We start from the raw sequence: 54,898 nt of genomic DNA, 5'->3' as shown, positions 1-54,898 counted from the left end.
CGACGCCCAGATCGCGCGCGAGACGGGCCTGCCCGCGGCCCACCTCACCCCGATGCTGCTCATGCTCCGCCGGGAGGGCTACGTCCTCCAGGTCTCCGACGGCGCCTACGCCATAGGCGACTCCCTGGTGCTGCTCGGCTCCGGCGCCGACCGGCAGCAGGCGCTCCAGGAGAAGCTCCAGGACACCCTCGCCCGGCTGCGGGATTCGGTCGGCGCGGCCGTGTACATCAGCCGGTACGTCGACGGTGAGGTCCGCATCACCCAGTTCGCGGACAGCCCGCGCACGCCGAAGGTCCACGAGTGGGTCGACTTCCGCTCGGCGGCCCACGCCAGCGCGGTCGGCAAGTGCCTGCTCACCCAGCTCGACCAGAACGGCCGCCGGGACCACCTCTCCCGGCACAAGATCGCCCGGCTCACCTCGAAGACGATCGTGAACGAACGGATCCTCTTCTCCCGGCTGGACAGCCAGCCGGCCACCGTTCCGGTGCTGGACCTCCAGGAGTACGCCGTCGGCACGGTCTGCGCGGCGGTGCCGATCACGGCCGGATCCGCCGTGGGCTGCCTGGCGCTGTCGATGCCGGTCGAGCACGCCCACCGGCTGCGGGCCGCCGCCGACGCGCTGAACCGCAAGGCCGCGCCGCTGCTGCTGTCGCTCGCGCTCTGAGGCCGGCCACGGCGGCGAAGGGGCCGGGAAACACTTCGGGCGGTTCCCGGTGTGACCGGAAACCGCCCGAAGGACAGGTGCGCCGCCAGGGACTCGAACCCCGGACCCGCTGATTAAGAGTCAGCTGCTCTAACCAACTGAGCTAGCGGCGCCTGCTGACAGAGAAAATACTACCTGCTCCCCGGGGGTGCTCAAAACCGCTGGCCGGGGGCGTGCGCGGGCGGGCGCTCAGCGTTCCAGGAGGTCCCGGCGGCCCTGGGCCCCGTACGCCGTCAGCAGCGCGGCCAGGTCGTCGGTGCCGAGCGGGCGGTAGCCGGCGGGGGTGCGGTGCCAGACCGGGTCGGGGCAGCGGAAGCCGGCCCGGCGCAGGGCGACGCGGTGGACCTTGTTCGTGGCGGTGACGGGCAGGGCGTCGAGGATCCGCAGGTAGCGCGGGGCCATCTTCGTACCGAGGTCCGGCTGGGCGGCGAGGAAGGCGGCGAAGGCCCCGGGGTCGAAGACGGCCCCTTCGCGCAGTGCCAGGGCGGCCATGACCTGGTCCCCGGCGACCTCGTCCGGCACCGCGTAGACGGCGACGGCGGAGGCCGCCTCCCAGCGGGCCAGGATGTTCTCGATCACGGCGGCGGCCAGGTTCTCGCTGTCGACCCGGAGCCGGTCGTCGGTGCGGCCCGCGAAGTAGAGGAAGCCCTCCGGGTCCCGGAAGAAGAGGTCGCCGGTCCAGTACCAGCCGTCGCGGGTGCGGGCGGCCTCGGCGTCGGGATTGCGCCAGTAGCCCTCGAAGAGGCTGCGGCCCCGGTTGACGAGTTCGCCGATGGCCTCATGGCCGTTGAGCAGGCGGCCCCGCGCGTCGAGGACGGCTGGCGGGCACTCGCGGCCGGTGTCCGGGTCGATGACGGCCAGGTCGTCGCCCGCTCCCGCCCGGCCGAGGGCCCCGGGCGGGGTGCCGGGGACGCGCTGGACGGAGGCGCCGCCCTCGGTGGCCCCGTAGCCCTCCACCAGGCGGACCCCGAAGCGCTCGGCGAAGCGGGCCGCGTCCACGGCGCCCGCCTCGGTGCCGAAGCCGAGGCGCAGGGGGTGCGCGCGGTCGTCGGGGCGGGGCCCGGTGGCGAGGAGGTACTGGACGGCCCGGCCGACGTAGGTGAAGTACGTCGCCCCGTAGGCCCGTACGTCGTCCAGGAAGGCGGAGGCGGAGAAGCGGGGGCGCAGGGCGACGGGGGCGCCGGCGCTGAGGGCGGGCAGCCAGTCGGCGATGACGGCGTTGCCGTGGAAGAGCGGCATGCAGATGTAGTGGACGTCGTCGGGGGTGAAGGAGAAGGAGCGGGCCAGGGAGTGGCCGGCGGCGGCGAGCCGGCCCTGGGTGCAGATCGCGGCCTTGGGGGCGCCGGTGGAGCCGGAGGTGAAGTAGAGGAGCAGCCGGCTGCCGGGGCCGGGCGGGCGGAGCGTCGCCTCGCCGGGGCGGGCGGTGGCGTAGGGGGCGAGGAGGGCCTCGTACGCCTCGGTGCCGGTGACGAGGATCCGTACGCCGGGCAGGTCGAGGCCGCGCAGCAGCGGCAGGTGGGCGGGCTCGGTGACCAGGATCCGGCAGTCGGTGTGCAGGATGTCGCGGGCGAGCTCGGGGCCGCGCCGGGTGGGGTTGATCCCGGCGACGGCGGCCCCGGCGAGGGCCGCCGCGCCGAGCCAGAACGGGAACTCGGGGGTGTTGTCGAGCAGCACCCCCACGTGCGGCTCCGCCCCCGGCGGCAGCAGGTCGGCGAGGAGCGCGGCGCGGGCGGCGCACTCCCGGGCGGTCCGGTGCCGGCTGAGCACGGTGACGCCGGTGGGGCCCCCGGCCCCGTACTTCAGGCCGGGCCGGTCGTCGCCCCACTGGCGCGCGATGAGCTCCGCGACGGTCTCGGGTGCGCCGGCGTCGGGCGCGGTCGTCGTCCGCATGCCGCCGGAGGTTAGCTGACGTTACGTCAGAACTGAACGTCGGAGCAGGAGTAGAAGGCCATCGGGGTGTCGTTGACGGTCCAGACGGCGAGGATCATGTGCCGGCCGGCCTTGCCGGCCGGCATGGCGCCGTGGTGGACCGTGGTCATGTCGGGGCGGCCGCCGTTGTAGGGGACGACGAGGAAGGGCTGGGGGTCGAGCGAGGCGCGGGTCAGCGGCTTGGTGGGGTCCCAGCCGTTCTTGGTGACGTAGTACTTGAAGTCCGTGGTGGAGTGGTTCGCGGTGAACTGCCAGCGGAAGTCGAAGCTCTGGCCGGAGGTGACGCGGGTGGCGGGCCAGGTGCCGCCGCGCGGGTCGTCGAGCTGCGCGAACTCGCTGTGGCCGCCGGAACATATCTGGCCGTCGGCGGGGCCGGCGGCCGGGAAGCCCTTGTAGCCCTCGACGCTCTGGGGCTCCCACTGGATGGGGCCGCAGTTGGCGACGGTCTTGTTGGCGCAGAGCTTCTGGCGGCTGATGGGGGTGTCGGTGTAGCCGTGGCCGCTGGCGGTGGGGGCGCTCAGCAGGGTGACACCGGCGAGGAGACCGAGGCCGAGGGCGGCGGCACCGGCCCGTCCGGGCCGGGCGGGCATGCGGAAGAGACGCATGATGCTCCTTGGACGTGGGGGGACGGATGGCGGAACGCGCGGGAGCCGTGCGCGGGTCGCGGGCGGGCTCGGGGCCCGGGGGCTCGCGGCCCGCGCGTGGGGATGGCTCCAGGTCTAGACCAAGTCCCACAGTATTGACGGGAGTTGGCCATGTCTATACCAATGAGGAAACGGGTGGTCCGGTCACAACCGGCCACCCGTTTACTCCGGTCCGCGCGCCGTCGGCTCGTCGGCGCTCCCGTCGGCGCTACTGGTCGCCGCGTCCGGTGTAGAAGGCGACGGTGAGGTCCTTCACCAGGGCCTTGCGCTCGTAGTCGTCGAGCTCGACGATCCCGCGCGAGGTGAGGCGGTGGACGGTGTCGTCGACGGCGTCGACGACGGAGGTCAGCACCGTGTCCCGGTGCTTGGCGTCGATCGCGGCGATCCGGCGGCGGCGCATCGCCTCCGCGACCTCGGGGGCGTACTCAATCCGGGTCGGCTGGGCCGAGAACACCTCGATGCCGACGGCCTCGGTCTCGGCCGCGAGCAGGCGGGTCAGCGCGTCGCCGACGGCCTCGGCGTCGCGCAGGGTCGGAGCGTCCTCGTGGAAGGCGTCGGCGGGGAGTTGGGAGAGCACCCGGGCCATGGCCGACTCGACCTGCTCGGCGAGGTATTCGGTGTGGTCCTCGACGGCCAGGGTCGCCCGGGCGGTGTCCCGGACCTGCCAGACGACCTGGACGACGACCTGGAGGGCGAGGCCGCCGGAGTCGACGGCGGGCATCGGCTCGCTGCGCCAGTGGCGCAGCCGTACGTCGACGCGCCGGCGCAGCAGCAGGGGGCTGATCCAGGTCAGGCCGGTACGGCGGACCGTGCCCCGGTAGCGGCCGAAGAGGGTGAGCACCCAGGCGTGGCCGGCCTTGGCGCGGCCGAGGCCGCCCAGTGCGAGGAGGGCGACGATCCCGAGGAAGGCGAGCGGGGGCCACTGGGTGGCGCGGAGCCCGTGGTAGGCGCGGGGCGCCAGGCCGAAGGCGGCCACCAGGGCGGCGGGGACGACCCCGGCCCGCAGGAGCACGGCCGCGCAGCCGGCGAGGGCGAGGCCGCCGACGGTCACGGCGGTCCAGCCGGGCAGCACCGGGCCGCGGTGCTCGCGGAGCCGGTCGTCCCCGCGGGGGACGCGGCGTCCGGCGGGGGGCCGGGCCGCCGGGCGGCGGTGGGCGGGGGGCTGGGGGCGGCCGGACCGTGCGGGCTGCGCGGGCTGGGGGTGGGCGAGGAAGGGGAGGTGGACCGGGACCTCCGTGACGGCCGTGCCGCGGGTGGCCGGCGGGGCGTGTGGGGGGCGCCGGTGGGGGATGTCCCGCGTGGCGTCCTCCGCCCGGGCGTCCATACCGCGGGCGACGGCCTGGGCGACGATCTCCGCGACCCCGGGGCCGGGCACGCCGGTCTCCACCTCCATCTCCGCCTCGGCCTCCGGTTCCGACTCGGTGCGGGCCGCCGGTACGTCGCCCCGCGCGGGCGCCCACTCGGCGTCGACCCACCGCCCGGGGCGGGGCGCGTCGGCGGGCTCGGCGGGGTGCGGGCAGGCCGCGCGGCCGGGAGCGGGGTCGGCGGGGTGGCCACCCGCCGCCTGCCCGGACCCGTCCGAGCCCCCGGAGTGCCCGGCCGGCACGACCGCCGGCACACCCCGCCCGGGGCCGGCCCCGTCCTCGGCGGCGGGGTACGCCGCCTGCCCGACCCCGGCCACCACCGGGCCGGTTGCCCCGGCCGAGCGGTCCTCCGGGCCGGGGCAGCCGGCCCACCCCGCTTCGGCGTACCCCGACTCGGCCCCGGCGGGGCGGTCGGCGCTCGCCACCTCCTCGTGCCGGATCGGGGAGCGGGTCCCCGCCTCGGCGGCGGGGGCCCAGGCGGGGCGGTCGGCGCGCGGCGCGGCGGCGTACCGGGGATCGGGCGTCACTGGCGACGCCGTCGCCTCCTGGGCGGAGGCCCGGCCGGCCGGGTGATCCGCCCGCACCGGGTCCGCGTACCCCGACTCGGGCCGCGCGCCGCGAGCGGCCGGGGTGAGAGCCGGGTAGGTCTCCGCCCGGGGAGCGGGCTCCTCAACCGGGTGGTCGGCGGGCACCGGGTCCGTGTATCCCGATTCGGTCCGGGGGCCGCTGGCCGCTGGGGCGGGGGTCGAGTGGTCGGCGTACCGGGGTTCCGTCCGGGGGTGGGGCGCCGCCGCCTTGGGAGCGGGCTCCCAGGCCGGCTGGTCGGCGCGCGCCGGATCCGTGTAGCCGGACTCGGTCCATGGGGCGCTTGCCGCCGGGGCGGGGGCCGGGAGGGACTCCGCGCGGGGAGCGGGCTCCCCGGCCAGGTGGCCGGCGGGCACCGGGTCCGCGTATCCCGATTCGGTCCGGGGGGCGCTTGCCGTCGGGGCCGGGGCCGGGTGGGTCTCCGCGCGGGGAGCGGGCTCCTCGGCCAGGTGGCCGGCGGGCACCGGGTCCGCGTATCCCGACTCGGCCCGGGCACCGCTTGCCGTCGCGGCGGAGGCCGGGTCGTCGGCGTACCGGGGTTCCGTCCGGGGGCCGGGGGCCGCCTCGGGGGCGGGGGGACAGGCCGGGTGGGCGGCGCGGGTCGCGCCGGCGTGCCCGGCCCCGGCCCCCGCCTCCGGGAACGCGGCCCGGGGCGGGTGGGCGGACCCGGCGGCGGGTGCCTGTGACGTCGGGGCCGGGGCGGCGTAGCCCGGGGCGGAGGGCGGGTGGAAGGTGCCCGTCGTGGTCGTGGTGCGGGTGGGGTGCATCGTTGCCTCCGTCATGCGAACAGCCGGCGCCAGGTTTCCGGGCCCGGGTAACCGTCGGCCGCCGCTCCGCGCCAGCCCTGCGCGCGCTGGAAGGCCTCGATGTTGCGGCGGTCGGCCTCGCTCCAGCGGGCCGCCGGGCCGGACGTGTAGTGCGTGCCGAAGCCCTTCTCCACCAGCCGCCGCCCCAGCGCGAGCACCGCCGGATGGGTCTGCCCCGGCCGGAAGACCCCCGGCCCCGGGTACGCGGGCACCCCGGCCGGTCCCGGGTGGCCGGCCCTGGTGGGCGGGATGTCGTTGCCCTGGCGCTGCACCAGCAGCCGCCACGTGTGCGGGCCCGGGACGCCGTCGGCCTCGGCCCCGGTCCAGCCCTGCGCCTGCTGGAACGCCTGCGTGGCCTTCCGGTCGGCGTCGCTCCACCTGGAGCTCGCGCCCTTGGGGTAGAACCGCAGGCCGCCACGTCCGATCAGCATCCTGCCGAGCTCGGCGACGTACGGGTTGTCGGCCCCCGGCCCGAACTTCGCGGCGCCCGGGAAGGCGGAGGTGATCGGCGGGCTCGCGGCCGGCGGCGCGGGGTCGTCGGGGACGATCCCGCCCGTCACGCCGTTGTACCGGTACGGGAGGTACTTGTCGGCGTTGTTCCAGTACCCGTAGGGCGTCGCCTGCTTGCGCGTCGTCGGCCGGGTCTGCTCGTAGGCGATGTAGTGCGTGTGCGTCGAGTCGACCCAGCCGCCGAAGAGGACCACGTGCGAGCCCTTGTTGGGGTCCGCCGGGTTGTGGAAGAGCAGCATGTCCCCCGGCAGCAGCTCCTCCTTCCTGATCCTGGTGGCGAAGGTGTCGAGGCTGCCGGTCCACTCGTTCGTACCGAGGTTCCAGGCCATGGAGACGTAGCCCGAGCAGTCCTGCCGGTATCCGTCCGTCCAGTACTCGGACATGCTGTACGGGACCTTCGCCTCCAGCCACAGCTTCGCCCGGTTGATGATCGTCGTGCGGTCGATACGCCGCACGAGCCCGGGCGCGCCGGGCGAACCCGGACGTCCGGTCGGGGGCCGGCCGTGCAGCGGGGCCCGGCCGCCCTGGGGGTTGCCCGGCGGGTCCAGGGCCACCGGCCCGGGACCGGGCACCGGCGTGGCCGCGGCGAGCGCGGCCGAGGCGCCGCCGCCGAGGACCACCCCGGCGGCGGTGGCCAGCACCAGCGCCCTGCGGGCTCCGCGCACGGCGCGGTGTCCGCCGTCGCGCAGCCCTATGGCCCGCCCGCGCGCGAGGGCGCGGCGGCGCTGCGCGCACCCCAGGCACACGCAGTCGCCCGCAGGCTCGTACTCCTCGAAGGCCGGCATCGGCATCGGTGTCGGCATCGGCACATGCACCGGAGGCTGCATCGTCATGCGGTCCGTCCACTCCCCTGCTCGTCCACTGGGCAGCCGCACACGTATCCGTCGGGGCATCAGATACGGCTCGGCCCAGACATATCGTGCACGACAAACCCCCCAAACATGGGTTAATCGGACAACGCGGGCGCGGCTGGTCACGAGCACCTCCGGGGGTGGGGTAGAGTTTTCCCTGTCACCAAGCGCCGCTAGCTCAGTTGGTTAGAGCAGCTGACTCTTAATCAGCGGGTCCGGGGTTCGAGTCCCTGGCGGCGCACAGACGAGAAGAAGTCCCCCGCGGCGAAAGCCGCGGGGGACTTCTTCGTTCCCGCCTACGCGCCGTTCCCGCCCTACGCGCCTACGCGCCGTACGCGCGCTGAGCCGATGCCGTCGGCGTGGCGCCGGCGCCCGTCAGGTAGGCCGCGACCACCACGTTCGCCGAGTACTGGTGGGCCGCCTTGTCGTAGGTGCCGCCGCAGGTGACCAGCCGCAGTTCGGCGCGCCCCCCGACCCGCGGCCCGTACGCCTTGTGCGGGTCGAAGCCCTTGCGCTCGTAGACCCGTACGTCCTCGACCGTGAACTCCGCGACCGTCCCGTCGGCCCGCGTCACGCGGATCTTCTCCCCCGGCCCCAGGGTGCTCAGGCCGAAGAACACCGCGGGCTTGGACTTCGTGTCCACATGGCCGACCATCACCGCGGTCCCGGCCGCGCCGGGCGCCGGGCCCGCGCCCCACCAGCCCACCGTGCCCGGCAGCTCGTACGGCGGCGGCTCGATCGCCCCGTCGCCGTCCAGCCCCCGCGCGATCACCGGGGCCGCCTGCACGCCCATCGCCGGTACGTCGATCCGCGCGGGCATCGCCGCGGAGAGCGGGGGGCGCGCGGCCGGGAGCCCCGGACCCACCGGCCCGCCGGCGCCGCCGACGGGTGACGCGGGCGGGACCTCGGTGATCCCCTTGCCCCACATCCACAGCAGGAGCACCAGCACCGACCAGGCGGTGAAGGTCAGCAGCCGGCCCCCGGCGGAGGCCTTGGCCTCGGTCATTCGCCGTTGCGGCGGCGGCGCAGGGTCAGGGCCCGGCCGGCCACCGCCAGGCTCGCGGCCGCGGCCAGCACGGCGCCGATCACGGTCTGGGAGAGCCCGGGGCCGTCCCCGCCGTGGCTCTTCTTGGTGGCCGCGGCGAGCTGGCCGCCCTCCGCGAGCCGGGTCGTCTCGGCCACCTGCGCGGCCATGCCGCCGCCGCCCGCGTGGACGGGCCAGACCGGGGAGTGGTGGGGGTCGGGGTGGTGGCCGCCGCGCTCCCGGACCTCGATGGAGCCCCGCAGGCCCTCGTCCTTGCCGCCGTCGTGACCCTCGCGGCCGCCGTCGCACTTCACCCGGATCTCGTGCCAGCCGGGCCGGGTGTGCGGGCTGATCGTCGTCTCGCCGTACAGGCTGCCGCGCTCCTCGCGGCCGGACCTCAGGTGCGCCTCGGAGGCGAAGACCGGGGACAGCGCGATCGCGCGGTCCCCGGAACAGCCGTGGACGCGGATCCTGACCCGCGCGCCTGGTTCGGCCGGGTTCGGGTCCGCCGAGACGCTGCCGCGGTCCCACTCGTTCGCGAGCGCGGCGGGGGCGGTCATGGCGGTGGACGCCGTCAGGGCGACGGCCACCCCGGCGACACGGAGTGCGGTCAGAGAACTGCGCATGGTGAACCTCCTCGTCAAGGAGATTCACGCGCGACGCGCCGCCCCGCATCCGGAGCGGCGCTCTCTTGGCCCGTAAGTGTCAGCCGTTCGCGCTAATGGCCGCCCGGACGGCACTAGACCAGGTCGACCAGATCGGCGATGGAGTTCACCGTCTTCGTCGGGCGGTACGGGAACTTCTCGGTGTCCTCCGTCGTCGTCAGACCGGTCAGGACGAGGAAGGTCTGCATGCCCGCCTCCAGGCCGGCCAGGACGTCGGTGTCCATCCGGTCGCCGATCATCGCGCTGCTCTCGGAGTGCGCGCCGATCGCGTTGAGGCCCGTACGCATCATCAGCGGGTTGGGCTTGCCCGCGAAGTACGGCTGCTTGCCGGTCGCCTTGGTGATCAGCGCGGCCACCGCGCCCGTGGCGGGGAGCGGGCCCTCGGTGGAGGGGCCGGTCTCGTCCGGGTTGGTGCAGATGAAGCGGGCGCCGCCGTTGATGAGGCGGACGGCCTTGGTCATGGCCTCGAAGCTGTAGGTGCGGGTCTCGCCGAGGACCACGTAGTCGGGTTCGTGGTCGGTCAGGATGTAGCCGATGTCGTGCAGGGCGGTGGTCAGGCCCGCCTCGCCGATGACGTAGGCCGTGCCGCCCGGGCGCTGGTCGTCGAGGAACTTGGCGGTGGCGAGCGCCGAGGTCCAGATGTTCTCGACGGGCACGTCCAGGCCCATCCGGCTGAGCCGGGCCTGGAGGTCGCGCGGGGTGTAGATGGAGTTGTTGGTCAGCACCAGGAAGGGCTTGCCGGATTCGCGCAGCCGCTTGATGAAGGCATCGGCTCCGGGAATGGGGGTGCCCTCGTGGATGAGGACCCCGTCCATGTCGGTGAGCCAGGATTCGATCGGCTTGCGCTCTGCCACGGGACTGTATCTCCGCTCTGCGGGAGGCCCTCTGACCTCGGACACCTCTGGTTCTCCCCCACCCTAGCGGCCGGGGGCCGTGGACGCGGAGGGCGTCCACGGCCCGGACTCGCCGGGGGGCGGGGGTCAGCTCAGGGTGACGTTGTCGACGGTCCAGTACCAGTTGTTGGTGCCGCTGTAGCGGAAGCGGACCTGGGCGGTGGTGGCGCCCGCCGGGACCTGGAGGGTGAGGGACTCGGCCTTGGCGACGGCGTCGGCGGTGTAGCTCTTCACGACGGTGGCGGGGCCGCCGTCGTAGGAGACGAGGACCTGGGCGGTCTGGCCCGTGTCGTGGCGGTAGTGCGTCTGGAAGGCGAGGGTGCGCGTGGTGGCGCCGGTGACCGGCCACTTGGGGGTGACGAGGGTGGAGTCGAAGGTGCCGGTGTGGCTCTTGTCGTCCCACTCGTCGGAGTCGGCGACGGCGAAGACGTCACGGGAGCGGACGTTCAGCTCGCGCCACTGGTCGCGCTGGGCCTGGCTCCAGAACTCGTCGGTGGCAAAGGCCCAGCCGGCCCACTCGGTGACGCCGCCGGTGCCCATTTTGGAGTTGTCGACGCTCCAGCCGGCGGGCGGGGTGTGCGTGAACCCCTTGGTGACGGCCGGGATACCGGTTTCGTCCACGCGGGCCTGGAGGTTCGGGCGCAGGGTGTCGAAGGGGTCGCTGTCGGGGGCGTTCAGCGGGACCCCGTCCAGGCCCGTGGTGGGGACGCCGACCTGCGCGAGGGCGGTGGCCGCCACGTCGACGAGCTTCACGTCGTCGCGCACCGAACCGGCGGGGATGCCCGCGCCCTTGGCGATGACGAAGGTGCCGCGCTCCTGGAGGGTGGAGCCGCCGTGGCCGCCGGCGTCGGTGTGGCCGTGGTCGGTGGTGACCAGGACCTTCCAGTTCTCCTGGGCGTAGGCGGGGCGGTTCTGGACGGCGGTGAGGAGCCGCCCGACCATCACGTCGACGCGGCCGATCGCGTCGAGGTACTGCTGGCTGGCGGCTCCGTAGGAGTGTCCGGCGCCGTCGACCTGGCCGAAGTAGACGAAGGCGGCGTCGGGGTTCTGGCCCTGGAGTTCGGCGGCGGCCGCGGTCGCGATCTTCGGGTCCTCGGTGCCGTAGCCGTCGCGGTCGCCCTTGAGGCCGAGGCGCTTGTCGACCTTCGCGGAGAAGACCGGGCCGCCCGCGTCGGCGGCGGCGAGGGGCTCCCAGTCGGCGGCCGCGTACGTGTTGAGGGCCGGCTTGGCGTTCTCGATGCGGGTCAGGAAGTCCGGGTACGCGGCGTAGTTCTTGCCGGTGAAGGTGTTGTCCTTCACGCCGTGCTTGTCGGGCCAGACGCCGGTGGCGATGGTGGACCAGCCGGGGCCGGAGGAGGTGGCGGCCATCGGGCTCGCGTAGAGGGTGCTGCGGGCGGTGAGGCCCTGGGCCATCAGCCCTTGGAGGTTCGGGGCGTCGGCGGCTTTGAGGCGGTCGAGGACCACGCCGTCGATCCCGATGACGAGAACCTTGTCGGTGGTGGCGGTGGCCCGGGGGGCGGTGGCCCGGGGGGCGGCGGTCGCGGTGTGGGCGCCGAGGGCGGTGGCGAGCAGGGCGGTGGCGGTGGCGGCCACGGCGAGGGTCCGTCCGGACAGGACAGGGGACACGTACTCCTCCAGGAGCAGGTGAGCCGGCAGGGGTGCGGTGCGGACGTGCGGTGGGGCGGCGGTGCGGCGGTGCCTGCGGTGCGGTCGCGCGGGCGTGCGGTGGGGCGGGCGTGCGGCGCGCGGGCGTGCGGTGGGGCGGGCGTACCGGGGGCTGGACCGGGGCGCCGAGAGCGCCCTCGGTCCAGACCCGTTATGCACTCGTCACTCTTCCGGACGGGGGTGACCGGAAGGTGTCGGGTCAGCTGCCGGTCGCCGACTTCCACGCGTCGACGTAGCCCGTGAGGTTCTTGTCGATGTCCGCCCAGTCCGGCTCGAAGACCTCGACGCCGCCCATGATCTTGGTCAGCTCGACGGCGTTGGCGTCGGTCGGCTTGACGTCCGTACGGGCCGGGAAGCCGCCGCCCACCTCGCTGACCAGCTTCTGGGCCTCCTCGGTGAGCAGGTAGTCGAGGAGCTTCTTGCCGTTCTCGGTGTGCGGGGCCTTCGCGACCAGGCCGGCCGCGTAGGGGAGGGCGAAGGTGGTGGGCTTGCCGCCGTCCTTCGCCGGGAACCAGATCCCGAGGTTGGGCATGGACTTGGACTGCGCGAAGTTCATCTGGACGTCGCCGTTGGCGACGAGCAGCTCGCCCTTGTCGGTCTTGGGCGCGAGCTTGCTGGTGGAGGAGGACGGGCCGACGTTGTTGGCCTGGAGCTTCTTCAGGTACTCCATCGCCGGCTCCTTGCCGCCGAAGTCGTGCATGGCCTTGATGAGCACGGCCGTGCCGTCGCCCGCGACGCCGGGGGTGGAGTACTGGAGCTTGCCCTTGTACTTGGCGTCGAGCAGCTCCTCCCAGGTCTTGGGGGCCTCGGTGAGCTCCTTCTTGTTGTAGACGAAGCCGAAGTAGTTGTTGACGACGGAAGTCCACTTGCCGTCGGCGGACTTGTCGGCGCCGTTGACCTTGTCCGAGCCCTGCGGCTTGTAGCTCTGGAGCAGGCCCTTGCCGTCCGCCTGCTGGATGAAGGGGGGCAGCGTGACGAGCACGTCGGCCTGCGTGTTGGTCTTCTCGCGGACGGCGCGCTGCACCATCTCGCCCGAGCCGCCCTCGACGTACTTGACCTCGATGCCGGTCTTCTTGGTGAAGTCGGCGAAGACCTTGTCGTACCAGCCGTCGCCCTTGTCGCTCTTGAGGCCGTCGGCGCTGTAGACGGTGACGGCCTTCTCGCCGCCCTGGGAGTCGGCGGACGAGGCGTCGCCGCCGCAGGCGGTGAGGGAGACGGCGAGGGCGAGGGTGCCGGCAGCGGCTGCGGTGGCGCGGAGGAGGAGCTTGCTGGGCATGGAACTTCCTTACGGGGAAAGGGAGTCAGCGGTAGGTGGCTCTGGTGCGGATGCGGGAGACGGCCAGCAGGACCAGCAGGGTGGTGGCCATCAGGACCACGGCGACGGCGGAGCCGCTGAAGAGCGAACCGCGGTCGGTGGCGGTGAAGATCCGGACCGGGAGGGGCATCCAGTCCGGCGGGTAGAGCATCATCGTGGCGCTCAGCTCGCCCATGGACAGGGCGAAGCAGAGTCCGGCGGCCGCGGTGAGGGACGGCAGCAGGAGCGGGAGCCTGATCCGCCACAGCACGTACGCGGGACGGGCGCCGAGGGAGGCCGCCGCCTGTTCGTACGCGGGGTCGAGACGGATGATGGCGGCCGAAACCGACTGGTAGGCGAACGCCGTGACAAGAACGGTGTGCGCCAGGATCACGATTGAGCTCGTGCCGTTGAGCAGCAGCGGGGGCTTGCTGAACGCGACCAGGACGGCGAGCCCGACGACGACGGACGGCACCGCGACCGGGAGCATGAACAGGGCGTCCAGGGACCGCTTGCCGCGCTTCCTCAGCCCCGCGGCGGCGAGCGCCGCCCAGCTGCCGACGGTGAGCGCGAGCAGGCTCGCGACCAGGGCGGTGACCAGCGAGGTGGTCAGGGCCTGGAGGGATTCCCCCCGGACGGCGGAGGCGTAGTTCGCGGTGGTCGGGCCGGAGGGGAAGGCGCCCGACCAGTGGGTGGAGAAGGACGCGGCCACCACGACGAGCAGCGGCAGGGCGAAGAGGGGCAGGAAGAGGACCGCGAACAGGCCCCAGGCGGCCCAGCGGCCGCTCTTGCTATGCACCAGCACGCTTGCCCACCACCCGGTAGAGGCCGAACAGGCCGACGGATATCGCGATGTTGACGACGGCGACCACGCAGGCGGCCGCGTAGTCGGATTCGAGGATGGCCTTGCCGTAGATGAGCATCGGGAGGGTCGTGACGTCCTTGGCTCCGGTGAACAGGACGATCCCGAACTCGTTCAGGCACATGACGAGGACGAGGCTGCCGCCGGCGGCGAGCGCCGGGAGGGCCTCGGGGAGGATCACCTGCCGGACGATCCGGGCGGGGCGGGCGCCGAGGCCGGCGGCCACTTCCAGCTGGGCGGTGTCCAGCTGGGAGAAGGCGGCGAGCAGCGGGCGCATCACGAAGGGGGTGAAGTAGGTGATCTCCGCGAGCAGGACGCCCCAGGGGGTGGTGAGGAAGCGGAAGGGGCCGTCGGCGAGACCGAAGACGTCGGTGGCGACGCCGTTGGCCATGCCGACCGTTCCGTAGAGGAAGAGGAGGGCGAGGGTGATGAGGAAGGAGGGGAAGGAGAGGAAGACGTCGATGAACTTGGCGACGGCCTTGGCCCCGGGGAAGGGCACGAACGCGATGATCAGCGCGAGGGTGAAGCCGAGGAGGAGGCAGCCGGCGGTGGCGCCGACGGCCAGCCAGACGGTGGTGCCGAGCGCTTCGCGGAAGGCGGTGGAGGCGAAGACGGAGGCGTACGCGTCGAAGGCGCCGCCGCCGTTCTCGGGGCTGAAGGACTGCCGGACGACCAGCGCGAGGGGGTAGAGGAACACCAGCGCGAGCACGGCCACCGGCGGCAGGGCCCAGACGCCGCGCGGCAGCGACCGGGACCTGGACCGGAACCCGGCCCCGGAGCGGGGCGGGCGCGGGGGTGCCTGCGGGGCGCCGCGGGGGTGGGGCGGGGAGGCCGGCGGGGCTCCCGGGGTTCCAGCGGCCGGGACCGGGAGCGGGGCCCGGGCCGGGGGCGCCGCGGCCGGGGGGTGGGGCGCCTCAGGCATCCGACACCCCGGCGGCCAGCAGCACCGCGTCGCGCGGCTCGAAGTGCAGGGTCACCTCGTCGCCCAGCGCCGGCGTCTCCCGCAGCTCGGGCAGGTCCGCCTTGACGCGGTGGCCGTCCACGTCCACGTACAGCCGGTGCGTCGAGCCCCGCCACTGCACCTCGGCGATCGTGCCGCGCAGCGCGTTCGGCCCGGCGCCGAGCCCGAGCAGGTGCGGGCGTACGCACAGGGTGGCGGCGGAGCCCGGCACCGCGCGGCCCGGGTCCAGGGCCAGCGGGCGGCCCGCGAAGACCGCCCCGCCGTCGGCCACGGTGACCGGCAGCAGGTTGGCGTTGCCGACGAACGACGCCGTGAACTCGGTGCGCGGCGCCCGGTAGAGCTGCTGCGGGGTGCCGCAGTCCTGGAGGCGGGCCCGGTCCATGACGGCGATCCGGTCGGCCAGGGTCAGTGCCTCGACCTGGTCGTGGGTGACGTACAGGATGGAGACGTCGGGCAGCTCCCGGTGCAGCCGGGCCAGTTCGGCCAGCATCCCGGAGCGCAGCTGGGCGTCGAGCGCGGAGAGGGGCTCGTCGAGCAGCAGCACCCCGGGGCGGATGGCGAGCGCGCGGGCGATGGCCACGCGCTGCTGCTGTCCGCCGGAGAGTTCGCGGGGGTAGCGGCGGGCGTAGGCACCCATCCCCGTCATCTCCAGCGCCTCGGCGACGCGGGCGGGGATCTCCGCCTTGGCGGCCTTCTGGGCGCGCAGGCCGAAGGCCACGTTGTCCGCGACCCGCATGTGCGGGAAGAGCGCGTACTGCTGGACGACCATGCCGATGCCGCGCTGGTGCGGGGGCAGGCCGGTGACGTCCCGGCCGCCGATCAGCACCCGGCCGGCGACGGGGCGCACGAAGCCGGCGACCGCGCGCAGCGCCGTGGTCTTGCCCGAGCCGGAGGGGCCCAGCAGCGCCATGACCTCGCCGGGCTCGACGGTCAGGTCGAGGGAGTCCAGGACGGTGGTGCCGTGGTAGGCGACCGAGACGGAGTCGAAGCGGATGCCGCTCACGCCGGCTCCGTCGCGGAGGCCGTCGCCGTCGCGGACGCCGTTTCCGTCGCCGTGAGGAGCTGAGGGAGTTCGGCGATCGAGCCGAGGACGTGGGTGGCGCCGTGCGCGTCGAGCGCGGCGCGGTCGTGGGCGCCGGTCAGGACGCCGGCCACGATGCCCGCTCCGGCGCGGCGCCCGCTGAGCATGTCGTACGCCGTGTCCCCGGTGACCGCCACGTCCCGTACGTCGGCCACCGCGCCGGTGCGCAGGAACGCCGCCAGCACCATGTCCGGGTAGGGGCGGCCGCGGCCGCCGGCGTCGGCGGGGCAGAGGGTGAGGTCGGCCAGGTCGCGCCAGCCGAGGGCGTCGAGGATGGCGTCCTGGGTGACGCGGGCGAAGCCGGTGGTCAGGACGACGGTGCGGCCGTCGGCGCGGAGCTTCTCGACGGCCTCCCGGGCTCCGGGAATCGGGGCGACGAGGCCGCCGTCGACGAGCTCCCCGTACGCCTGCTCGAAGGCGGAGTTGGCGCGCCGGGCGAGTTCCTCCGTACCGAAGAGGTGGCGGAAGACGGAGATCTTGGACTCGCCCATGGTGTCGCGTACGTACTGGAGCTTGGCGGCGTGGTCGGCGCTGCCGGGCTCGACGCCGAGCCGTTCGGCGGCGCGTTCGAAGGCGCGCTCGACGAGGCCGCCGTCGGCGACGGTGGTGCCGGCCATGTCGAGGACGATCAGCTGCTTCGTGGGGGGAATGCGGTCGGTCATGGTGTTCACCAGCCCAGTTCGTTCGCGGTGGTCTCGGCTATGGCGGGCGAGCAGGTCATGCCGCGCCCGCCGGGTCCGGTCACCAGCCAGACGCCGTCGCTCACCTGCTGACGGTGGACGACGCGGGTGGTGTCGGTGCACTGCGCGTACACGCCCGCCCAGCGGTGCCTGATCTTCGGCAGCGGGCGGCCCAGGAAGGCCTCGACCACCCCGGTGAGGTGCTCGTAGGGGTCTTCGAGGGTGTCGAACGCGAAGGGGTGCTCGTATTCGTGGGTGTCGCCGATGGTCAGTCCGCCGTCCAGGCGCTGCACCATCAGCAGCTGCATCTTGTGCGCGGCGGCGACCGGCGCCTGGGCCTGCGCGGCGTTGAGGGCGTCGAGGGCCGGGGAGGCGTAGGCGGGGTAGTAGCGGAAGCTGTCGGCGTCCGCGACGGAGGTGGTGAGCTGCTCGCCGAGCGGGGCGGTCTGCATCATCTGGAGGCGGACGCGGCGCACGGGCAGGTCGGGTACGAGTTCGCGGACCAGGCCGGACAGCCAGGCGCCGGTGGCGAGGACGACGGCGTCGCCGCGGTGGACGTCGCCGTGGTCGTCGCGGACGGCGCCGGGGCCGGTGACCTCGCGGACCTCGCGTCCGGGGAGGAAGGTGTAGCGGCCGGAGGCGCGGAGCGCCTCGCGCAGGTGGAGCTGGGCGGTGCGCGGTTCGACGGCCGCGTCGCGCTCGCACCACAGGGCGGCCTCGAAGGCGCCGCGCAGGGCCGGGTTGATCGCCCGGGCCTCGGCCGCGGTGACCAGTTCGTAGCCCCGGGCAGCGGCGTCCGGGCGGGCCACGGCCGCCTCGGCGACGGCGAGTTCGCGGGCGCCGCGGACGGGGGTGAGGGAGCCGATGGCGCGGAAGCCCAGGCCGGGCACCTCCGCGCCGATGCGCTCCCAGAGCTCGCGGGCCCGCAGGGCGGTGTCGAGCTCCTCGCCCCCGGCCCGGCCGCTGACCCAGATCTGGCCGAAATTGCGCAGTGACGCGCCGCGGGCCTCGGCTTCGCGCTCGATCTGGACGACCTCGTGGCCGCGTTGGACTGCTTGCCAGGCGTGCATGGTGCCGACCACGCCGCCTCCGACGACTATGACTCTCACCCGGCCCACGGTGGTCGCGGCCCGTGTCCCGGACGGGGCCGTCCGGCGACGGGCCGGTGAACAGCCCTCGACACTTGGCCTAGACCCGTTATCTTTCTGTGATGTCACGTCGCCCCTTTTCTGAGCTTTGGGAGGATGCGCGGTCCGCTATTCGGGCCGCAGACGGGTCGTGAAGCTGAACCGGTCCCCACGGTAAAGCGAACGCACCCGCTCCAGCGGCCGCCCGTCCTGATCCCGCGAGAAGCGGTGGATGAGCAGCATGGGCAGCGCCGGCGGGGTGCCGATCAGCAGGGCCTCGCGGGGCGTGGCCAGGACCGTCTCCAGCTTCTCGTCGGCGTCGCCGAAGGAGATGCCGAGGCGGTCGCGGAGGTATCCGTAGAAGGACGAGTCCGGCTGGAAATCGATGTCGAGGCGGGGCGCGCGGGAGACCCGTACGTACGTGCTCTCCAGCCCGACGCGCTCGTCGTCTGCGAGCAGCACGCGCTCCAGGTGCCAGACCGGCTCCCCCGGCTCGGCGCCGATGCCGCGGGCGAGGTCGGGCGGGCAGCCGAAGCGCTCCAGGCCGATCAGGCGACGGCCGGGGCGGCGGCCCTGGCGGCGTACGCCCTCGGTGTAGCTGGCGAGCGACAGGGGCTGCTCCAGCTTGGGGCCCGCGACGACGGTTCCGCGCCCGGAACGGCGCAGCCTGCCCTCCAGCAGCAGTTCCCGCAGGGCTTGGCGGACGGTCTCGCGGGACACCTCGTACCGCTCGGCGAGATCGCGCTCGGTGGGCAGGGCGCCGCCCTCGCCGAGTTCGTCGAGGAGGTCGGCGACCTGCGCCTTGACGGCGTAGTACTTGGGGATGCGGCCGTGCTCGGGGATCCCGGAGCGGACGGCGGAGCCGGGGCGGTGGGACGGGTACGGGGTCTGTTCTTGCACGGTCGGACTGTACGTGGGGGAGGTGTACGGGCGGGGGGCGAGGCGGGGCCGGGGCCGGACCGGGATTCGGGTCAGCGGGTGCGCAGGCGGCGGGCGGCGAGCAGCAGGGCGACGCCGGAGGCGAGGGCGGCCACGGCGCCGGCCCCGTAGGCCCACTCGCGGGGGCCGGTGTGCGCGAGGGAGCCGGACTCGGCGCTGCCGCCGTCCTCCTGCGGGCCTTCCACCGAGAACCGGTACCCGCCGGCCTCGCCGACCCAGTCGCCGTCCTCGCCTTGCGCGCCCTTGCGCTGTACGAGGGCGGCGTCGGCGAGGACCTCGCCGTGGGGGGCGTCGGGGGCGAAGGCCAGGCGCACCTTGACGGTGGCGGTGCCGCCGGCCGGTACGGAGAAGCCGGGGAAGGCGTCGCCGCCCTCGAAGACGGCGATGATCTCGTCGCGGTCGCTGCGTTCCAGGTTCACCGGGTGGGTGCCGCCGGGGGCGTCGAACTCCATCCGCAGGTCCTGGGGGCGCAGGGCGCGGTCGGTGTCCGTGAACACGATGACGGGGTGGATGGCCGTGCAGGTGGCGCCGGTGCTGTTGGTCAGGTCCAGCAGCCAGCTCTGCGGCTCGGCACCGACCCGGTAGACCGCCGGACCGCCGCGGATGCGGGCGCCGATGGGGAAGGCGGTGCTCTTGCCGTCGCCGCAGCTGGCCTGGATCCGGGAGGGCAGCGCGGGCGCGGGCCGGGCGGCGGGCCCGCCGCCGGCGTCGGCGGGGGCGCTGGCACCGGGGGCGCCGGTGCCGGGGGCGGCCTGCGCGGGGGAGGCGCCGGCGGCGAGGAGGGCGGCGGTGAGGGCAAGCGCCGTACGCAGGGGCGGTCGGTGTTGCTGTCGCAGTCGCAGTCGCTGTCCCATGGAAGACCTTCGCTGCTCGCCGAACGGAATGATGACGATGAGGGGGGAGGAGGCGGAAGAAGAAGATCGGACGAGGCGACAATCACCCCGGCCCTGCCCGCACCCTCCCACGCACGCACCCCCACCCCTCCGAAGCCGCGCCCACCCCTCGGGATTTACCCCCGATCGGCCCCGAAGTCCAACCCACCGCACCCCATCCCTCCCCACCGACGCTCGCGCCGCGAGGCCCGGGGCCTCGGCGCAGCAACGCACTCGCGGCACGCAGCCCCGGAAGCGCGGCGCAGTCGCGGCCAGCGGGCGCAACACCAGGCCCCCGCCGGCACCGCCGGACCGCCACTCCGCCCCCACTTGGCGCTGGAACACAGGTCTCGGGCGAAGCGCCAGGGGTCCCGCCACAGCCAGCACCAGCCGAGCGCAGCGCTACTTCCCCCCGCCGGGCATGGCCACTTCGCCCGCCACATCCAGCCCCGCCGGCGTTTGAGGCGCGGGGTCTGGGGCGGAGCCCCAGGAGCCTCGGCGCAGCCGCCACCAGCCGGGCGCAGCACCACACCCCCGGCCCGGCACGACCACCCAGCCGCCACATCCAGCCCCGCCGGCGTTTGCGGGGTGGACCCCAGGGGCGGCCCCGGCCGGGGTCAGGCGTGGCCGAACAAGGGGGCCAGTGCCAGCTCGGCGGCGCCCTGTGCGACTCCCGCCACCGCCCAGCCCACCACCACCGGCTCATCCGTCAGCGCCCGGGCCGCCAGTACCGCCCGGACCCCCGCCACGAACACCTCCGGATCCGCCGCCACCACCCGGCCCCCCAGCAGCACCCGGTCCACGTCCAGCAGCGCGACCAGGTTCGCGGCCCCCTCCCCCAGCAGCCGCGCGGCCCCCGCCAGGTCACCCCGGGCCACCGCCTCCAGGCAGAGCACCTCCAGGCAGCCCCGGCCCCCGCACCGGCACGGCGGCCCGTCCAGCCGGAGCACCTGGTGACCGAACTCCCCCGCCGCCGACCGCGCCCCCCGGTAGACCGCCCCGTCGAGCCGCAGCCCCGCCCCCAGCCCGGTCCCCACATGGAGGTACACGCACGAACCGGCCCCGCCCGGCCCCGCGGCCGCCGCGACCCCGGCGTTGGTGTCCTTGTCCAGCACCACCGGCAACCCCAGCCGCCCCTCCAGCACCTCCCGCAACGGGAACCCCTCCCAGCCCGGGAACCCCGTCACCCGCCCCAGCACCCCGCTCCGCCAGTCCAGCGGCCCCGGCGCGGCCACCCCGACCCCGAGCGGTGGTGTGGCCGGCCCGCGCGCGCAGACCCGTACGACCGCCGCGAGCACCGCCTCCACCACCAGGTCCGGGCCCGCCCCGAAGTCCAGCGGGCCGCGCCACGCCTCGGCGACGCCGCCCGCGAGGTCGACCCGTACCGCCTTCAGCTCGTCCCGGTCCAGCTGCACGCCCACCGCGTGCCCGGCTCCCGGCACCAGCCGCAGCAGCGTGCGCGGCTTGCCGCCGGTGGAGGCGCCGCGTCCGGCCTCGGCCACCAGCCCCTCCGCCGTGAGCCGCGCGGTGATCTTGCTGACGGCCTGCGGGGTGAGCCCCGTACGGGCCGCGAGCTCGGCGCGCCCGAGCCCGGGCGCGCCCGCCGCGCGCAGCAGGTCCAACAGCAGTGCCTCGTTGTACCCGCGCAGGACCGGCAGGTTCGCCCCGCCACGACCGCTCCCGTTGCCCCTGTTCACCCGCCCATTGTCCACCCTCCTTGCACTTGCGCAACGCTGTTGCCAAAGTGGAGTCATGAACACGGCTCCCATCTCCCCCACCGCTTCCGCCGACCCCGCCACCCCCACGAGCCCCCTCCGCGTCGCGCTCATCGGCTACGGACTCGCCGGCTCCGTCTTCCACGCCCCCCTCGTCTCCGCCACCGAGGGCCTCGTCCTCGACACGGTCGTCACCTCCAACCCCGGCCGCCAGGCCGAGGCCCGCGCCGCCTACCCGGACGTCCGCTTCGCCGCCTCCCCCGAGGAGCTGTGGGAGCGCGCGGCCGGTGGCGAGGACGCCCCCGGCCTCGTCGTCATCGCCTCCCCCAACAAGACCCACGTCCCGCTCGCCACCGCCGCGCTCACCGCCGGCCTCCCGGTCGTCGTGGACAAGCCCCTCGCCGCCACCGCCGCCGAGGCCCGCGAGCTCGCCGCCCTGGCCGACCGGACCGGCACCTTCCTCTCCGTCTTCCAGAACCGCCGCTGGGACAACGACTTCCTCACCCTGCGCCGCCTCCTCGCCGACGGCGAACTCGGCGACGTCCAGCGCTTCGAGTCCCGCTTCGAGCGCTGGCGCCCCCAGCTCAAGGGCGGCTGGCGCGAGTCCGGCGCCCCGGAGGAGATCGGCGGCCTGCTGTACGACCTCGGCAGCCACGTCGTGGACCAGGCGCTGGTGCTCTTCGGCCCGGCGGTACGGGTCTACGCGGAGGCAGACGTCCGCCGCCCCGGCGCCGAGGCCGACGACGACACCTTCATCGCGATCACCCACGCGAACGGCGTCCGCTCCCACCTCCACGTCAGCGCGACCACCGCCCAGCTCGGCCCGCGCTTCCGCGTCCTCGGCTCGCGGGCCGGCTACGTCAAGTACGGCCTCGACCCCCAGGAGGCCGCCCTGCGCGAGGGCCTGCGCCCGGACCGGGCCGACGGCGCGCTGTGGGGCGAGGAGCCGCCGCACCTGTGGGGGCGGCTCGGCTCCGGCGAATCCCCGCTGACGGGAGGCGGGATCCCGGTGCCGACGGAGCACGGGGACTACCCGGCGTATTACGCGGCCGTCGCGCGGGCCCTGCGTACGGGCGGCCCCGCGCCGGTGACCGCGTACGAGGCCGCCGACTGCCTGGCGGTTCTGGAAGCGGCGCGCCGCTCCTCGCGCGACGGGGTGACGGTCGACATCACCTGAGCCGGCCCGGCCCATCCGGCCCCACCGGCCGCACCGGAGGGGGAGCCGGCGGGCATGCCGAAGGGGCGGACCCGCCCCCCGACGGCCCCGCCCCTCTCCCCCCGCCCCCACTCCCCCCCCAGCTCAGCGGCAGCCGCGTTACGCGCCCTTGAACTCCTGGCGCTGGCGCCCGAGGCCCGCGATCTCCACCTCGACGACGTCACCGGCCCGCAGGAACGGCTTCGGCTCCGGCTGGCCCGCCGCCACCCCGGCCGGCGTGCCGGTGACGATCACGTCGCCCGCGTAGAGGGTCATGAAGTGGCTCAGGTACCGCACGACCTCGCCCACCGCGAAGATCTGGTCCGAGGTGTGCCCGTCCTGCCGGAGCTCCCCATTGACCCACAGCCGCACGTCCAGGACCTGCGGGTCCGGGACCTCGTCGGCGGTGACCAGCCACGGGCCGAGCGGGGTGAAGGTCTCGCAGTTCTTGCCCTTGTCCCAGGTGCCGCCGCGCTCCGTCTGGAAGGCGCGCTCCGTGACGTCGTTCGCGAGGACGTAGCCCCCGACGTGCGCGAGACCCTCCTCGGCGGAACCCAGGTAGCGGGCGGTGGCGCCGATGACGACGCCCAGCTCGGCCTCCCAGTCGGTCTTCACGCTGCCGCGCGGGATGAGCACGGTGTCGTCCGGGCCGACCACGGTGTCCGGGGACTTGAGGAAGACGATCGGCTCCGCCGGAGCCTCCGCGCCGACCTCGGCCGCGTGCCCGTGGTAGTTCAGCCCGATGCCCACGATCTTGCCGATCCGGCCGACCGGGGAGCCGACGCGCAGCCCCTCCGCGTCCAGCACCGGAAGCTCGCCGGCCGACGCGGCTTCGCGTACGCGAGACAGGACGGAGTCGTCGGCCAGCAGGGCGCCGTCCACATCCGTGATCAGGCCGGACAGGTCGCGCAGGGCCCCGTCCTGGTCGAGCAGCGCGGGGCGCTCCGCTCCGACGGGTCCGACACGCAGCAACTTCATGGACATTCTCCCGTGGTCGAGGGTGGTCGGCCCATGGGCATGCCCCGGGCCGGACGATGGGTTGCGGCCATCGGAGGATTGGTTGATCCTCCAAGATGCCCAACCAATCCGCAAGACCCTGTTCACAGACTGGAACGCGCCCCTCCAGCCGACTCCGGTTCCTCCCGCGCGGCCCGGTCCTTGCGGTGCTGGAGCCAGGCCCGCTCCGCGACCGACCACGCCGTGGTGGTCGCCAGGTACAGCCCGGCGGCCAGCGGCACCACGGCCGCCGTGATCAGCGTCCCGAACGACAGCAGGGGCAGTACGCCGCCCAGCTTGCGCATCGCCGCCTGCTGCTCGGCACTCAGCGCGGGCGCCCCCGCACCCGCCGCACCGGCCACACCGGCCACACCCGAGCCGGCCTTGCCCCCACGCGGCGCGCCCGCCCGCGCGACCGGCACCACCGGCACCACCGGCACCGCCGCGGCGGCCCGCCGCCCCCGGACCGCGCTCCACGCGGCCACCACCCCGACGGCCGCGAACAGCCCCAGGAACACCAGCCCCCGCGCCCCGAAGAGGCCGCCCTCCCCGAGGGCGTCCGCCCACCGGGACCCGAGCGGGGCGGCGAACAGCCGGTGCCCCAGCAGCTCGTTGGCGGCGCCGCCCACCTCGGAGGAGGAGAACGCCCGGTACATCACGAAGAACACCGGCAACTGCAACAGCGTCGGCAGGCAGCCGGCCACCGGCGTCGCACCACGGAACGCGGCACGGCTCAAGGGGTGCAGGGCGAGCCGTACGAGCACGGTGAACAGCACGATCGCGGCAGCGGTCGCGGACTCGGCCAGTACCGGCTGCAGGAGCCGGCCCAGCTCGGCAACAAGATGGGTGAAAACGGACACGCGGGCCCTCCGAGGGGTCTCGTCGAACGTCGAAAGAAGGTGCTTTTCGGCGCGACGACCCGCGAGGGGCGACGACAGTGATCAGTCAGCGGAAGGCGATACCGAGGGTGGTAATGGTGGCAGCGGTACGCCACCACACCGATCGGTACCCGAAGGAACTGCGCGCCCCTACGCGGCCGTCAGGACAGGCCGGCCTGGAGCCCTGGGCCGCGACCGGCCCGAGGCGTCGGGATCGCGCTGCGGCAGGAACGCCGTGCGCTGCTCGCGATCACGGATCGCGGTGCGTATGCGGTGCGGCGGCATGGACCGTACGACGGAGGCCGCCAGCGCGGCGGCCCCGACGGCGACGGCCGCGGCCAGCGCGACCACGGCGGCGGCGAGGCCGTTCTCCCCCGGCATCAGGCCGAGGAGCCCGCCGAACACCAGCAGGGCGGCGAGCAGTCCGCCCGCCCGCGAGGAGAGCAGGAAGGACAACAGGGAACGCGCGTCGGCTCGTCGAGCCATCCGGACCGCCCCCTCCCCCTTCTCGGAGTCCGCCGAGACGCGAACTCACGACCGATCCTAACGGGAGCCACTGACAACGGCCCCGCCCTCCCCCTCTTCTTCTTCCGCCCCCACCGGAACCGGATCGCGCGCCAGCACCTCCCCGTCCGCCCGCCCGTCCGACTCCCCCGGTCCCCACCGGCCCACGCTCCAGGACACCGCGAGCGCCACCGCCAGGTTCAGCACCAGCGCCACCATCCCCGCGTTCACCCCCCACACCGGGTCGTTCCCGGTGAACACGAGCCCGCAGACGGCTGCCACCCCCACGACGAGTCCGCCCACCGCCCCCGACACCCTCAATCCCCGCCACACCAGCCCCAGCAGCAGCATCGGCAACAGCTGCGCCATCCCCTCGTACGAGACGAGCGACAGCCGGACCAGCGTGTTGGGAGCGGCGTACGTCATCACCAGCGCCACCGACCCGGCGACGACCACGACGATCCGCGAGGCGGTCTTCTGCCGCTCCCCCGTACTCCAGCGCGGCACCAGCGACAGCACGCTGCGCCCCCACATCGTCCCGATGACCAGCATGAAGACCGCCATCGGCACGATCGACGACAGCGCGGCCGCCACCCCGATCACCCCCACTGCCCACGCCGGAAGCGAGTCGACCACCAGCTTGAACAACGCGAGGTTGGACTCGGCGCCCGCCAGCCCCGGCACCACGAACAGCGCCGCCATCCCCAGCAGCATCGGCACGAACAACAGCACGTTGTACGCGGGCAGCAGCACGGCGTTGCGGCGCAGCGTGTCGGCACTGCGCGCGCCGAGGTAGCCGGCCACGGTGGTCGGGAAGATGACGACGGTCAGCGCGTTGAGCACGGTCGTCGAGGCGAACCAGCCCACCCCCAGCCGCCCCTCGCCGCCCCCGCCCCCGCCGTGCCCGGGCAGCGTCAGCCACTGCGGCTTCTCGGCCGCGAGCCGGTCGAAGAGCTCCCCGTAACCGCCGAAGTAGTGGAACGGGACGTAACAGGCGAGGAACGCGAGCGTCCCGATGACCAGCACGTCCTTGAGCACCGACACCCAGGCGCTGCCCCGCAGCCCGCTCACCACCACGAAGCCGGTGGTCACCGCGAACGCGACGAAGTAGGCCCAGTGCAGCGACACCGCCCCGTAGGTCACCGTCGTGACGACGACGCCCATGCCAGTGATCTGCAGCTGGATGTACGGCAGCAGGAACACCGTCGCCAGCACCGCGACCGCCGCGCCCAGCCAGGGGCGGCCGTAGCGGTGGGCCACCATGTCGCTGATCCCGACGAGCCCGTGGCGGCGCGCGTAGTCCCACAGCATCGGCCCGACGACGTACCCGACCGCGTAGCCACAGGACATGTACGCGACGACGTACATCACCGGGGCCCCGTAGTCGTAGCCCCAGCCGGCCGCCCCGAGATAGCTGAAGCTGGTGTACCCCTCCCCCGCCATCAGCACCCAGATGAACACGGTCCCCAGCGAACGCCCGCCCACCGACCACTCGGCGAGCCCGCCGCCGCCCCCGCCGCGTCCGCGCACGGCGAGCAGCCCGAGCGCGACGGTCGCCACCATGAAGACGGCGAAGACGGACGTGGCCACCGCGGCGGCGCTCACCCGCGGCCCCCGGCCCGCCGGCCCGCGTCCCGCAGATCGGCGCGCCGCACCAGCCATACGGCGAGCGGCGTGACCAGCGTCGCCCCGATGAACCACACGAGCAGGAACGGCACTCCACCGACCCGCGGCTCCAGCCGGTTCACGACGGGCAGCGCCCCCGCGAACAGCACGAAGGGCACCCCCAGCCAGAGCAGTTGCGGACGCTTCACCCTTTTCGGACGCACCGCCCCACCCTAGGACGCCAGCGTTCCCCACACCACCAGGCGGTACTTGGAGGTGTACTCGGGCGTGCAGGTCGTCAGCGTGATGTACGCACCGGGCTCCGTGTACCCGGCGCCGGCCCGGACCGTACTGTGCGGCACGGGCGCGATCACCCCGGTGTCCCGTTCGGTGGTCTCGCTCAGCACCTTCCCCACCACGTACGTGTACCTCCGCCCCCGTACGTCGACCAGCAGCCGGTCGCCCGCCTTGAGGCGGTTGACGTACCGGAAGGGCTCCCCGTGGGTATTACGGTGCCCGGCCAGCGCGAAGTTCCCGGCCTCCCCGGGCTGCGCGGTCCCGGGGTAGTGCCCGGCGTACCCCTTGTCCAGCACGGCCCGCTTGTCGACCCCCTGCGCGACGGGCACGGTGATCCCGAGACTCGGCACCCGCAACACGGCGTACGCCTCCTCCCGCCCCGGCGACGGCACGCCCCCAGACCGCCCGGCACCACCGGCAGCCGGGGCCGCACCGCGCGCACTCTCGCCGCCACCGGGCACAGGCCCCGGCTCCGAACCCCCACCAGCACCCGCACCCGCACCCGCACCTGAATCTGGACCTAGCCCTGGCACTGGCCCTGAACCTGAACCTAAAACGGGGGTGTCATCAAAACCAAGGGGGGTGTCATCAGTCCGCCAAGCACTCTCCAGCCGGCTCACCTGCTCCCGGGCGGCGGCGACGGCCTGCCGGTTCGTCCACCACACCTGGTGCACCACCAGCAACGCCAGCACCACACCCACGCTGGTGATCACCTCGGCCCCCACCCACAGCAGCCGCACGACCCCGGCCCGGCGCCCCCGCCGGCCGCGCCCCTGAACCACCACCCGCACGCGATCCCGCACGGCCCGCACCTTAAGTCCTCCCCCCTCAACTGACCAGCGGCAGTACGGTGTGAACCATGCGCCCCGACACGCCTGCCGAGCACATCGCCGAAGCCGAGCGCCTCATCCGCACGGCGACCCGCTACCCCGAGGACCAGGAGCCCTTGCTCCTCCAGGCCGCGGCCCACCTCGAACTGGGCGACGCACGCGAGCGCGCGAGCACCCTGTACGACCAGCTCCTCGCCGCCGCGCCCGCCGACCCGCACCTGATCAAGGCCCTCCAGGCCGCGAACCTGTGGGAGTACGGCCACGAGGCCGAGGCCCGCGCCCTGATCTCCGGCATCCGCGCCGCCGCCCCCGCGGACCCGGCGCCCTGGGAGGTCATCGCGGAAGCCCTGGAAGCCCACGACGAGCTGGAAGCCTCACACGAGTGCTTCACCGAGGCGGCCACCCTCCTGACCTCGGAGGACACCCCCCTCACCCAGGCCACCACGGCCCTCCTCACGGGCCGCCACCGCGTACGCCGCCTGCTGGCCCTGCCCCACGACGACTGGGACATGGTCGCCGACACCCGCCACTCCGGCCCGATCCCGCTGGACGAGCTCCACGACCCGAAGCGCATCTGGGCCCTCGGCTCCGACGACCCCGCCGAGCTGCGCGCGGAGATCGCCCGGCTGCGCGCCGAGCTGGGCGACCGCCGGGCCGCCCTCTCGCGCCCGTTCCCGGTGGCGATCCTCCACTGGCCCCAGCGCGAGCTGGCGGAACTCGTCGCCTCCTATCCCACCCTGGCGGCGGAGTACCCCTCCCACGAGGCCCACCTCAACGCCACCGAGGCCTCCCTCCGCGCCCTGGCCGCCTCGGGCACCACCAACCTCGGCATCGTCACGGGCAACGTCCCCTCGTACGAAGCCTTCGCGGCCTCGGAGAAGACCTCCCCGGCCTCCCCCTCCCTCCTGGCCGAATACGCCACCACCCTGGCCGCCCGCGGCAAAGCCACCCCCTGGCCCCCCACCCCCACCACCCCCTGCTGGTGCACCTCAGGCAAGCCCTACCCGGAATGCCACGGCGACGCGTCCAGGACGGTCCACGGGTGAGCAGGGGCCGTCTAATCCTCCACGAGCCGGGCGAGGTATGTGCGAACACCGACGCGGACCAGCACATACTGCGCGCTCCTGCCGAGGACACGGAATTGCAGGCCGTCCTCAGCAGCATGCGCTCATACGACGTCGCAGGGCTGTACACGCGAGCGATCGCCAACGCGGTCGACTACGTCCTCGACGGTGCCAGGACCGGTCGGTACGACCTGCTGTCCCCGGAGGTCCACCCCGGCGAGAGAGCGTCGGTGGGAGCGAAGCTGGAGTACGAAGTACTCCGGGCCTTCAACCTCCCGAAGGACCCCCCGCTCGATACCCGGATCGCCGGCATACCCGTCGACCTCAAGGCCACCGTCGGCGCGAACTGGGCCATCCCGGCCGAGGCGCAGTGCCAGCTCTGCATCTGCACACAGATCCAGCTCGGCCGCAGCCGGCACCGGTCCTGGCTCGTGCGCGCACACCGCTCCTGGCTCTACCGCGGCACGGGGAACCGGGACGGGAAGCGGGGGCTCGCCGTTCACGCCCGTGAGCACTGGAGCGTGCCCCTGTACGACTGGACCCCGTTGCCGGTCAACCCGCTGACCCTCCTCACTCCGGACCAGGCTGGCCGCGTCCTCGCCAAGCGGCCGGGGCAGGAGCGCCGGTTCACGATGATGTTCAATTACCTTGAAGGTTTCGTGGTTCCGCGCAGCGTGATCGCCACCGTCGGTGCGGGCAATCACGACCCCCTGCGGCGAGCGCGCAACATCAGGAAGAACCTCGCCCGCGACGGTCTGACCTTGCTCTGTGGCAAGTTCCCCGAGCAGCGCGACCTGGCGGCAGCCCGCAAGATCACGCTTGGGCCGGAGGACTGGATCGCCTTGCGGACGGAGGGAGAGCGGGACGATGCCGGATGAGATCCTCTGGCAGCCCCCCGAGGGCTCCTGGGCGTCCTCCGCGGCCCGTCGGCGCAATATGCAGGCGATCCGGAGCCGCGACACGAAGCCGGAGCTCGTCATCAGGCGCCTCCTTCATGCCAAGGGGCTGCGCTACCGGATCGCTGCCCGGCCGCTGCCTGGTCTGCGCAGAACGGCTGACCTGGTCTTCCGGCCGACGAAGGTAGCGGTGTTCATCGACGGGTGCTACTGGCACGGCTGCCCGGAGCACTACGTTTCCCCGAAGACCAATCCCGGCTACTGGTCCGAGAAGGTGGCCCGGAACATGGCCAGGGACCGCGATACGGACCGGCAGCTGGAAGAAGCTGGCTGGCTCGTACTCCGGTTCTGGGAGCACGAGCAGTCAGACGTCTGCGCCGCGCGGGTCGTCGCCGCCGTTCAGGAACGCCGCGGGGACCCGCGGGTCCTGGGTGGCTAGAGCTCGTCCTCGGATCCGTCCAGCGGCTGGGGGCCGGCGGCCCGGAGCACCTCGGCGATGGCGTTGCCGACCGCGTGCGCGACCGGCGGCGGGAACGCGTTGCCGACCTGCCGGTACTGCGCCGTCTTGCCGGGGAGCCGGCCCTCCGACTGCTTGTCCCCCACGAAGTCCCACTCCGGCGGGAATCCCTGGATGATCGCCGCCTGCGTGACGGTCAGCATCGGGCCGTCCTCGCGGAACAGGTCCCTCTCCCAGCTCTCCTTCGTCACGCAGTCCTCGGGAGAGTTGGCCACACCGAGTGCGTTGACTCCCAGGCTGTTCCACGCGGCCTTGGCACGGCTGGGACCCAGGTCCGCTCCCCCGTGCTTCTTCGACCCGCCCACCAGGGTGGGGGCGATACCGGTCTTCTTCTCAAGCCACTGGTCCAGCCTGCGCTGGGCCCGGCTGCCCAGCTCGCCGCCCTGGTCGATGAAGGGCTGGTACCGCGCCCTCATCGTCGCCTCCAGGGCAGCGCGGACGGTCTGGACCTCCGCATCGGGCTTCGGCCACTGGAACGTCCGGCCGTCGAGAAGGCTTTTCTGGATGGCGACGAGGATGGCTCGGGGACGCAACTGCGGGACGCCGAAGTCGCTGGCCTCCAGAACCCGCCACCCGCAGACCTCATAACCGGCGCCCTCATAGGTTTCCCGCTCACCGGTTACGGGGTTCGTGGCTTCGCCGCCCTGCAGGCGCGCCACAACCCAGTCCCGGTAATCTTCGAACTTGGGGTCCTTGATGCCGCGGACGTTCTCGATCATCACGGCCTTGGGGCGGAGGTCGTCGACGAGTCTCAGCATCTGCGGGAACAGGTCGCGCTCGTCATCCTTTCCCAGCTGCTTGCCCGCGTGGGAGAACGGGGGACAGGGGACACCGCCCGCGAGGAGGTCGAGTTCCCCGGTTTTCAGCTGGCGACCGCCAAGATATCCGACCGGCTTTTCCAGCTGGACCATCGGCTTGAAATCATTGACATCACCTTCGATGATGTCGCAGTGCTCCCGCTCGAAATCCCAGCCGTCCCGCAGGGCGACGTTACGCCGCAGCGTGGCCGCGGCGTAGGCGTCGATCTCGACGAGGGCAAGGTGACGGAAGCCGGCCTGGTGGAGACCGATGGCTTGCCCCCCGGCTCCGGCGCAAATCTCAATCGAGGTCAGCGTGTGATCGCTGGCACCCATCGAGTCCTCCTGGTGTGGCAGATGCAGACAGGCCAGTGTCGCATCTGCCACCGACATCACGACTCACCCTCGGGCCCTTCGGCCCTCCGCGGCCCCTTGACGCCCGCAGTTCCCTCCCGGGTCACTCGGCCGGAGCGGCACCCACGTGCTCCAGGACCGCCCGGATGTCGGCTTCGTCCATGCCGCTCGCCACCGGCCGTTCCTCCTGCAGATCACCCAGCGCCCGCACCGACGGGTCATCCAGGATGCTCCCCATGAATTCCAGCTTTTCCGCGAGCCGGGCGGCGACGACCTCGTCGATCGTCTCGGTGGCCGCCAGCACCGTGACACGGGTCTCAGTGCCGGGTGCCAGCCCGAGCCGGTGGATGCGGTCGAGGCTCTGGAGGAAGCGGCCCGCCATGAAGTCCCGGTCGACGTAGACCGCGTCGTGGCACTCGTGGTGCAGGCTGATTCCCTCTCCCAGGGTCGCTGGATTGGAGATCAGGACATGGCAGTCCCGGTCCTCCCGGAAGCGGCGGAGCTGCTGCTCCCTGTCCGGCGTCCCGCCGTGAACCGCGGCCGGCCCGAATTCCCCCAGCAGCCCTTCCAGTGTGGTGATGCTGCGGACGAAGGTCGACCAGACCAGTGTTTTCCGTCCGGCGGCGGCATTGGCAGACACGATGTCCCGGACAACACGGTATTTCGGCGGAAGTTCGTGGTGGGAAAGATTCTGCAGCAGGGTATAAAGCGACTCACCATCCGGAATTTCCAGCGGTGGCACCTGAAAACTGACCGGCTCATGCCGCGTACTGCCCGCTACCAGCAACGCCGGGCTCGTGGCCGCCATGAGCAGCCGCAGCATCGCCTTCCCGAGCGAATCGAAATCATCGCGCGCCAGTTCCGCCCGCGCTGTATAGCGGCCCACCAGAGCGTCATAGATCTCCCGGTGCAGCCCCTCCAGCGGTACCGGCCTGATGACCGGCTGGAACGGCGGCAGCCCCAGCTCCTTCTTGGTCGTACGCGTGAAGAGGGGGCGCAGTACGGAGCTGGCATGCGCCAGGTCACCCCCGGCGACTGCCTGGGTCACCACCCGGCGGCCATGACCGGGCCAGACGAACGAAAGCAGGTTTTCGAGGTCACGCGCACCATTGGGGGCGGGCGTCCCCGTGAGGATCAGGCGGCGCCTGCTCAGCGGTCCGAGCGCCATGCAGGCGCTGCCGTAGATACCGTCCGCGCCCAGCTTCATCCTGTGCGCCTCGTCAAGGATCACCATGGAGGGGGCGGCGCGCAGCCACCCCGCGAGGCCGGGGAGGGCCCGGTCCAGCCGCTCGTAGTTGACGAGCAGGATCTCGGCGTGCGGGTCGGGCGCCTTGCCCATCACGCGGATCGCCGGGGCGTCGTAAAAGCAAGCGCGGCTCTCGTAGTCCCACGATTCATAGGCGGACTTGGGGCTCACGACGAGGAGGCGCTGTACCTCCCCCCGCTCCTTCATCGCCGCGTAGACCGCGAGGCCGACCCTGGTCTTTCCCGCGCCGGGCACGCTGAAGTTGGCTCCGTGCCGCATGGACAGCAGCCGCCCGATGTCCCGGCGCTGGAAGTCCGTCAGATCGGCTGACCAGTTGTGTCCCAGGGCAGCCAGCACGGCGGCCCCGTGCAGGCCGGCGCTGACTGCCGGTTCCTCCTCAAGCCGCGCAGCCGCCGTGTCCGCGTCGTCGAGGACTTCCCCGACCAGGGTGACGAGCTCCTGGTCCCATTCGACCGATTCGGGATGAGGCCATTGCGTGAGGACGTTGAGGCGGGTGAGGAAGTCATCGAGCGGTACCTCCACCATGAGCGGTCCACGCTGGCCGCCTAGGGGGAAACTGGACGCCAGCCGGGCAAGCTCGGCCCGGTAAGGCTCGGCAGCCCGGAGGTTCGCCTTCGTACGCGTGACGTCGAACGTCAGACGCAGCGACGGCACCGCCTGGTCACTCACGCCTCCTCCCGCTGCATGGCTTCGAGCAGCCAGGCCACGCCGTCGCCCGGTTCGCCGATGCTCCGGCCCGCCTCACGAGCGAGCTTCGACAGACTCGTCTTCAGGGCCAGTACCGCCTCGTCCAGAGCCTCCTCGTCCAGGCTGCGCGAGGCCCGGGCCAGCGACATGTCGGTCACGCACTGCTCGATGTCCTGGACCGCGTCGTAGAGGCGGTCCGGCGCCGCCTGCTTGCGCTTGCGCACGCGCGCGTCGCTGCCGGCGGGCTTCAGGGCTTCCTCCGCCGCCGCACGGGCCTGCTTCCAGACGTCCGCGGCTTCCTGGCGCTGTTCCTGGGAGACGGATCCGGTCGTACGTTCCACCGCCTTCGCCTGGAGCAGCACATCGGTCAGCGCCTTCGCCGCGGCCACCTGAGGGCTGTCGCCCCACGCGGGCCGGTTGAGGCCGGGGATCACGCCCGCGGTCTGGGCCGGCACCTGCTTGAGCTGTTCGGGCAGGTGGCGCTGGAGGTACCGGGTGCGGAAGTCGACATCCGCGAGACGTACGTCCGTCTTCGAGAAGTCCATCACGATCAGGGCGAGCCGGTTCTCCTTGAGCAGGTCAGCCTGGCCCGGATTCTGCTTGACCGTCTTGGCGAAAGCCCGGTGGAGTTCCCTCAGCTTCTCCTGAGCATCCTCGAAGTCCATCAGCTGGAGCTGGGCCGGGCCCCTCTTGGACCGGGCCACCAGGTCCCTCAGGCAGGACAGCACCCAGAGGTCCTGCTCGGCCGTGGCCGGCCGGATGCGGAAGTCCTTCGCGACATCCGCCACCAGCCGGCCGTTGGTCACCTGCTCATCGATGGTCAGCAGCCTGTTGATGTACGAGTACGGCCGGCGCGTGTCATGGCGCAGCTGCAGCGAGAGCTCTACGGCATTGACGTCCGCCCACGTGCACGTCTCCGGGAGAACGCCCACGCGGACGCTCTTCACGCCGAGTTCGCGCAGCGCCACCACCCGGGTGTTCCCGTTGACGAGAACGCCCTCGCGGGTAATGAGCCCGGGCTCGTTCTGCCGGTATTCCTTCAGGCTTTCCTTGAGCAGCTCGAAATCGGGGTCGCGCTTGCCCGGGTCCGACGGCAGGGCCTGGAGGAGGTGACGGAGGTAATCCTGGCTTTCGGTGCTCCAGCAGTCCGTGTCGAGCAGTTCGTCGCGCACGGAGTCGAACGTGCGCTGCGCGCGGATGCGGTGCGTCGACGGATTGAAGTAGACCTGGTCGATCGGCATATCGATGACCTGGACGATCTCCGGCTTGGTCCGCCACTCGATCGTCAGCGTTTCCTGCAGCCGGTCACCCGCGCTGGCCTCCTTGAGCCGCTGCTCGACCAGTTCCCGGTTCTCGGCGGCGAGGGGCGGCTGGCCGAAGTCCATGCTCACAGTGGTTTCTCCTCCAAGAGGGCGATGAGTACGTAGAACCGGAGGGCCGCTCCGTCGCGGCCCCCCGTCGAGATGGTGCTCAGACCTGCGCCTGGGCGAGAGCCTTCCGGACCTGCTCCCTGGACTCGGCCGGCAGCGTCTGGATATCAGCCCACAGACGCTCGACCAAGGCGAAGTCCCGCTCGCCCGAGTCCAGCCAGCTTCCCAGCATCTTCAGCTCCATCGCGCCGAGCTTCGTCACGCCGGCCAGGACGGTGTCCAGGCCGGCGGTCAGCTTCTTGCCGCCCACCCGGCAGCGGTTGCACTCCGCCACGGGCTCCACCTTGGTCGTTCCGTCGGGCTGCCGCACGGGGCGGCGGGCGATGTCGAGCTGCGCCGACTCGTAGGTGCCCGCGAACACAGCGCCCGGGACGATGCCGCACGACCGGCAGTAGTGACCGTCCTTCGCCAGCACCTCGCGGCGCTGCGTGTCCGTGTACGCCGTCGAGGGCAGCGTTCCCTTGCCCTGTTCCCAGACCGGCTCGCCGACCGAGACGAAGCGCTGTTCGTTCTGGCTGAGGCTGCTGTCCTCACGATTCGTATCGATCCGCCAGCCGTGGTCGCGGAGTTCGCGCACACGACGGTCGATCTGGCTCATGCCGGGGAACGCGCTGCGCAGCTCCTCCTTCGTGAAGACTTCCCCTTCCCCGACTTCGGTCAGCAGCCACAGCGCTGCCCGCCGCTTGGCGCCCAGCTTCGTGTCCGTCCACGACGGCAGCGCAGCCATGTGCAGTTCCCCTCTGTCAAGTCAGCCGAAAGCGCTGGCCTGGACCCGGGAATGCACCGCGGGAACTTTGGCCAGCACCTCAACCTTTGCCGATCAACGGGCGGGGAACCAGCGTGTGTCCGAATTCCCCGCAAGGTGAGAACACCTGCGGGATTCCGCTGAGAGCACCACACGGGCGAGACTTCGAAGTCTTGGATCTTCGTAACGAATGGAGCCGTGGTGCCCCAGGAATCGACGATGCCGGACCTGCGGTCTCCGGATCAGCGCCGCCTGGCCGCAGCTCTCCGCGCCGTCTGGGCGGCGACCGGCCGTTCCCAGCAGGCCATCGCCACGGCCGCCGGAATCTCCCCCGGCAACCTGTCGGACCACCTCAACGGCAGGCGCGTTCCCACAGAACCCCTGATGGAATGCTTTTACGAGGCTGCGCGGGCGGCGGCCGCAGCCCAGGGGAAAACCCTCCCGCACACCCTTGAGCGGCTGCGGGACTACCGGCAACGCGCCTCCGCACGACACTGCGTGTGCTGCACGACGGCCAGCTCCGGACAGGGAGCAGGCCGCGACGGGGCCGAAGCCACTGCCCGGCAGGCGCCGGCTTTCGCCGCCGCGTACCGCACCCGGCACAAGCGGCGCGCGCAGCGGAAGCGGGTTCTGGCGTTCCGGTCCGCTGAAGCGGCGGCCGCCGCGCAGGTGCCGGTCCCCCTCCTGGAAGGGGACCGGCACCCCGCAGAACACGCAGGAGCTTCCGCGTGGACAGAAGTGGAGACGGTGGCGCGGTACCTCTCCCAGAACAGGGAGCGTGACGCGGGCATCCTGCTCTGGCAGGCCGGTGCGACGATGACCGCCAGCCAGCTCCTGGACGTCGTCTCCTCCTGCCGGGACACGGGTCTCCACGAAGCCGCTGACGCCGTCCTCACCAGTGTCAGCGAACGCTCGGACAAGCAGGCCGTACTGAACATCACCGCGGCCTTCCAGCAGGCTGGCCGGCACGAGGACGTCAGGTACCTGCTGACGGTGTCCGCTCAGTAGCCGAAGGGCAGCGGCAGTTGTTGGTGGCCGCGGGCCAGGGCTGTGGGTGGGGTGGGGCGGGGGGTGGTGAGGGTGAGGAGGGCGCGGAGGGCGGCGATCACTTCCTTCGGGGTGTCGCGGATCATCGACGGGGTCGCGCTGACCACCAGGATGCCGTGGGACTCCAGGCGCAGGCGGCGGCGGAGGGTGGCGTGCCAGGCGTCGCGGGTGTAGTGGTACTCGGCCGAGTCGATCTCCAGGGCCACGCCCTCGTCGGGCCAGTAGGCGTCCGGGCTGGCCAGGAAGGTGCCGTCCGGGGTGTAGAGGCGGGCGTTCCACAGCGGGGTGGGGAGGTCCGTGGCGGTGAGGGTGTCGCGGGCGCGGGCTTCGGCGACCGAGCGGACCCCGGCGAGGAGTTCCGCCGCGGCCGTGCGGACTTCGGGGCGGGCCAGGAGGCGGGAGGCGCGGAGTTCGGCGTGCAGGTCGTGCGGGTGGCACCAGCCGGCCTGGACCACCTGGGCCAGTACCGAGCGGATCCGGTCGGGGTGGGCGGCCCGGGAGGCGAAGTCGGCGGCGGCGCGGACCGGCCGGGTGCTGGGGATGCCCGAGACGGTGATGGTGGCCGGCCAGCGGGTGGTGGTCAGGGGCCGGACCTGCGGGAGCGGCGTCAGCCGGCGGGGGGCGCGGATCAGGACGTCGGCGGGGACGGGCGGCGCGTCGCGGATGCCGAGGAGGGCGAGGGCGGCGGCGCCGGTGAGGGCGGCGCTCTCGCCGGAGAGCGGGTCGGCGGTGGGCTCGGCGGCGTACAGGACGGCGGCGAGGGCGCGTTGGCGGTGGTCCGGGGGGCCGGTCTGGAGGAGGTAGACCCGGGGCAGGAGGCGTTGCCAGGGGCCGCCCGGGCGGGTGCGGGAGGCGAGGGTGGCGGCGGGGACGCCGGCGGTGGTGGTGAGCTGGCGGCGGGTGGCGAGGCCGAGCTGCCGGCGGGCCACGGGTACGGGTGCCTTCGCTGTGATCATGGCCCCGGTATGCCCCGGGCGGGTCGTGGTCTACCTGTCGCGGTCCGGGTGATCGGGGGACAGGAAGACGACCACGCCGGTCTCGGTACCGGGCAGCGGGAGCACCTCGTGCCAGCCCAGGCGCCGGTACGTGGCCACCGTGTCGGTCGCGAGCCGTGAGGTCAGCAGCCAGGCGCGGTGCCGGGGGGCGTCGGCGGTGATCTCGGTGAGCAGGGTCCGGCCGGTGCCGTGGCCGCGCGCGTGGCCGCGTACGGCGAGCTCGTCTATCTCCAGGGCGCCGACCAGGAGTTCCCGTACGCGCGCCGGGCCGAGCTGGGCGGCGACCTGGGGGTAGGCGCGGTGCTTCGGGAAGGGGGCGGGGGTGAGCCAGGCGGTGGCGAAGCCGTCGATGCCGGTCGCGGACTGAGCGAAGGCGGTACGGAAACCAGGGCGGCGGACGTCCGTCTGGAGCCGGGCCGAGAAGCGGCGAATGGTTTCTTCGCCTTCGTTCCAGGGCGGGGCGGAGAAGACGTCCGCGTAGACGTCGGCCAGCTCGTCCGCGAGGTCGAGGACGGCCCGTCCGTAAGAGATCACGCTGTCGGCTCCCGGGGTGGTGGTGGGGGGGGTGGGTGTGGCGGTGGTGAGTTGCGGGGGTTTCTTCCTGGAAGACCGAATCTACGCCGTGGAGGTTCCCGGTCCAGGGGGTGCGCAGAAACGGCGAGTGTGCGACAAAACGGCGCCTCCGTGGCGGCGTCGGTCCGTGCCGCGGGCCGTGGGTGGGGCGTTGAGCAGCCCGTGGACAGACTGCTACGGGTGGCCGGCCCGTGCGCGCTCGCCTTTCTCCTCGTCCTCGGGGTCGTGGCGCTGCTGCCGCGCGGGGTGCGGGAGGCCGTGCCGGACGCGGTGATCGGCGGGGCCGTGCTGGTGCTCGGAGCGGTGGGGGTCCGGCGCGGGTCCAGGGGGCCGCGTTAGCCTCGTAGCCCGTAGGCGATTTTTCAGATCATCGGGCGTCGCGCCGGTGGGCGTGGCGGACGAGACGAGCTAGGAGTTTCGACATGGCGCGGGTACCGAGTTCCGTGGTGGCGGCGACCGGCCTGGTCGGCGGGTACGCCGCCGCGCGGTGGACCGGGAAGCGGCCGCTGGGCGGTGTCGTACTCGGCGCCGCCGGGCTCGTGGCCGGGCGGGAGTGGCACCGCCGGGGCGGCGCGCCGGCGGCGGCCGGGCTGGGCGCGCTCTACCTGGCGGGCTTCGCGGGGGCGCATCCGCTGGCGAAGAAGGTCGGCGCGTGGCCGGCGGTCATCGGCGCGGCGGGGGTCGTCGCGGCGGCCGCCTGGGCGGTATCCGACCGCGGCTGAGCCCGCCGGGGGGGCCGGTGCCGAGCCGGGCGGCACCCGCGGGCGCGCGAGCAGCCCGGGCGCCGCTGCGCGGGGCCTTTCCCCCACCCCGCCCCTTCCCGAAACCGGGGCTCCGCCCCGGCCCCCGCGCCTCAAACGCCGGCGAGGCTGAAAGATCGGGGCTCCGCCCGGGCTCGTACGGAGCCACCGGGCGTGGAATCGGCCCCGCCCGGCCGGCACCGGGCGCCCGGCACGGACTCGGCCCCGCCCGGCGCGGCGCGGGGCCACCGAGCCCGGAACCGTCCCCGCCCGGGCTCCTGCGGGGCCACCGGGCGCGGAACCGCCCCGCCTCAGCCCCCCAGCGCCCGCGACACCGTATAGATCAGGAGGCCCGCCAAGGCGCCGACCACCGTGCCGTTGATGCGGATGAACTGGAGGTCCCGGCCGATGTGGGCCTCGATCTTGCGGGAGGTGTGTTCCGCGTCCCAGCCCGCCACCGTGTCGGTGATCAGCGAGGTGATCTCCGTCCGGTACGTGGTGACCACGTAGACGACCGCGCCCTCGATCCAGCCCTCCAGCTTGTCCTGGAGCCGCCCGTCGGTCGCCAGCCGGGCGCCCAGGGACATCAGCGACGACCGCACCCGCAGCCGCAGCTCGCTCTGCTCGTCCTCCGCCGCCGAGATCACCATCGACCGTACGGCCGTCCAGGCCGAGGCGATCACGTCCTGCACCTCGCCCCGCGCCAGGACCTCCGACTTCAGCCGCTCCACCCGCGCCCGCGTCTCCGTATCCGACTGGAGGTCGGCCGCGAAGTCCGTCAGGAAGCGGTCCACCGCCCCGCGCGCCGGGTGCCCCGGCATGTCCCGCATCTCCGTCACGAAGCGGAGCAGTTCCTTGTACACCCGGTCGCCGATCTTGCGGTCGACGAAGCGCGGGGTCCAGCCGGGGGCGCCCCCCTGGACGGCGTCCATGACGGAGTCCCCGTGCGTGACGAGCCAGTCGTGGGCCTTCGCGCAGATCAGGTCGACGGCCCGGTGGTGGCCGCCGTCCGCGACGACCCGTTCCAGCGTCTTGCCGAGGCCCGGCGCGATCTCCGCCGCCTCCGCCCGCCGCGTGATCGCCTCACCCACGACGGCCTGGACGTCGGAGTCCCGCAGGACGGTCAGCGCCCCACGCAGCGCGGTGGCCAGCTCGGCGGTGACCCGGTCGGCGTGCGCGGGCTCGGCCAGCCAGGAGCCGAGGCGCCCGCCGATGCCGAGCGCCCGCAGCCGGGCGCGCACCACGTCGGAGGAGAGGAAGTTCTCGCCGACGAACTCCCCGAGCGAGATCCCGAGCTGGTCCTTCTTGGTCGGGATGATCGCGGTGTGCGGGATGGGCAGGCCCAGGGGCCGCCGGAACAGCGCGGTGACCGCGAACCAGTCCGCGAGAGCGCCGACCATGCCGGCCTCGGCGGCAGCCGCGACGTACCCGGCCCAGCCGCCCGCGCCCCACGCGTGCTCCGCGTACGTGGCCAGTACGTAGACCAGCGCGACCAGCGTCAGCAGACCCGTCGCGGTGGTCTTCATCCGGCGGACCCCGCGCCGCCGCTCCTCGTCGGCCGCGTTGAAGACGAACCCGCCGCGGGCGGGCGGGGGCGGCGCCGCGCGGGCCCCCGTACCCCCGGCCGACCGGCCCTCTCCGGGACCGTCGCCGGGGCCGTCGCCCTCGTCGCCGCGCTTCACGCCGTCCTCTTCACGCTGCTCTTCGCGCTGTCCACGTGCTCCTGCCTTCCCCCGGTGGCCGGTTTCGTCTGCATAGCATCCGACTCCCGGCGGCCCCGGGGAGTTCCCGGCACGCCGTAGCGGCTACAGCTCCTTGCGGGGCCGCCCGCCGTCCACCGGCTTCGAACCCTTCGGCGCCTTGGTGCGCACCTCGACCCCGCCCCAGAAGGCCAGCCCGTTCACGATCACCCGCGGCGCGCCCGGCCGCGGCGCGATCACGGTGCCGCTCTGGTCGAAGGCGCCCATGATGCCGATGCCCCGGACGTCGACCTCCACACCCGGCGGGACCGTGATCTGGATGCCGCCCATGATGGCGACGCAGGTGATGACCACCTCGCGCTGCGCGAAGTCCGCCTCGCGCAGGTCGAGCTCGCCGCCGCCCCAGAAGGCCACCGCGTTGAAGCGCGCCGGGACCGTCCAGCGGCCCTTGCGCTGGAAGCCCGACATGACGGCGACCGCGGTGGCCGAGGTCCCCGAGCCGCCGATCCGGCCGGGCCAGGCGGTCTCCCCCGCCGCCCCGGGGGTGGCCGGTACGCCGCCCGGCGGGACGGCGCCCGGTACGGCGGGCAGGTCGCTGGTCAGCGGTTCGAGCTCCGCGTAGGTGCGGGACTTGTACGCCGCCTCCAGCCGCTCCGCGAACTCGTCCATGTCGAGCCGGCCCTCGGCGACGGCGTCGCGCAGCCGCTCCACCACCCGCTCCCGGTCGGCGTCCGACGCCCTCAGCGCGGGCGCCGGTGCCAACGCCGGCGCAGACGCCGCCCCCTCCCCGGACCGCGGCGCCTTCTCCAGGGAGGGCTTCTCGCCCGAGGGCTCCTTGGGCAACGGCTTCTCGGGCCGCTCGTCACTCATGTGGCCCACCCTATGCAGAGACCCGGCCCAGTTGAATGCCCCACCGGCCGCGACCGGCCGGTTACCGCGCCGCCCCCACCACCACCCCCGGCACACCACCCGCTCCCCGGCGCACCGTATCCCCCGCGTTTCCCCCGTCGTTCCCACGTCGGCCACAGTGCGCGGGCTTGGCGCGCCGGCTTAGTGCGGAGGGGCGAGCCACGCCGCCGTTTTATGCCCGTCCGGGTCGGATGCCGCGGCCATCGGGTAGACACCATGAGGTACGGATGTGGACATTTCGCACAGCCCCGAGGAGTTCCCGAGATGAGCGACCAGTCACCACCACCGGGCTGGTCCCCTCGCGACCCGGACTCCCCACGGGACCGGACGGCCGGCGCGAACGGCCCGGACACCGCGGGCCCCGCCAAGGGCGGGCGCCGGCGCACCGGTTGGCGCCGCCTCCTCCCCACCTGGCGCATGCTCCTGGGCGCTCTCCTGCTCCTCGTCCTACTGGTCGGCGGCGCCCTGACCGCCGGATACCTGCTGGTCGACATCCCGCCCGCCAACGCCGCCGCCACCGCGCAGTCCAACGTCTATCTCTACGCGGACGGTTCGCAGCTCGCCGGCGACGGCGAGGTCAACCGCGTCAACGTCCCGCTGTCGCAGGTCCCCCGGGGCGTCCAGGAAGCCGTACTCGCCGCGGAGGACCGGGACTTCTACTCCGAACGGGCGGTGGACCCCAAGGCGATGGTGCGCGCCGCCTGGAACACCGCGACCGGCAAGGGCACGCAGTCCGGTTCGACCATCACCCAGCAGTACGTCAAGAACTACTACCTGGGCCAAGAGCAGACCCTCAAGCGCAAGGCCAAGGAATTCTTCATCGCGATCAAGCTCGGCCGGGAGAAGTCGAAGGACTACATCCTGGAGGGGTACCTGAACACCAGCTACTTCGGCCGCAACGCCTACGGCATCCAGGCCGCCTCCCAGGCCTACTACGGCAAGGACGTCACCCGGCTCACCCCCGCCGAGGGCGCCTACCTCGCCACCCTCCTCAACTCCCCCAGCGCCTTCGACGTCGTCTCGCACCCCCAGAGCCGCTCCCGCGCCGTCGCCCGCTGGAACTACGTGCTCGACGGCATGGTGAAGAAGAAGTGGCTGACCGCCGCCCAGCGCGCCGCCGTCCGCTTCCCCGAGCCGGGGAAGGTCCGCCCGGCCGCCGGCCTTTCCGGACAGCGCGGCTACCTCGTGGAAGCCGTCAAGGACTACATCACCGAGCACGGGATCCTGGACGACAAGACCCTCGCCGAGGGCGGTTACCGCATCACCACCACCATCGACAAGCGCCGCCAGGGGGAGTTCGTGGACGCGGTCGCGCGTCAGATGGGCGACAAGCTCGACCCGGCGGCCCGTCCCGCGGACCGCCTGGTGCGCGCGGGCGGGGTGTCCGTCGACCCGGCGACCGGCAAGGTCGTCGCCCTGTACGGGGGCATCGACTACACCAAGCAGTACGTGAACAACGCGACCCGGCGCGACTACCAGGTCGCCTCCACCTTCAAGCCGTTCGTCTTCGCGTCGGCCCTGGAGAACGGCTCCCGCACCCAGGACGGCCGGCGGATCACCCCGAACACCGTCTACAACGGCGACAACAAGCGCCCGGTCGTCGGCGGCCGGATCCGCTTCTCACCGGAGAACGAGGGGCAGGTCTCGTACGGCCCGATCACCGTCAACACCGCCACCGACCTCTCCGTCAACGCCGTGTACGCGCAGATGGCCGTCGACGTGGGCGGCGCCAAGGTCAGGTCGACCGCCATCGCGCTCGGCATCCCGGAGGACACCCCGAACTTCGACGCGGGTCCGGCCATCGCGCTCGGCACCATGCAGGCCAGCGTGCTGGACATGACCCAGGCGTACGCGACCCTCGCCGACCACGGCCGCCGCACCCCGTACACGTTCCTGGAGAAGATCACCAAGGACGGTGAGAACCTCCACCTCCCCGACCGCAGCCCGACCCAGGCCATCAGCCGCGAGGCCGCCGACACGACCACGTCCATGCTGGTCAGCGTGGTGGACAACGGTACGGGCACAGCCGCCCTGGCGGCCGGCCACCCGGCCGCCGGCAAGACCGGCACCGCCGAACAGGACCGCTCGGCGTGGTTCGCGGCGTACACCCCGGACCTGGTCACGGTGGTGGCGATGATGGGCCAGGACCCGGACACCGGGACCCTCCAGTCCCTCTACGGGGCGCTCGGCGAGGCCCGTATCGGGGGCGGCGGCTATCCGGCGCGGATCTGGGCGGCCTATACGAAGGCGGCCCTGGAGGGCACCGACCCGGTGGACTTCGACCTGGAACTCCAGCCCGGCGCCGACCAGCCCCCGCCCCCGCTCCCGCCCACGACCCCGCAGCCGCCGCCGACCACCGGCCGGCCCTCGTCGCAGCCGCCCACTCCGCCGACGGGCGGCCAGACCGGGGACGGCCGCACCCAGGGCGGCGAGTCGCAGGGCGGCCAGTCGCAGGGGGGCCGGACGCAAGGCGGCCAGAGCACGGGCGGGCAGTCACAGGGCGGGCAGTCGCAGGGCGGCCGGCAGGGCGGGCAGCAGGGCGGCCAAGGCCAGGGCGGCCAGAGCGACGGGGGCCTGACCCAGGGCGGCCAGAGCACCGGCGGCGACATCGTGGGCGGCATCCTCCAGAACCGCCGCCGCCCCTCGGCGGACCTCCTGGAGTGACGGCGCCGGACCGGTGCCGGACCGGCGTCGGATCAGTGCCGGACCGGCGTCGGATCAGTGCCGGATCAGTGCCGGATCAGTGCCCGGACGTCGCCTTGAGCCCGACCACGGCCACCAGCAGCAGGCAGATGAAGAAGATCCGGGCGGCGGTGACGGGCTCCCCCAGCACCGCCATCCCGAGCACGGCCGCCCCGGCCGCGCCGATGCCCACCCAGACGCCGTACGCCGTACCGATGGGCAGGGTCTTGGCGGCGTAGGACAACAGCACCATGCTGGCGACGATGCCCGCGCCGGTGAAGACGGACGGCCAGAGCCGGGTGAAGCCCTCGGTGAATTTCATGCCGATCGACCAGCCGACTTCGAGCAGACCGGCGACGAGAAGAAGAACCCATGCCATGACCAGGCACCTCCGGAACGAGAACGGAAAGGAAGTGCGTCGTCTTTGCGTCCTGCGACCCGGTACGGCGCGTCTCGTCGGGGTTCCCCACCACCGTAGCAAAGGGCAGCACGAAGGGCCGGTGACCATGGTCACCGGCCCTTCGTGCTCATCGATCCCCTCAGAGGTACAGCCCGGTGGAGTCCTTCGACCCCTCCAGCCGCTCCGCGGCCACGGCGTGCAGGTCCCGCTCGCGCATCAGCACGTACGTCGCCCCGCGCACCTCCACCTCGGCCCGGTCCTCCGGGTCGTACAGGACCCGGTCGCCCGGCTCCACGCTGCGCACGTTCTGGCCGACCGCGACCACCTCGGCCCAGGCGAGCCGCTTGCCCACCGCGGCCGTCGCCGGGATCAGGATGCCGCCGCCCGAGCGCCGCTCGCCCTCGGGCAGGTCGGACTTCACGAGCACGCGGTCGTGCAGCATGCGGATGGGCAGCTTGTCGTCGTGGGTGGTGTTCTCGCTCACGCCCCGAACCTACCCGCCCCCGCGCGAGCGGTCCCCCGCAGGGTCCTCACCGCTTGCGTCGCGCGGAGACCACCAGCAGCCCGACCACTCCGGCCGCGAGGAGCACGACGGGCACGATCCGCTCGGGGCGCGGGGCGCCGTCCGCGCGGCGCAGGCCGCCCTTCACATCGGTGACGAGCCGGTTGACGGCCACGAAGGCCCGTCCGACGGTGTGGTCCACCGCGCTCGCCGCCTTCGCCTTCGCGTCCCCGATGATCGTCTGCGGGTGCATGCGCACGCCGATCTCGTCGAGCGTCTCGGCGAGCTGCTCGCGGCGGCGGACGATGTCCGCCTCGATCTGTGCGGGGGTCCTGGCTTCCGGCACCGCGCTGCCTCCGTCGTCGTGTCGTGCTCGTGGTCGCATGGGGCGTATCCGCCATGAACAGTCTGTCAGCTTAGTCTCGTGACGTACCGTTCCCCTCCCGAGGAGAAGACCTACCGATGAGCGAGCGACTCCAGCCGGGCGACACCGCCCCCGCCTTCACCCTGCCCGACGCGGACGGCAACGAGGTGTCGCTGGCCGCCCACCGGGGCCGCAAGGTGATCGTGTACTTCTACCCGGCCGCCCTCACCCCCGGCTGCACCAAGCAGGCCTGCGACTTCACCGACAACCTCGCCCTCCTCGCCGACGCCGGCTACGACGTCATCGGCGTCTCCCCGGACAAGCCGGAGAAGCTGGCGAAGTTCCGCGAGCAGGAGCACTTGAAGGTCACCCTGGTCGGAGACCCCGACAAGGCGACCCTGACGGCGTACGGCGCCTTCGGCGAGAAGAAGCTCTACGGCAAGACGGTCACCGGAGTCATCCGCTCCACGGTGGTCGTCGACGCAGAGGGCAAGGTCGAGCACGCCTTCTACAACGTCAAGGCCACCGGCCACGTAGCCAAGATCATCAAGGACCTGGGCATCTGATCCCGCCCTTGAGCGGCCCCCACCGACGAACCGGTGCGGGCCGCTCCGTTTATCCGACGGAACAGCCCGTGCCTCGCCGACCTGCGTCCCGTTACTCCATGCGAGTGCCGTACAAGCGGCCGAAGCCGAAGGAGTGACCGATGCGGGCGAGCCCATACACAAGGGAGAGACTGACGGAGGCGGCGCGTACGTCGCGAACGCTGAGCGAGGCGGTGGAGAAGCTGGGGGCGGATCCGCGAAGCGGTTCGCGGCGCTACCTGCTCGACCGCATGCGAAAGCTGGAAGTCGACGTGTCGCACTTCGAGACGGAAGGGAGCGGGAGGGTCAAGTGGACGAGGGACGTCCTGGCCGAGGCGGTCGCCGCCTCGACCACCATGTGCGATGTACTGCGTCGCCTCGGCCTTGATGTGGTGGGCGGCCACCACACCCACATCAGCCGCCGCGTCAGGGCGTTCGGCATCGACACCTCACACTTCCAGCCGCCCTCACCGACGGGGCGAGCGAAGGGCCGGCGGACCCCCGAGTCGATCCTGGTGCGGCAGGACCGTACCGGGCGCCGAGCCCAGAGCGGACGTCTCAAGAGCGCGCTCACCACGCTGGGAACACCCGAGCGGTGCCAGATGTGCGGCATCGAGCCCACCTGGCAGGGTTGCCCGCTGCCGCTGGAGGTGGATCACGTGGATGGGGAATGGCGCAACAACCAGCCGAAGAACCTCCGACTGCTGTGCCCCAATTGCCACTCCACCACGGACACGTACCGCGGCCGCGCCAAGGGTCGCAGGTGAGCAGCGGCGCCCGCTACACGCGGGAACTGCTCGTCGAGGCGGCGGCTCGGTGCGAGGACATCGACGAGGTCATCGCCCGCTACGGGATGGAGCCGCACCCCCAGAGGCTCGGGCAGTACCTCATGAAGCGCTTCTCCGCATACGGCATCGACGTCGCCCACTTCAAGCGGCGACCGTACAGGCGCCACGAGAAGCCGGACGAGAGCGTGCTGCGGAACGCGGTGGCCGCGTCGCAGTCCTGGGCCGAGGCCCTGCGACGGCTCGATCGACCCGACAGCTTCGGGTGGCGGGCGTCCCTCCGGACGCGGGTCCGCGAGTCGGGACTGGACACCTCACACTTCCTCGGGCAGGCGCACCAACGCGGCAAGCCGGGCCGTACCACCGCTCGACCCGCTGAGGAGGTGCTCGTCAAGCACGACGGACGGCGGCGCACCCGCGCGGTCGTCCTTCGGCGCGCTCTTCACGACCTCGGCGTCCCAGAACGCTGCTCCATCTGCGGAACGCCGCCGGAATGGCACGGGCGCCGCCTGACACTGGAGGTCGACCACATCAACGGCGACTGGAGTGACGACCGGCGCGAGAACCTGCGGCTGCTCTGCCCCAACTGCCATGCGATCACCGATATGTGGTGCCGGGGCGGGCGCAGATCCGATCTGAGCCGTACCCAGCCCCACCAATCGCCGCCCGCCCGCTAGGATTGCCGGGCGAGCGGCCGTTGCTGAATGGTATAAGCGGAGGTTTTAGGTGCCTCTGGGCGAAAGCCCATGTGGGTTCGAATCCCATCGGCCGCACGGACCATGGAAACGAAGGCCCCGCACGCAGCCGCGTACGGGGCCTTCGGCGTGCCCGGCGGGGTGTGGGCCCGCGAGCGGGGTCAGCCGAGGAGTTCGCGGACGACCGGGACCAGGGCGCGGAAGGCCTGGCCGCGGTGGGAGATGGCGTTCTTCTCCGCCGCGGTGAGTTCGCCGCAGGTGCGGGACTCGCCCAGGGGCTGGAGGATCGGGTCGTAGCCGAAGCCGCCGGTGCCCGCCGGGGCGTGGCGCAGGGTGCCCAGGAGGCGGCCCTCGACGACGCGTTCGGTGCCGTCCGGGAGGGCCAGGGCGGCCGCGCAGAAGAAGTGGGCCGCGCGGTGCTCGTCGGCGATGTCGCCGAGCTGGGCCAGCAGCAGGTCGAGGTTGGCCTTGTCGTCGCCGTGGGTGCCGGCCCAGCGGGCGGAGAAGATGCCGGGGGCGCCGTTCAGGACGTCCACGCAGAGCCCCGAGTCGTCGGCGACGGCCGGCAGGCCCGTGGCCCGGGCCAGGGCGTGGGCCTTGAGGAGGGCGTTCTCGGCGAAGGTGACGCCGGTTTCCTTCACGTCCGGGATCTCCGGGTACGCGTCGGCGCCGACCAGCTCGAAGGGGAGGCCGGCTTCGGACAGGATCGCGTGGAGCTCGGTGACCTTGCCGGGGTTGCGGGTGGCCAGGACCAGGCGGCGGGGCGTGGCGGACGCGGAGGGCGGCACGGGCGTCGAGGGCGTCGAGGGCGTGGAAGTCATGACTCCATTATTCGGGGCCGCCGACCCGGCCCCGTGCCGCTCCGGCTCAGCCCGGGGTGCAGACCTTGGAGATCTCCTTGGCGGCGTCCGCGACGGGCCTGACGTCGGGGGTGGCGTCGCCGCTCTCCACCGAGGTGCGGACGTTCTTCACGGCGGTGCTCATGGAGTCGACGGCCTTGGAGAGGTCGGCGTTGCCGGTCGAGTCCTTGATCTGCTTGAGGTTCGCCTCGATCTGGTCGAGCGCGTTCCGGGTGTCCTGGACGTCGTCGCTGTTCCCGGCGTTGGAGACGGCCTGCTGGAGCTGGTCCACGCTGTTGGCTATCGCGACGGCCGTGTTGGCGCAGTCCATCGCCGTGGAGATCGCGTCGCAGGAGGCCAGGGCCGGGACGGCGAGGACGGCCGTCAGCGCGACGCCGGCGAGGCGGAGCTTGATCTTCATCGGTTCCCCCCAGGGCCCGGGTACGTACGTACGTGAGTGCGCGGATGCGCGGACGGGCGCACGGCCGTGACACCGTGCGCCCGTACCGGCGTAGACGCGGCTCGGCGTCCCGCGGTTGCTACCGGGCCGGCAGCTCCAGCGCGGAGAGCTGGAGGGCCTCCAGGTCGGCGCAGCCGCCGGCGGCGAGGTCGAGGAGCGCGTTGAGCTCCTTGCGGTCGAAGGGCTCGCCCTCGGCGGTGCCCTGGACCTCGACGAAGCGGCCGTCGCCGGTGCAGACGACGTTCATGTCGGTCTCGGCGCGCACGTCCTCCTCGTAGCAGAGGTCGAGGAGGGGTTCGCCGTCGACGATGCCGACGCTGACGGCGGCGACGGTGCCGGTGAGCGGCTTGCGGCCGGCCTTGATGAGCTTCTTCTTCTGGCCCCAGGCGATGGCGTCGGCCAGCGCGACGTACGCGCCGGTGATGGCGGCGGTGCGGGTGCCGCCGTCGGCCTGGAGGACGTCGCAGTCCAGGACGATGGTGTTCTCGCCGAGGGCCTTGTAGTCGATGACGGCGCGCAGCGAGCGGCCGATGAGGCGGGAGATCTCGTGGGTGCGGCCGCCGATCTTGCCGCGGACGGATTCGCGGTCGCCGCGGGTGTTGGTGGAGCGGGGCAGCATCGAGTACTCGGAGGTGACCCAGCCTTCGCCGCTGCCCTTGCGCCAGCGCGGGACGCCTTCGGTGAAGGAGGCGGTGCAGAAGACCTTGGTGTCACCGAAGGAGATGAGGACGGAGCCCTCGGCGTGCTTGCTCCATCCGCGCTCGATGGTGACCGGGCGGAGCTGTTCGGGCGTACGGCCGTCGATGCGAGACATGGTGGTGAGCCTAGCCGGTGCGCGGATACGGGAAGACCCCGTCCGGTGGGCCCGGTACGGGGTCTTCCTGGAGCCGGTTCAGCTCACATCATGTCTTCGATCTCGCCGGCGATGGGGTCGGCGTCGGTGCCGATGACGACCTGGACGGCGGTGCCCATCTTGACGACGCCGTGGGCGCCGGCGGCCTTGAGCGCGGCCTCGTCGACGAGGTCGGGGTTGGCGACCTCGGTGCGCAGGCGGGTGATGCAGCCCTCGACTTCTTCGATGTTCTCGATGCCGCCGAGCCCGGCGACGATCTTCTCAGCCTTGGTGGCCATGCGTTTCTCCCTGGGTGTTACGAAGAACGAGTCTCGGCGGTCGCAACCATCGCCGTCCGCTTCGCCACGGTAGCTCACGGTTGGCCTATCTACGCGAGCACGAGTCTGGTATCTGCCGAAAGATGACCATCAGCAGCAGCCTGCCGACAACTGGTCTACACCAGTGTGCCGCACGCGTTGCGACTGCCAAAACGGGCCGGTCCAGGGAGGTCGCGATGACCGCGAACAGCGCTGCGGCGGTGCCGCGCCACCAATGGTGGAACGGTCTGTTCCAAGGCCTGCAGAAGATGGGCCGGAGCCTGCAGCTGCCGATCGCCGTACTGCCCGCCGCCGGCATCCTGAACCGGCTCGGCCAGCCGGACGTGTTCGGCAAGGACGGCCTGAACTGGACCGGCGTCGCCAAGGTGATGGCGGGCGCGGGCGGGGCGCTGCTCGACCCCGACCTCGGTCTGCCGCTGCTGTTCTGCATCGGCGTCGCGATCGGCATGGCGAAGAAGGCGGACGGCTCGACCGCCCTCGCGGCCGTCGCCGGGTTCCTCGTCTACCGGGGCGTGCTGCACGCCTTCCCCAAGGACTGCCCCGCCGGCACCCGCAACATCGGGGGCGGCTGCCTGGGGCCGGCCGACACCTTCGCCGGGTTCACGTACCAGAACCCGGGGGTGTTCGGCGGCATCGTCATGGGGCTGCTCGCGGCCTGGTTCTGGCAGCGCTACCACCGGGTGCGGCTGGTCGACTGGCTGGGCTTCTTCAACGGGCGCCGGCTGGTCCCGATCATCATGTCCTTCGTCGCCATCGCCTTCGCCGCGCTGTGCCTGTGGATCTGGCCGCCGGTCGGCGACGCGCTGGAGAGCTTCTCCGACTGGCTGATCGGGCTGGGCTCCTGGGGTGCGGGCATCTTCGGCGTGGCCAACCGGGCGCTGCTGGTGATCGGCCTGCACCAGTTCCTGAACGTGCCGATCTGGTTCCAGTTCGGCTCGTACACCACGCCGGACGGCAGGACCGTCCACGGCGACATCAACATGTTCCTGAACGGCGACCCGAACGCGGGGCTGTTCCTGTCCGGCTTCTTCCCGATCATGATGTTCGCCCTGCCGGCGGCGGCCCTGGCCATCACGCACTGCGCGAAGCCGCTGCGCCGCAAGGAGGTCGGGGGCCTGATGCTGTCGGTGGGCCTGACCTCGTTCGTCACCGGTATCACCGAGCCGCTGGAGTACTCGTTCCTCTTCGTGGCGCCGGCGCTGTACGTGGTGCACGCGGTGCTGACGGGCGTGTCGATGGCGGTGACGTGGGCGCTGGGCGTACACGACGGCTTCAGCTTCTCGGCGGGGTTGATCGACTACGTCATCAACTGGAACCTCGCGACGAAACCGTGGCTGATCATCCCGATCGGGCTCGGCTTCGCGGTCGTCTACTACGCGGTCTTCCGGTTCGTGATCACCAGGTTCGACATCCCCACCCCGGGGCGCGAGTCGGACGAGGAGATCGCCGCGATGCAGGCGGAGACGACCAAGGCGTAGCGCGTGGGACAATAACGGCACAAACCACGGCGGTTCAGGCCTTAAGCCTGGTCGCCAAGGCCTTCGGACCCTTCGGTTCCGAGGGCCTTTGTCGTGCGATGTCCGCATGTGTTACCCGCCACAAAAATGGCGGGTTCCTTACGCCGACCCCACCGTGCTACAACTGGTCTACACCACTCGGTGGTGTAGACCATGCGCGCCCGCCCGGCCGCAGGTCCCCCTTTCCGAGACGCCGCCACCCCCTTTCCCCCTTGTCCCCAGGCAGCGCCTTGTCCACTGGAGGAACCCATGTCCACAGCGACCGCTGCGGAAAAGAAGAAGGGCGCTGGCGTGATGGCCGTCATGCAGCGCATCGGCCGGAGCCTCATGCTCCCCGTTGCCGTGCTGCCGGCCGCCGCGCTGCTCGTCCGCCTCGGCGACAAGGACATGCTCGGCGACCCCTCGCTGCCGACCTTCCTCACCAAGATCGCCGGGTACATGTCGGCCGGCGGCGGCGCGATCCTCGACAACATGGCGCTGCTGTTCGCCGTCGGCATCGCGATCGGTTACGCGAAGAAGTCGGACGGCTCGACCGCGCTCGCGGCGGTGACCGGTTACCTGGTCTTCAAGAACGTGCTCGCGACCTTCACCGACTCCAACCTGCCGAAGATCGCCAAGGCGGTCGACGGCAAGGTCGTCATGGTCGAGGCCCCGGTCGACGCCAAGGTGCTCGGCGGTGTGGTCATGGGCCTCGTCGTCGCCCTGATCTACCAGAAGTTCTACCGGACCAAGCTGCCCGAGTGGGCGGGCTTCTTCGGCGGCCGCCGCCTGGTCCCGATCCTCTCCGCCTTCGCCGGTCTCCTCATCGGCATCGTCTTCGGCTTCATCTGGCCGGTCCTCGGCACCGGTCTGCACAACTTCGGCGAGTGGCTGGTCGGCTCCGGCGCCGTCGGCGCGGGCATCTTCGGTGTCGCCAACCGCGCTCTGATCCCGGTCGGCATGCACCACCTGCTGAACTCCTTCCCCTGGTTCCAGGCCGGCGACTATCACGGCAAGAGCGGCGACATCTCCCGCTTCCTGGCCGGCGACCCGAGCGCCGGCCAGTTCATGACCGGCTTCTTCCCGATCATGATGTTCGCCCTCCCGGCCGCCTGCCTCGCGATCGTGCACTGCGCCCGCCCCGAGCGCCGCAAGGTCGTCGGCGGCATGATGTTCTCCCTCGCGCTGACCTCGTTCGTCACCGGTGTGACCGAGCCGATCGAGTTCACGTTCATGTTCATCGCCCCGGTCCTGTACGCGGTCCACGCGGTGCTGACCGGTGTCTCCATGGCGCTGACCTGGGGGCTCGGCATGAAGGACGGCTTCGGCTTCTCCGCCGGCGCCATCGACTACCTGCTGAACCTGGGCAAGGCCACCAACCCGCTGGGCCTGGCCGTCGTCGGCCTGTGCTTCGCGGCGCTCTACTACGTGGTCTTCCGCTTCGCGATCACCAAGTGGAACCTGCCGACGCCGGGCCGCGAGTCCGACGAGGAGCTCGCCGAGCTCCAGAAGGCGGAGGCCAAGTAGGCCGCCCGTCCCACGACGCGCAGGAGCCCCCGCTCTCCCGGAAGGGAGGGCGGGGGCTCCTCCGTCTCCGGCGTTGCGCCGGGGGGGGTCAGATCTCGTAGACGGCGCCCGGGTACGCGAGGCCGGACGGGCCGTCGTAGACCGCGCGGGCGTCGGCGAGATTGCGTTCGGCGTCCGTCCACGGCGGGATGTGCGTCAGGACGAGCCGGCCGACTCCGCCGTCGCGCGCGTACTCGCCGGCCTCGCGGCCGTTGAGGTGGAGGTCGGGGACGTCCTCCTTGCCGTGCGTGAAGGAGGCCTCGCACAGGAACAGGTCGGCGCCCTCGGCCAGCGTGCCCAGCTCCGGGCAGACGCCCGTGTCGCCGGAGTACACGAGCGAGCGGCCGCCGTGCTCGACGCGGATGCCGTACGACTCCACCGGGTGGCGCACCCTCTCGGTGCGGACCGTGAAGGGGCCGATCGCGAAGCCGCCCGGCTTCAGGGTCCGGAAGTCGAAGACCTCGCTCATGGAGCGCTCGTCGGGGACGTCCTCGTACGCGGTCGTCAGTCGCTTCTCGGTGCCCTCGGGGCCGTAGACCGGGATCGGGGCGCACCGGCCGCCCTCGTGCCGGTAGAAGCGGGCGACGAAGTAGGCGCACATGTCGATGCAGTGATCGGTGTGCAGGTGGCTCAGGAAGATCGCGTCGAGGTCGTAGAGACCGCAGTGGCGCTGGAGCGCGCCGAGGGAGCCGTTGCCCATGTCGAGGAGCAGCCGGAAACCGTCGGCCTCGACGAGATAGCTCGAACATGCCGAATCCGCGGAGGGGAACGACCCCGAACAGCCGACGACGGTGAGCTTCATGGAGCGTGAACCTCCGTGGACGGTCCGTGGACGGAATGCGGGCCGTGCGTGGGTCGAGCGTAAGGCGCGAAACCTCCGGTCGCTCCTCCGCGGCAGGCCGTTGTGGGGGGAATCACCTGCGCTGTCACCCAGGGGAGCGACGGGGGCGACGGAGGTTGCCGTGGCGGCCTTGTCGCGGCTGCCGCGCCGGGGGCGGCGGGCGCGGCTACGGTCGGAACATGGACACGTCCTGGTGGCCCGCCGTGCTGGCGGCGGTCGCCGTGGCCGTGGTGGTGCTGGTCCCCCGGCGGGCGACGCCGGTCCGGCGGGCCCCGGGGGGCCGGGGCCACCACGGGCCGGGGCCGCCGCCGCCCGTGCGGGCCGGTGAGCTGTGGCGGCTGGCGGACAGCCGGCCCTGCCTGGTGCTGGCCGTACGGGAGCACCGGGAGCGGGCGCGGGTCGCCTGGATCACCGGGAAGTACGACGACCGGCGGCCCGGGGTCATCCCGCTGCCGCCGGGGGTGGTGGGGACCCAGGGGCGCGGGGCGTTCCTGGAGGCGGACCGGCCGGAGGAGGTGTCGCTGTGGGCGTTCCGGACCCGGATGGGCACGCTCGACCCGACGCTGTGGGACGAGGCGAGGGGGCTGGGGCTGGGGGGCGGGCGGTGATCCGGCTGCGGCGCGTCTACGATCCGCCGGAGCCGGGGGCGGACGGGGTCAGGGTGCTCGTGGACCGGCTGTGGCCGCGGGGGCTGTCGAAGGCGGCGGCGGCGGTGGACGAGTGGCCCCGGGAGGTGACTCCGTCGGCGGAGCTGCGGAGGTGGTTCCACGCGGGTGGCTCCGCCGAGGAGTTCCGGCGGCGGTACGAGGCGGAGCTGGCGGAGCCGGGGGCGGTGGCGGCGGTGGCCCGCCTGCGGGCTCTCGCGGCGGCGGGGCCCTTGACGCTCCTGACCGCGGTCCGCGACCCGTCGACCAGCCACGCCGCCATCCTGGCGGAACTCCTGACCGCCCCCTGATCCGCGCCGCGGGGCCGTGCCTGCCGACGGGCTACCGCTGCGCGGGGCTTTGCCCCTCCCCGCCCTTCCACCGTTCCCGCCTCAATCGCCGACGCGGCTTAAAGACCCGGGTGCGCCCGCGCCTGGCGCCGTGGTGCGGACGCTGGCCACCCGCCTCCGCGGTGCGGATGAGGCCCAGCCGCGGCTCACCACACGGCGCTCCGCGCCCGCGCCTCAAACGCCGGCGGGGCTGAATGTCCGGCTGCGCCCGCGCCTGGCGTCATGGTGCGGACGCTGGCCACCCGCCTCCGCGGTGCGGATGAGGCCCAGCCGCGGCTCACCACACGGCGCTCCGCGCCCGCGCCTCAAACGCCGGCGGGGCTG

The 54,898-nt window shown here is 72.8% G+C and carries 56 protein-coding genes, 3 tRNA genes and 1 riboswitch (1 of these 60 cut by a window edge); of the genes, 19 read left to right on the top strand and 40 right to left on the bottom strand.

Features of this window, described 5'->3' with window-relative positions:
• Positions 1-664: the 3' portion of an IclR family transcriptional regulator gene (locus ACZ6ZT_RS05905; RefSeq protein ID WP_469715943.1), read on the top strand. 95 nt of this gene lie to the left of the window's left edge; 664 of the gene's 759 nt are visible here — the last part of the coding sequence; the start codon falls outside the window, past its left edge; its stop codon occupies positions 662-664.
• Between the two features lie 78 nt (positions 665-742).
• Here the strand turns inward: ACZ6ZT_RS05905 and ACZ6ZT_RS05900 are convergent.
• From ACZ6ZT_RS05900 to ACZ6ZT_RS05880, 5 genes are all read right to left on the bottom strand, one after another.
• Positions 743-816 (bottom strand) — tRNA-Lys (locus ACZ6ZT_RS05900).
• Between the two features lie 76 nt (positions 817-892).
• Positions 893-2,593 carry an AMP-binding protein gene (locus tag ACZ6ZT_RS05895; RefSeq protein ID WP_469715940.1) on the bottom strand — a complete coding sequence of 567 codons (1,701 nt, stop codon included), beginning with the start codon at positions 2,591-2,593 and terminating at the stop codon, positions 893-895.
• 26 nt (positions 2,594-2,619) lie between these two features.
• Positions 2,620-3,237, bottom strand: coding sequence for a lytic polysaccharide monooxygenase auxiliary activity family 9 protein (locus tag ACZ6ZT_RS05890; RefSeq protein ID WP_469715939.1), 618 nt, complete (start codon positions 3,235-3,237; stop codon positions 2,620-2,622).
• Between the two features lie 247 nt (positions 3,238-3,484).
• On the bottom strand, positions 3,485-6,007 hold the full coding sequence (locus ACZ6ZT_RS05885; RefSeq protein ID WP_469715937.1) for an SPFH domain-containing protein: 2,523 nt from the start codon (positions 6,005-6,007) through the stop codon (positions 3,485-3,487).
• Complete coding sequence (locus ACZ6ZT_RS05880) at positions 6,004-7,332, bottom strand: peptidoglycan-binding protein (RefSeq protein ID WP_469716576.1); 1,329 nt, start codon at positions 7,330-7,332, stop codon at positions 6,004-6,006. The genes ACZ6ZT_RS05885 and ACZ6ZT_RS05880 overlap by 4 nt, the downstream gene beginning before the upstream one ends.
• A gap of 227 nt (positions 7,333-7,559) precedes the next feature.
• Between ACZ6ZT_RS05880 and ACZ6ZT_RS05875 the strand changes: the two genes are divergently transcribed.
• Positions 7,560-7,633: transfer RNA gene (locus ACZ6ZT_RS05875), tRNA-Lys, on the top strand.
• Positions 7,634-7,714: 81 nt separating this feature from the next.
• Here the strand turns inward: ACZ6ZT_RS05875 and ACZ6ZT_RS05870 are convergent.
• From ACZ6ZT_RS05870 to ACZ6ZT_RS05810, 13 genes are all read right to left on the bottom strand, one after another.
• Entirely contained in the window at positions 7,715-8,398 is a 684-nt protein-coding gene (locus tag ACZ6ZT_RS05870; protein WP_469715935.1) for a class F sortase, read from the bottom strand.
• The gene (locus tag ACZ6ZT_RS05865) at positions 8,395-9,042 is read right to left on the bottom strand and encodes a hypothetical protein (protein ID WP_469715933.1); all 648 of its coding nucleotides are present in this window, start codon (positions 9,040-9,042) and stop codon (positions 8,395-8,397) included. Before ACZ6ZT_RS05865 ends, ACZ6ZT_RS05870 begins: the two co-directional genes overlap by 4 nt.
• Before the next feature lie 113 nt (positions 9,043-9,155).
• The gene (locus tag ACZ6ZT_RS05860) at positions 9,156-9,935 is read right to left on the bottom strand and encodes an HAD-IIA family hydrolase (protein ID WP_469715931.1); all 780 of its coding nucleotides are present in this window, start codon (positions 9,933-9,935) and stop codon (positions 9,156-9,158) included.
• Between the two features lie 126 nt (positions 9,936-10,061).
• Positions 10,062-11,600 carry an alkaline phosphatase family protein gene (locus tag ACZ6ZT_RS05855; RefSeq protein WP_469715929.1) on the bottom strand — a complete coding sequence of 513 codons (1,539 nt, stop codon included), beginning with the start codon at positions 11,598-11,600 and terminating at the stop codon, positions 10,062-10,064.
• A 238-nt stretch (positions 11,601-11,838) separates the two neighbouring features.
• Positions 11,839-12,915, bottom strand: a complete 1,077-nt coding sequence (locus ACZ6ZT_RS05850) for a 2-aminoethylphosphonate ABC transporter substrate-binding protein (RefSeq protein ID WP_469715928.1) — start codon at positions 12,913-12,915, stop codon at positions 11,839-11,841.
• Between the two features lie 25 nt (positions 12,916-12,940).
• The gene (locus ACZ6ZT_RS05845) at positions 12,941-13,738 is read right to left on the bottom strand and encodes an ABC transporter permease (protein WP_469715925.1); all 798 of its coding nucleotides are present in this window, start codon (positions 13,736-13,738) and stop codon (positions 12,941-12,943) included.
• On the bottom strand, positions 13,725-14,717 hold the full coding sequence (locus ACZ6ZT_RS05840; protein WP_469715923.1) for a 2-aminoethylphosphonate ABC transporter permease subunit: 993 nt from the start codon (positions 14,715-14,717) through the stop codon (positions 13,725-13,727). Before ACZ6ZT_RS05840 ends, ACZ6ZT_RS05845 begins: the two co-directional genes overlap by 14 nt.
• Positions 14,710-15,759: an ABC transporter ATP-binding protein gene (locus ACZ6ZT_RS05835; RefSeq protein ID WP_469715922.1), complete on the bottom strand. Its 1,050-nt coding sequence runs from the start codon at positions 15,757-15,759 to the stop codon at positions 14,710-14,712. The genes ACZ6ZT_RS05840 and ACZ6ZT_RS05835 overlap by 8 nt, the downstream gene beginning before the upstream one ends.
• Positions 15,756-16,499, bottom strand: coding sequence for a phosphonatase-like hydrolase (locus ACZ6ZT_RS05830; protein ID WP_469715920.1), 744 nt, complete (start codon positions 16,497-16,499; stop codon positions 15,756-15,758). The genes ACZ6ZT_RS05835 and ACZ6ZT_RS05830 overlap by 4 nt, the downstream gene beginning before the upstream one ends.
• 5 nt (positions 16,500-16,504) lie before the next feature.
• On the bottom strand, positions 16,505-17,626 hold the full coding sequence (locus ACZ6ZT_RS05825) for a TIGR03364 family FAD-dependent oxidoreductase (RefSeq protein ID WP_469715919.1): 1,122 nt from the start codon (positions 17,624-17,626) through the stop codon (positions 16,505-16,507).
• 147 nt (positions 17,627-17,773) lie between these two features.
• Positions 17,774-18,544, bottom strand: coding sequence for a GntR family transcriptional regulator (locus ACZ6ZT_RS05820; protein WP_469715917.1), 771 nt, complete (start codon positions 18,542-18,544; stop codon positions 17,774-17,776).
• Positions 18,545-18,615: 71 nt separating this feature from the next.
• Positions 18,616-19,437: a hypothetical protein gene (locus ACZ6ZT_RS05815; protein ID WP_469715915.1), complete on the bottom strand. Its 822-nt coding sequence runs from the start codon at positions 19,435-19,437 to the stop codon at positions 18,616-18,618.
• Positions 19,438-20,072: 635 nt separating this feature from the next.
• Entirely contained in the window at positions 20,073-21,152 is a 1,080-nt protein-coding gene (locus ACZ6ZT_RS05810) for an ROK family transcriptional regulator (protein ID WP_469715914.1), read from the bottom strand.
• 55 nt (positions 21,153-21,207) lie between these two features.
• Between ACZ6ZT_RS05810 and ACZ6ZT_RS05805 the strand changes: the two genes are divergently transcribed.
• Positions 21,208-22,347 (top strand): Gfo/Idh/MocA family protein, encoded by a 1,140-nt coding sequence (locus ACZ6ZT_RS05805; protein ID WP_469715912.1) that lies wholly within the window; start codon positions 21,208-21,210, stop codon positions 22,345-22,347.
• A 138-nt stretch (positions 22,348-22,485) separates the two neighbouring features.
• Here ACZ6ZT_RS05805 and ACZ6ZT_RS05800 read toward each other — a convergent pair whose 3' ends face one another.
• The 6 genes from ACZ6ZT_RS05800 to ACZ6ZT_RS05775 form a co-directional block, all read right to left on the bottom strand.
• Positions 22,486-23,343, bottom strand: a complete 858-nt coding sequence (locus ACZ6ZT_RS05800) for a fumarylacetoacetate hydrolase family protein (RefSeq protein WP_469715911.1) — start codon at positions 23,341-23,343, stop codon at positions 22,486-22,488.
• Positions 23,344-23,465: 122 nt separating this feature from the next.
• Positions 23,466-24,221: a YidC/Oxa1 family membrane protein insertase gene (locus ACZ6ZT_RS05795; RefSeq protein ID WP_469715909.1), complete on the bottom strand. Its 756-nt coding sequence runs from the start codon at positions 24,219-24,221 to the stop codon at positions 23,466-23,468.
• 168 nt (positions 24,222-24,389) lie between these two features.
• A complete protein-coding gene (locus tag ACZ6ZT_RS05790) occupies positions 24,390-24,725 on the bottom strand; it encodes a DUF6412 domain-containing protein (RefSeq protein WP_469715908.1) in 336 nt (111 codons plus the stop codon).
• A 57-nt stretch (positions 24,726-24,782) separates the two neighbouring features.
• Positions 24,783-26,306: a sodium:solute symporter family protein gene (locus ACZ6ZT_RS05785; protein WP_469716574.1), complete on the bottom strand. Its 1,524-nt coding sequence runs from the start codon at positions 26,304-26,306 to the stop codon at positions 24,783-24,785.
• Positions 26,307-26,344: 38 nt separating this feature from the next.
• On the bottom strand, positions 26,345-26,572 hold the full coding sequence (locus ACZ6ZT_RS05780) for a DUF3311 domain-containing protein (protein WP_469715906.1): 228 nt from the start codon (positions 26,570-26,572) through the stop codon (positions 26,345-26,347).
• Between the two features lie 9 nt (positions 26,573-26,581).
• Positions 26,582-27,319: a class E sortase gene (locus tag ACZ6ZT_RS05775; RefSeq protein WP_469716572.1), complete on the bottom strand. Its 738-nt coding sequence runs from the start codon at positions 27,317-27,319 to the stop codon at positions 26,582-26,584.
• Between ACZ6ZT_RS05775 and ACZ6ZT_RS05770 the strand changes: the two genes are divergently transcribed.
• The 4 genes from ACZ6ZT_RS05770 (at position 27,228) to ACZ6ZT_RS05755 (ending at position 29,874) form a co-directional block, all read left to right on the top strand.
• Positions 27,228-27,422: a hypothetical protein gene (locus tag ACZ6ZT_RS05770; protein ID WP_469716613.1), complete on the top strand. Its 195-nt coding sequence runs from the start codon at positions 27,228-27,230 to the stop codon at positions 27,420-27,422. The two genes, ACZ6ZT_RS05775 and ACZ6ZT_RS05770, sit on opposite strands and share 92 nt — an antisense overlap.
• Positions 27,423-27,504: 82 nt before the next feature.
• Positions 27,505-28,521 (top strand): hypothetical protein, encoded by a 1,017-nt coding sequence (locus ACZ6ZT_RS05765; RefSeq protein WP_469715903.1) that lies wholly within the window; start codon positions 27,505-27,507, stop codon positions 28,519-28,521.
• Positions 28,522-28,637: 116 nt separating this feature from the next.
• Entirely contained in the window at positions 28,638-29,417 is a 780-nt protein-coding gene (locus ACZ6ZT_RS05760) for a NaeI family type II restriction endonuclease (protein ID WP_469715902.1), read from the top strand.
• Positions 29,407-29,874 (top strand): very short patch repair endonuclease, encoded by a 468-nt coding sequence (locus ACZ6ZT_RS05755; RefSeq protein WP_469715900.1) that lies wholly within the window; start codon positions 29,407-29,409, stop codon positions 29,872-29,874. Before ACZ6ZT_RS05760 ends, ACZ6ZT_RS05755 begins: the two co-directional genes overlap by 11 nt.
• On the opposite strand, the gene ACZ6ZT_RS05750 is transcribed toward ACZ6ZT_RS05755, so the two are convergent.
• From ACZ6ZT_RS05750 to ACZ6ZT_RS05735, 4 genes are all read right to left on the bottom strand, one after another.
• On the bottom strand, positions 29,871-31,085 hold the full coding sequence (locus tag ACZ6ZT_RS05750; protein ID WP_469715899.1) for a DNA cytosine methyltransferase: 1,215 nt from the start codon (positions 31,083-31,085) through the stop codon (positions 29,871-29,873). The two genes, ACZ6ZT_RS05755 and ACZ6ZT_RS05750, sit on opposite strands and share 4 nt — an antisense overlap.
• Positions 31,086-31,206: 121 nt before the next feature.
• Positions 31,207-33,039 (bottom strand): DEAD/DEAH box helicase, encoded by a 1,833-nt coding sequence (locus tag ACZ6ZT_RS05745; protein WP_469715898.1) that lies wholly within the window; start codon positions 33,037-33,039, stop codon positions 31,207-31,209.
• Positions 33,036-34,442, bottom strand: a complete 1,407-nt coding sequence (locus ACZ6ZT_RS05740) for a ParB N-terminal domain-containing protein (protein WP_469716570.1) — start codon at positions 34,440-34,442, stop codon at positions 33,036-33,038. Before ACZ6ZT_RS05740 ends, ACZ6ZT_RS05745 begins: the two co-directional genes overlap by 4 nt.
• Positions 34,443-34,527: 85 nt before the next feature.
• The gene (locus ACZ6ZT_RS05735) at positions 34,528-35,214 is read right to left on the bottom strand and encodes a hypothetical protein (RefSeq protein WP_469715896.1); all 687 of its coding nucleotides are present in this window, start codon (positions 35,212-35,214) and stop codon (positions 34,528-34,530) included.
• Between the two features lie 219 nt (positions 35,215-35,433).
• Between ACZ6ZT_RS05735 and ACZ6ZT_RS05730 the strand changes: the two genes are divergently transcribed.
• A complete protein-coding gene (locus tag ACZ6ZT_RS05730) occupies positions 35,434-36,240 on the top strand; it encodes a helix-turn-helix domain-containing protein (RefSeq protein WP_469715892.1) in 807 nt (268 codons plus the stop codon).
• On the opposite strand, the gene ACZ6ZT_RS05725 is transcribed toward ACZ6ZT_RS05730, so the two are convergent.
• Together ACZ6ZT_RS05725 and ACZ6ZT_RS05720 are read right to left on the bottom strand one after the other, a co-directional pair.
• Positions 36,234-37,235 carry a hypothetical protein gene (locus tag ACZ6ZT_RS05725; RefSeq protein WP_469715890.1) on the bottom strand — a complete coding sequence of 334 codons (1,002 nt, stop codon included), beginning with the start codon at positions 37,233-37,235 and terminating at the stop codon, positions 36,234-36,236. The genes ACZ6ZT_RS05730 and ACZ6ZT_RS05725 overlap by 7 nt on opposite strands.
• Positions 37,236-37,265: 30 nt before the next feature.
• The gene (locus ACZ6ZT_RS05720) at positions 37,266-37,808 is read right to left on the bottom strand and encodes a GNAT family N-acetyltransferase (RefSeq protein WP_469715887.1); all 543 of its coding nucleotides are present in this window, start codon (positions 37,806-37,808) and stop codon (positions 37,266-37,268) included.
• Between the two features lie 201 nt (positions 37,809-38,009).
• Here ACZ6ZT_RS05720 and ACZ6ZT_RS05715 point away from each other — a divergent pair, with 201 nt between their 5' ends.
• A complete protein-coding gene (locus tag ACZ6ZT_RS05715; RefSeq protein WP_469715885.1) occupies positions 38,010-38,186 on the top strand; it encodes a hypothetical protein in 177 nt (58 codons plus the stop codon).
• Positions 38,187-38,269: 83 nt separating this feature from the next.
• Positions 38,270-38,569: a hypothetical protein gene (locus ACZ6ZT_RS05710; RefSeq protein ID WP_469715884.1), complete on the top strand. Its 300-nt coding sequence runs from the start codon at positions 38,270-38,272 to the stop codon at positions 38,567-38,569.
• A 329-nt stretch (positions 38,570-38,898) separates the two neighbouring features.
• On the opposite strand, the gene ACZ6ZT_RS05705 is transcribed toward ACZ6ZT_RS05710, so the two are convergent.
• Complete coding sequence (locus ACZ6ZT_RS05705; RefSeq protein ID WP_469715883.1) at positions 38,899-40,269, bottom strand: DUF445 domain-containing protein; 1,371 nt, start codon at positions 40,267-40,269, stop codon at positions 38,899-38,901.
• 123 nt (positions 40,270-40,392) lie between these two features.
• Positions 40,393-41,157 carry a DUF1707 SHOCT-like domain-containing protein gene (locus tag ACZ6ZT_RS05700; RefSeq protein WP_469715881.1) on the bottom strand — a complete coding sequence of 255 codons (765 nt, stop codon included), beginning with the start codon at positions 41,155-41,157 and terminating at the stop codon, positions 40,393-40,395.
• Positions 41,158-41,460: 303 nt separating this feature from the next.
• Between ACZ6ZT_RS05700 and ACZ6ZT_RS05695 the strand changes: the two genes are divergently transcribed.
• Complete coding sequence (locus ACZ6ZT_RS05695) at positions 41,461-43,860, top strand: transglycosylase domain-containing protein (RefSeq protein WP_469715879.1); 2,400 nt, start codon at positions 41,461-41,463, stop codon at positions 43,858-43,860.
• A 76-nt stretch (positions 43,861-43,936) separates the two neighbouring features.
• On the opposite strand, the gene ACZ6ZT_RS05690 is transcribed toward ACZ6ZT_RS05695, so the two are convergent.
• From ACZ6ZT_RS05690 to ACZ6ZT_RS05680, 3 genes are all read right to left on the bottom strand, one after another.
• On the bottom strand, positions 43,937-44,257 hold the full coding sequence (locus ACZ6ZT_RS05690; protein WP_030158619.1) for a DMT family transporter: 321 nt from the start codon (positions 44,255-44,257) through the stop codon (positions 43,937-43,939).
• Between the two features lie 33 nt (positions 44,258-44,290).
• A riboswitch (guanidine-III (ykkC-III) riboswitch) is annotated at positions 44,291-44,368 on the bottom strand.
• Between the two features lie 49 nt (positions 44,369-44,417).
• Positions 44,418-44,762, bottom strand: a complete 345-nt coding sequence (locus tag ACZ6ZT_RS05685) for a GroES family chaperonin (protein WP_469715877.1) — start codon at positions 44,760-44,762, stop codon at positions 44,418-44,420.
• 46 nt (positions 44,763-44,808) lie between these two features.
• Positions 44,809-45,126: a DUF3618 domain-containing protein gene (locus ACZ6ZT_RS05680; RefSeq protein WP_469715876.1), complete on the bottom strand. Its 318-nt coding sequence runs from the start codon at positions 45,124-45,126 to the stop codon at positions 44,809-44,811.
• Positions 45,127-45,242: 116 nt separating this feature from the next.
• On the opposite strand from ACZ6ZT_RS05680, the gene bcp reads away from it, so the two are divergent.
• From bcp to ACZ6ZT_RS05660, 4 genes are all read left to right on the top strand, one after another.
• Positions 45,243-45,710: a thioredoxin-dependent thiol peroxidase gene (gene bcp / locus ACZ6ZT_RS05675; RefSeq protein WP_469715874.1), complete on the top strand. Its 468-nt coding sequence runs from the start codon at positions 45,243-45,245 to the stop codon at positions 45,708-45,710.
• A gap of 140 nt (positions 45,711-45,850) precedes the next feature.
• Positions 45,851-46,495, top strand: a complete 645-nt coding sequence (locus ACZ6ZT_RS05670; RefSeq protein ID WP_469715873.1) for an HNH endonuclease — start codon at positions 45,851-45,853, stop codon at positions 46,493-46,495.
• The gene (locus ACZ6ZT_RS05665; RefSeq protein ID WP_469715871.1) at positions 46,492-47,190 is read left to right on the top strand and encodes an HNH endonuclease signature motif containing protein; all 699 of its coding nucleotides are present in this window, start codon (positions 46,492-46,494) and stop codon (positions 47,188-47,190) included. The genes ACZ6ZT_RS05670 and ACZ6ZT_RS05665 overlap by 4 nt, the downstream gene beginning before the upstream one ends.
• 13 nt (positions 47,191-47,203) lie before the next feature.
• Positions 47,204-47,286, top strand: a tRNA-Leu gene (locus tag ACZ6ZT_RS05660).
• 83 nt (positions 47,287-47,369) lie between these two features.
• On the opposite strand, the gene rdgB is transcribed toward ACZ6ZT_RS05660, so the two are convergent.
• From rdgB to ACZ6ZT_RS05640, 4 genes are all read right to left on the bottom strand, one after another.
• Positions 47,370-48,029, bottom strand: a complete 660-nt coding sequence (gene rdgB, locus ACZ6ZT_RS05655; protein WP_469715870.1) for an RdgB/HAM1 family non-canonical purine NTP pyrophosphatase — start codon at positions 48,027-48,029, stop codon at positions 47,370-47,372.
• 46 nt (positions 48,030-48,075) lie between these two features.
• Positions 48,076-48,468, bottom strand: coding sequence for a hypothetical protein (locus tag ACZ6ZT_RS05650; protein WP_469715868.1), 393 nt, complete (start codon positions 48,466-48,468; stop codon positions 48,076-48,078).
• A 118-nt stretch (positions 48,469-48,586) separates the two neighbouring features.
• Positions 48,587-49,321, bottom strand: a complete 735-nt coding sequence (rph, locus tag ACZ6ZT_RS05645; RefSeq protein ID WP_469715866.1) for a ribonuclease PH — start codon at positions 49,319-49,321, stop codon at positions 48,587-48,589.
• Positions 49,322-49,404: 83 nt separating this feature from the next.
• A complete protein-coding gene (locus ACZ6ZT_RS05640; RefSeq protein ID WP_469715865.1) occupies positions 49,405-49,638 on the bottom strand; it encodes a PTS sugar transporter subunit IIB in 234 nt (77 codons plus the stop codon).
• A gap of 215 nt (positions 49,639-49,853) precedes the next feature.
• Here ACZ6ZT_RS05640 and ACZ6ZT_RS05635 point away from each other — a divergent pair, with 215 nt between their 5' ends.
• Both ACZ6ZT_RS05635 and ACZ6ZT_RS05630 read left to right on the top strand, forming a co-directional pair.
• A complete protein-coding gene (locus ACZ6ZT_RS05635; RefSeq protein WP_469715863.1) occupies positions 49,854-51,155 on the top strand; it encodes a PTS transporter subunit EIIC in 1,302 nt (433 codons plus the stop codon).
• Positions 51,156-51,443: 288 nt separating this feature from the next.
• Complete coding sequence (locus ACZ6ZT_RS05630; protein ID WP_469715861.1) at positions 51,444-52,700, top strand: PTS transporter subunit EIIC; 1,257 nt, start codon at positions 51,444-51,446, stop codon at positions 52,698-52,700.
• 88 nt (positions 52,701-52,788) lie between these two features.
• Here the strand turns inward: ACZ6ZT_RS05630 and ACZ6ZT_RS05625 are convergent, their stop codons facing one another.
• A complete protein-coding gene (locus ACZ6ZT_RS05625; protein ID WP_469715859.1) occupies positions 52,789-53,541 on the bottom strand; it encodes an MBL fold metallo-hydrolase in 753 nt (250 codons plus the stop codon).
• Between the two features lie 218 nt (positions 53,542-53,759).
• On the opposite strand from ACZ6ZT_RS05625, the gene ACZ6ZT_RS05620 reads away from it, so the two are divergent.
• Both ACZ6ZT_RS05620 and ACZ6ZT_RS05615 read left to right on the top strand, forming a co-directional pair.
• Complete coding sequence (locus ACZ6ZT_RS05620) at positions 53,760-54,188, top strand: hypothetical protein (RefSeq protein WP_469715857.1); 429 nt, start codon at positions 53,760-53,762, stop codon at positions 54,186-54,188.
• Positions 54,185-54,535, top strand: a complete 351-nt coding sequence (locus tag ACZ6ZT_RS05615) for a DUF488 domain-containing protein (RefSeq protein WP_469715855.1) — start codon at positions 54,185-54,187, stop codon at positions 54,533-54,535. Before ACZ6ZT_RS05620 ends, ACZ6ZT_RS05615 begins: the two co-directional genes overlap by 4 nt.
• Positions 54,536-54,898 lie beyond the last annotated feature (363 nt).

It is taken from the genome of Streptomyces sp. NPDC102258 (assembly GCF_055584685.1).
The sequence above is the reverse complement of the archived record's forward strand: the minus strand, read 5'-3'. Positions and strand labels throughout refer to the sequence as shown.

Coding starts and splice junctions, on each gene's coding strand:
- ACZ6ZT_RS05865 (WP_469715933.1), bottom strand. CDS start 9,042: ATGCGCAGTTCTCTGACCGCACTCCGTGTCGCCGGGGTGGCCGTCGCC.
- ACZ6ZT_RS05800 (WP_469715911.1), bottom strand. CDS start 23,343: ATGAAGTTGCTGCGTGTCGGACCCGTCGGAGCGGAGCGCCCCGCGCTG.
- ACZ6ZT_RS05870 (WP_469715935.1), bottom strand. CDS start 8,398: ATGACCGAGGCCAAGGCCTCCGCCGGGGGCCGGCTGCTGACCTTCACC.
- ACZ6ZT_RS05790 (WP_469715908.1), bottom strand. CDS start 24,725: ATGGCTCGACGAGCCGACGCGCGTTCCCTGTTGTCCTTCCTGCTCTCC.
- ACZ6ZT_RS05625 (WP_469715859.1), bottom strand. CDS start 53,541: ATGAAGCTCACCGTCGTCGGCTGTTCGGGGTCGTTCCCCTCCGCGGAT.
- rph (WP_469715866.1), bottom strand. CDS start 49,321: ATGTCTCGCATCGACGGCCGTACGCCCGAACAGCTCCGCCCGGTCACC.
- ACZ6ZT_RS05785 (WP_469716574.1), bottom strand. CDS start 26,306: ATGGTGGCGACCGTCGCGCTCGGGCTGCTCGCCGTGCGCGGACGCGGC.
- bcp (WP_469715874.1), top strand. CDS start 45,243: ATGAGCGAGCGACTCCAGCCGGGCGACACCGCCCCCGCCTTCACCCTG.
- ACZ6ZT_RS05750 (WP_469715899.1), bottom strand. CDS start 31,085: ATGGGTGCCAGCGATCACACGCTGACCTCGATTGAGATTTGCGCCGGA.
- ACZ6ZT_RS05830 (WP_469715920.1), bottom strand. CDS start 16,499: ATGACCGACCGCATTCCCCCCACGAAGCAGCTGATCGTCCTCGACATG.
- ACZ6ZT_RS05740 (WP_469716570.1), bottom strand. CDS start 34,442: ATGGACTTCGGCCAGCCGCCCCTCGCCGCCGAGAACCGGGAACTGGTC.
- ACZ6ZT_RS05725 (WP_469715890.1), bottom strand. CDS start 37,235: ATGATCACAGCGAAGGCACCCGTACCCGTGGCCCGCCGGCAGCTCGGC.
- ACZ6ZT_RS05670 (WP_469715873.1), top strand. CDS start 45,851: ATGCGGGCGAGCCCATACACAAGGGAGAGACTGACGGAGGCGGCGCGT.
- ACZ6ZT_RS05840 (WP_469715923.1), bottom strand. CDS start 14,717: ATGCCTGAGGCGCCCCACCCCCCGGCCGCGGCGCCCCCGGCCCGGGCC.
- ACZ6ZT_RS05880 (WP_469716576.1), bottom strand. CDS start 7,332: ATGCCGATGCCGGCCTTCGAGGAGTACGAGCCTGCGGGCGACTGCGTG.
- ACZ6ZT_RS05895 (WP_469715940.1), bottom strand. CDS start 2,593: ATGCGGACGACGACCGCGCCCGACGCCGGCGCACCCGAGACCGTCGCG.
- ACZ6ZT_RS05635 (WP_469715863.1), top strand. CDS start 49,854: ATGACCGCGAACAGCGCTGCGGCGGTGCCGCGCCACCAATGGTGGAAC.
- rdgB (WP_469715870.1), bottom strand. CDS start 48,029: ATGACTTCCACGCCCTCGACGCCCTCGACGCCCGTGCCGCCCTCCGCG.
- ACZ6ZT_RS05640 (WP_469715865.1), bottom strand. CDS start 49,638: ATGGCCACCAAGGCTGAGAAGATCGTCGCCGGGCTCGGCGGCATCGAG.
- ACZ6ZT_RS05620 (WP_469715857.1), top strand. CDS start 53,760: ATGGACACGTCCTGGTGGCCCGCCGTGCTGGCGGCGGTCGCCGTGGCC.
- ACZ6ZT_RS05805 (WP_469715912.1), top strand. CDS start 21,208: ATGAACACGGCTCCCATCTCCCCCACCGCTTCCGCCGACCCCGCCACC.
- ACZ6ZT_RS05760 (WP_469715902.1), top strand. CDS start 28,638: ATGCGCTCATACGACGTCGCAGGGCTGTACACGCGAGCGATCGCCAAC.
- ACZ6ZT_RS05815 (WP_469715915.1), bottom strand. CDS start 19,437: ATGGGACAGCGACTGCGACTGCGACAGCAACACCGACCGCCCCTGCGT.
- ACZ6ZT_RS05710 (WP_469715884.1), top strand. CDS start 38,270: ATGGCGCGGGTACCGAGTTCCGTGGTGGCGGCGACCGGCCTGGTCGGC.
- ACZ6ZT_RS05890 (WP_469715939.1), bottom strand. CDS start 3,237: ATGCGTCTCTTCCGCATGCCCGCCCGGCCCGGACGGGCCGGTGCCGCC.
- ACZ6ZT_RS05690 (WP_030158619.1), bottom strand. CDS start 44,257: ATGGCATGGGTTCTTCTTCTCGTCGCCGGTCTGCTCGAAGTCGGCTGG.
- ACZ6ZT_RS05735 (WP_469715896.1), bottom strand. CDS start 35,214: ATGGCTGCGCTGCCGTCGTGGACGGACACGAAGCTGGGCGCCAAGCGG.
- ACZ6ZT_RS05700 (WP_469715881.1), bottom strand. CDS start 41,157: ATGAGTGACGAGCGGCCCGAGAAGCCGTTGCCCAAGGAGCCCTCGGGC.
- ACZ6ZT_RS05765 (WP_469715903.1), top strand. CDS start 27,505: ATGCGCCCCGACACGCCTGCCGAGCACATCGCCGAAGCCGAGCGCCTC.
- ACZ6ZT_RS05850 (WP_469715928.1), bottom strand. CDS start 12,915: ATGCCCAGCAAGCTCCTCCTCCGCGCCACCGCAGCCGCTGCCGGCACC.
- ACZ6ZT_RS05650 (WP_469715868.1), bottom strand. CDS start 48,468: ATGAAGATCAAGCTCCGCCTCGCCGGCGTCGCGCTGACGGCCGTCCTC.
- ACZ6ZT_RS05630 (WP_469715861.1), top strand. CDS start 51,444: ATGTCCACAGCGACCGCTGCGGAAAAGAAGAAGGGCGCTGGCGTGATG.
- ACZ6ZT_RS05755 (WP_469715900.1), top strand. CDS start 29,407: ATGCCGGATGAGATCCTCTGGCAGCCCCCCGAGGGCTCCTGGGCGTCC.
- ACZ6ZT_RS05885 (WP_469715937.1), bottom strand. CDS start 6,007: ATGACGGAGGCAACGATGCACCCCACCCGCACCACGACCACGACGGGC.
- ACZ6ZT_RS05695 (WP_469715879.1), top strand. CDS start 41,461: ATGAGCGACCAGTCACCACCACCGGGCTGGTCCCCTCGCGACCCGGAC.